Below are 56121 nucleotides of genomic sequence, written 5' to 3' on the forward strand. Positions count from 1 at the left end.
CCGGCGCGATCCATCCCCTCAGCTCAGCGGGCTGAAGAACGTGCGCAAATCGGCGGCCAGGTCGGCCGGGGCCTCCAGGGCCGGGAAGTGGCGGGCGTGCGAGAACTCGGTCCAGTGGGTGCCGGGCGGAGCCGGGATCAGTTTGCGGACGGTCTCGTCGGCGGCGAAGACCGCGTAGCCCTGCGGGACCGTGGGCGGCGCGCCCCAGTCGGTGGAGTGGGCCTGCTCGTAGAGGGTGTGCGCGGCGGACACGCCCGACGCGGTGAACCAGTAGAGCGACACGTTCGTCAGCAGCCGGTCGCGGTCGACCGGGCGCTCCGTCCACTCGGCGAACTTCTCGGCGATCCACGCGAGCTGGAGGACCGGGGAGTCGGTCAGGCCGTACCCGATGGTCTGGGGTCTGGTGTTCTGAATGGCGAGATAACCCGAGTCCTCGTGGGTGAACAGGTCCATTCGCTCGCGAATCAGCTTGTCGAGCGGGTCGTTCGGGTCCAGGCGGTCGGCCATGCCGGGGAGGAAGGTCGCCGTCGATGCCGGCGACCGCGCCCGAGACGCCGGCGCCGACGTCGCCGCCGTGCAGGCCGTACCGGTCGTAGCCCAGGCGGCTCATCAGCTCCTTCCAGGCGTGCGCCGTCCGGGTCATGGTCCAGCCGGGCTCGGACAGCGGCGTGGAGAACACGTATCCGGGCAGCGACGGCACCACCAGGTGGAAGTCCGGCAGCAACTCGATCAGCTGCTCGAACTCCGCGAACGAGCTGGGGAAGCCGTGGGTGAGCATCAGCGCCTTCGCGTCCGGCTCGGCGGAGCGGAGGTGCGCGAAATGGATCCGCTGCCCGTCGATCTCGGTGATGAATTGGGGTATGCGGTTGAGCCTGCGCTCCGCATCGCGCCATTCATATCCGGTGCGCCAGTGGCCGGCCAGCGACCGGAGCTCGTCCCGGTCGATGCCCCGGCCCCAGCCGTCGCCCGGCCATCGGGTCCGGGCGAGCCGCTCGTGCAGGTCATCGACGTCGTGCTGGGAGATCTCGATCCGGAAAGTGTCCATGAGCCGACGCTACGAACAATCGCGGAAGACTACGTTCCTCGAATGGACACGTCGGCCCGCCTGTTGCGCCTGCTGTCACTCCTCCAGGCCCGCCGCGGCTGGACCGGGGCCGGCCTGGCGGAACGGCTCGGGGTCACCACCCGCACGATCCGGCACGACATCGACCGTCTCCGCTCGCTCGGCTACCCGGTCGACGCCCGGCCGGGCGTCGCGGGCGGCTACCGCCTCGGCACCGGCTCAGCGCTTCCGCCGCTGCTGCTGGACGACGAGGAGGCCGTCGCCGTCGCGCTCGGGCTGCGGGCCGCCGCCACCGGCACGGTCGCCGGCTACGAGGAGACGTCGGTGCGCGCGCTCATGAAGCTCCAGCAGCTCCTGCCGTCCCACCTGCGCCGCCGAGTCAGCGCCGTGCAGTCCGCCACGGTGCCGCTGCCCTCCCCCGGCCCGCGCGTCGACCCCGACGCGCTGACCCACATCGCGTACGCCTGCCGCGACCACGAACGCCTGCGCTTCGACTACCGGAGCCACGACGGCACCGCATCCCGCCGCGACGCCGAGCCTTATCGCCTGCTGCTGGACGCGCGCCGTTGGTACCTGCTGGCCTGGGACGTCGACCGCGCCGACTGGCGGACGTTCCGCGCCGACCGTATCGCCGCCCTGCACACGCCGAACGGCCCCCGTTTCACCCCGCGCCCGGTCCCGCCGCCCCGCACGGCCGCGCGCGGCATCCAGGAGGCGACGTGGCGCTATCGAGCCCGCGTCATCGTCCACGCGCCGGCCGAGCACGTCCGCGCGCGGTTGCCGATCGCCGCCGAGATCGAGACGCTCGGCGACGACCGCTGCGCCTTCGAGCCCGGCTCCGACTCCCCGGAGGCACTGGCCCTGTGGCTGGGCTTCCTCGGCGCCGATTTCGAGGTGGCCGACGCCCCGGAGCTTCGCGCCGCGATGGCCGCCCTCGCCGCCCGGTACACCCGAGCCGCCACCGCGGACCGCCCCAGCCCACCACGCCCCGCCGACTCCACAAACCCACGCCGCCACGGCCGATAGGCGTAGCCAAGTCTTGCGCGCCGGCCGCCGGACTCGAACCGGCTCATCCCGCACGAACAAAGGGTGCAATGCCCGGCGCGCCGCTGATTCAGGGCACTGGCCGAAGATGGCGGCCGAAGAACCTCACCGCGCTGTCCGCCTCGAACCTCGGCACCTCCTTGTGCGCGCCGGCGTTGGCGTGCAACGTCTTCTCGGCCGAGGCGAAGGCGTCGAACAGCGCCAGCCCCTCCTCCCGCGGGATGTGCTCGTCGTCCCATTGCAGGACGAACTCCAGCGGTACGGTGATCCGGCGCGCCGCCTCCAGCAGCGTGCCGGGCCAGAACTGGCCGAAGACCGCGGCCGTGATGCGGGGGTCGCGGGCGGTCAGCGGCACGCCGATGGCCGTGCCCATGTTGATGCCGAAGTAGCCGACCGGCCCGCCGGGCCCGATCTCGGGCAGCCGCTGGAGGGCGTCGAGCGTGGCCTGATATTCGGGCACGGCCTGCTCGGCGAGGTGCGCGTTGTAGCGGACGACGATCGGTCCCTCCGGTTCGCCGGCCGCGCGGGCACGGAACAGCTCGGCGATCTCCCGCTCGTCGTGGGCGGTGCGGGGACGGTCGCCGTGGCCGGGGGCGTCGAGGACCGCGACCGCGCACCCGATGCCCGTCACGAGCAGGCGCGCGCGGCCCCCCATCGCGGGGGCCTTCTTGTGGGTGCCGCCGCCGTGGCCCATCAGGACCAGCGGCAGGCGGCCGGTGGCGGCGGCCGGCGACCAGAGGACGCCGGGGACGTCGCCGAGGGTGAAGTCGCGTTCGCGGATGCCGTCCACGGACGTGTCGGACGTGAAGCGCATGAGATGGTGCCTTTCGGAAGTGCCTGTGGCTCAGGCGCTCCCGTCCGTGACGCGGCTGGGGAGCACCCGGCTCGATACAACGGCCACGGGTCTCACCTCCTCGCTCGATGTCACGGCAACCGGAACTGTACGGCCCGCCCGGCGGGCCGTACAGCCGATTTTTGTCAGTCGCCCTTGACGTTGACGATCTGCCGCAGGGTGTGGCGGACCTCGACCAGGTCCTCGGCGTCCTTCATCACGACGTCGATGGGCTTGTACGCCTGCGGGATCTCGTCGAGGAACGCGTCGGTGTCGCGGTACTCGATGCCCTTCATCGCCTCGCGCAGCTGCTCGCGGGTGAAGGTCTTGCGGGCCTTCGAGCGCGAGTAGTTGCGGCCGGCGCCGTGCGGCGACGAGTTGAGGGCGAGGCGGTTGCCCTTGCCCACCACGACGTACGACGCGTCGCCCATCGAGCCGGGGATCAGGCCCGGGCGGCCCTCCTCGGCGTTGATGGCGCCCTTGCGCGAGAGCCACACCTTCTTGCCGAAGTGGGTCTCCTGCTCGGTGTAGTTGTGGTGGCACTGCACCCGCTCGAGCTCCTCGACCGGCCCGCCGACGAACTCGGCGAAGCAGGCGACCACCCGGTCCATCATCTCGTCGCGGTTGGACAGCGCGAAGTCCTGCGCCCAGCGCAGCTCGCGGATGTAGTGCCAGAACTCGTCGGTGCCCTCGGCCAGGTACGCCAGGTCCGGATCCGGCACGGTGATCCACCAGCGCTTGACCGACTCCTGCGCCACCTTGATGTGGTGCGTGGCTATCTTGTTGCCGACGCCGCGCGAGCCCGAGTGCAGGAAGAGCCATACCCGGCCCCGCTCGTCGGCGGTCACCTCGATGAAGTGGTTGCCGCTGCCGAGCGTGCCGAGCTGGAGCGCCCAGTTTCCCGCGTACCGCCCGGGGTCGAAGCCCGCCTTGTCCGCCTTGGCGGTCAGCTCCTCGACGCGCCGCGCCGCCGACTCGGTCAGACTGGTGTTGTAGGCACCCGCCGACAGCGGCACCGCGCGCTCGATCGCCGTGCGCAGATCGGCCAGCTTCGCCGTCAGATCGTCGCGGTGGTACTGGGTGCGGACCGCCGCCATGCCGCAGCCGATGTCCACGCCGACGGCCGCCGGGATGATGGCGCCCAGCGTCGGGATGACCGAGCCCACGGTCGCGCCCTTGCCCAGATGAGCGTCGGGCATGAGCGCGATGTGCGGGAAGATGAAGGGCAGCTTCGAAGCGGCTTCCGCCTGGGCCAAGGTGCCGCCCTCGACGAGGCTCGCCCAATTGATCAGACGGTCGTTGACCCGCTGCATGACTGCTCTCCCCCTCCCGGGAAGTGATGACGTTGCCGTCACGCTATCCCTCAAGATCGTCGGGCGCGCCCCATTAACCGGTACGGCCACAGCCGGGTGGCGGCTCCCCGGTGAGCCGCCCCGCAATCGGCGGCCCTGGGCTGCCGCATGCGACGGCCCCCTGGCTCATGGGCGCCGGACCCGGCGGCCGAGCACCCGCAGGCGCAGGCGCTGCAGGAGGGGCATGAGGCCGTAGATGACGATCGGGACGGCGATCGTCGCGAGCACCAGCGTGCGCAGGACGATCGGAGCGTCGCGGAGCAGCCCGCCGAGCAGGAACTGCAGCGCGGTGAGGGTCGGGAACACGGCCAGCCAGATCATGACGGCCATGTGGTGACGGGACGGTGGCTTCATCGGTGCGATGTCGTTCATGCGCCCAGGTTGCGGCCGAGCATGCGAGAACGGCAAAGATCGTTGCCGGTTCCGGGAATCGCGGCCTGCAATGGCGGCATGCCCGACAACGACATGACGCATCACCGGATCGCCCAAGGCGGCGCGGCGCAAGGCGACACGGCCCACGGCGGCACGCCCGAGAGCGACACGCCCCACAGCGGCGCGACCCAAGGCGGGGCGGCGCGCGGCGGCACGGCCGCCATCGACGTCGGCGCCCGGCTGCGGCACGTTCGCGTCCGGCGCGGCCTCACGCTGACCGCGCTCGCCGAGCTCACCGGCATCTCGAAGAGCACCCTCTCGCGGCTGGAGAACGGGCAACGGCGGCCCGGCCTCGACCTCCTGGTGCCGATCGCCCGGGTCCACCGGATGCCGCTGGACCAGCTCGTCGGCGCGCCGGCCACGGGCGATCCGCGCATCGCTTTCGCGCCGCGGGAGTCGAACGGCCGCACCGTGGTGCCGCTGACTCCGCACCCCGGCTCGCTGCAAGCGTGGAAGGTGGTCGTTCCGGCGGAGCAGAGCGAGCCGGCGGTACGTGTCCACGAAGGACACGAATGGCTCTACGTGCTCTCCGGCAGCCTGCGGCTGGTGCTGGGCGACCACGACATCGTGATGCGCGGCGGCGAGACGGCCGAGTTCGACACCCGGGTGCCGCATTGGTTCGGCAGCACGGGTGAGCGGCCGGTGGAGATCCTCAGCATCCTGGGCCGGCAGGGCGAGCGCATGCGGGTGCGCGCCCGGCCTCGCGCGAAGCAGCAAGGGTGAGTTGCGGGACAACCCGGCAGCCGGGAACGGCCTCGACCACGACGCAAGGCCGTTCCCGAGCCACGGTGCGTTGATTTATGCGGGAACCGGGATCGTGCGCCACTGCTCGGATCCGAAGACCTCGTAGCGGATGCGCTCCTCGGGCAGGCCGCGGCGGTGCAGGGCCGAGCGGACCGCCTGCATGAAGGGGACGGGGCCGCAGAGGTAGACCTCGGCGCCGGGGTGCAGCGGGATGGCGTCGGGGTCGATGCGGCCGACGGCGGCGCCGGGCAGGTCGGTGGGCTGCTCGTACCAGGACAGGTGCTCGAAGGCCCGCAGGCGGGCGCCGGCCGTGGCCACCTCGGCACGCAACGGGTGGCGCTCGGGGCTGCGGTCGGCGTGCACGACGGTGACCTGGCGGCCGGGCTGGGTGCGGGCGACCTCGTCGAGGATGGCGGCGATGGGCGTGATGCCGACGCCGGCGCTGATGAGCAACAGCGGGTGCTCGCCGGCGCCGGTGAGGGTCAGGTCGCCGTACGCCTGCGAGACGGTGAGCCGGTCGCCGACGCGGACGGTGTCGTGGATCCAGCCGGAGACGACGCCGTCGGGGCGGCCGCCGGTGCCGCGAACGCGGCGGACCGTGATGCGCAGCGTGCTGCCGTTGGGCGCCTGGGAGAGCGAGTATTGGCGCAGCTGCCGCGAGCCGTCGGGCAGGTCGGCGACGACGGTGACGTACTGGCCGGGGCGGTAGTGCGGGACCGGGCTGCCGTCGGCGGGAGTGAGCAGCAGCGAGACCGTGTCGTCGGCCTCGGTGACCTTGTTGTCCACTGTGTACGTGCGCCACGGGTGCTCGCCGTCGACGCCGGCGGAGGCGTAGATGCGCGACTCCAGGCCGATGAGGCGCACGGCGAACAGCCAGTAGACCTCGTCCCACGCGGCCGCGATCTCAGGAGTGACCGCATCGCCGAGGACCGTGCCGACGGCGCCGAGCAGATATTTGCCGACCATCGCGTACTGCTCGGGGCGGATGCCGAGCGCGCAGTGCCGCTGGGCGATCCGGTCGACCACGTGCTCGGGCAGCGGCGCCTCGCCGACGAGGTGCGCGGCGAAGAGCGCCACCGCGCCCGCCAGCGCCGACTTCTGCTCGCCGGTGGCCTGGGCGCTGCGGCTGAACAGGTTCAGCAGCTCCGGGTTCTCGCCGAGCATCGTGTCGTAGAAGACGCCCGAGATCTGGTCGATGTGCGCGCCGACGACCGGCAGGGTCGCTGCGACGATCGGCGCGCTTTTTGCTGAGAGCACGTGGTTCCTCCGTTGTTCACAGGCTGAGCAGGATCTGGCGGGTCGGAGGCTCGGTGAGGTGCCCCACGGTGATGTCGTCGAGGGCCGCGTAGAACGCCTCCTGCGCCCTGCGCAGCGCACCGCGCAGGCGGCAGCCCCGGCTGAGCGGGCAGACGGTCTCGCCTTCGCAGTCGACGACCTCGGTCCCGCCTTCCAGCTCACGCACCACGGCGCCGATCGAGGCGTCGCGGGCGGCGGTGGCGAGGCGCACGCCCCCGTTGCGGCCGCGGACGGTCTCCAGCAGGCCCATGTGCTGAAGCCTCTGCACCACCTTGGCGAGGTGATGACGAGGCACATTCAGCGACTCGGCCAGGTGGTCGATGGTGAGCAGCTCGTCACCGACCGCCCCGAGCATGAGAATCCGGAGGCTGATGTCCGTCGACCGATTGAGGCGCACGAGAAGAGCCTGCCATAAAGAGGAGTCTCGGAGTCTTGTTTATGGTCATGGTCACTCCGGCGGGACAACCGCCACGTCGCGGCCCAGCGCCGTAGATCACCCGCGAGGCTCAGCCGGCCGCGCCGGCGAGGTGGGCCAGCAGGGACGCGGCCGAGCGGCCCCAGGCCGGCAAACCTTTGCGCTCGGCCAGGTCGAGGGCGGTCCGGGCGTGCGCCGGGTCGCCCAGGAGCTCGGCCAGCGCGGTGTGGGCGGGGATCAGCGGCCACGCGGCGCCGACGCGTGCGGCGTCGGCGATGACGGCGCGCAGGTCGGACTCGGCCTCGGCGGGGCGGCCTGTCCGGGCGCGCAGGCGGCCCAGGTAGAGGCGGGCGTCCAGAATGGTCAGCGGGAGCCGGTCGGGGCGGGCCAGGAAGGCCAGGATGCGCTCCTCCAGGCCGTCCAGGTGGCCGGTCGCCAGGTCGAGGGCGTGTTCGGTGAGCTCGACGACGGGGCGGATCCGTTCGTACTCGGCCGCGGCGGGCAGGCCCCGGGCCACCGTGAGCAGCTGGGCCGCCCGGTCGTGCCGGCCGGTGTGCAGGGCGCCCTGCGCCCAGTTGAGGCAGGCGCGCAGGTGATCGCGCGGGTGCGCGGCGAAGCGCTCGTCGGTCAGCGCGGCCCGCACGGCCGGCCAGGCCCCCGGCTCGTCGAGCTCCAGGCGCAGCGACAGCTCGGCGATCTCGACGCTGAGCATCGCCGACGGGTCGCCCGACCGTTCCGCCGCGTCGAACGCCGCCGCGCAGTAGCGCAGATGGTCCTCGGCGTGCCGCCCCAGCACGGTGTCGGGCGCGGAGAGGATCGCCAGGGCCCGCGCCCGCCGGCCGTGGTGCGTGAGGTACGGCACGGCGCGCTCGATCTCCTCGTAGCCGGCCGCCGCCTCGCCCTGCTGCCGCAGCATCCGGCCCAGCGCCAGCCCGAGCTCGCCGCGCGCCCCCGGCGGCAGCTTCCGGTCGCCGAGGATCCGGCGCAGCACGGGAATCGCCTCGGCCTGCGTGACGCCCTCCACGGCCGACCGGCCGAGCTTGCCCGCCAGCCGCGCCCGCTGCCGGCGCGGCAGCTCCGGATGGTCCATGGTGGCCAGCAGGAAGCGCGCCGCCGTGGCGTCGTCGCCGCGCGCCGTGGCCAGATCCGCGGCCGCCTCCGCGTTGCGCACGTGGTCGGCCGCGCTGCCCGCGAGCCGGTAGTGGTGGGCGAGCTGCGCGACGGGCCGCGGCACCTGCCGTTCCAGCACCCGGGCGCAATGCAGGTGCAACATGCGCCGGGCGACCTCGGGCACCAGCTCGTAGACGACCTGCCGGGCCAGCGTGTGCCGGAAGCGGGGCGGCTGCGTACCGGCGTGCAACAACCCCGCGTCGGCCGCCCGCCGCAGGGCCGGCTCCACCTCGCCGACCGGGACGCCCAGCACGACGGCCAGCGTGCGAGCCTCCGCCACCATGCCGAGCACGGCGGCCGCCCCGAGGATGTCGCGGGTCGCCTCGTCGAGGGGCCGCATGCGCCACAGCAGGACGTCGCGCAGCAGGGCCGGGACCGCCACGTCGCCGAGGACGTCGCCGAGCAGGTCGGGCCGCTGGTCGATCCGTTCGATCTCGTGGCGCTCCACCAGCGAGCGCACCACCTCCTCGACCAGGAACGGGACGCCGGCCGTGCGCTCGAAGAGCTGCGTCACGAAGACCGGCGGGAGGACGTCGCGGCGCAGCAGGGCCTCGGCCAGGGAGCCGACCTCGTGCGGGGACAACGGCGCCAGCCGCAGCACGGCGGCGGGCACGGCCATCGGCTCGCGTGCGGTCATCAGCACGGTGAGCCCCGGCACCGGATGGGCGGCCAGGTACGCCACGAACTCGAGAGTGACGGGATCGGCCATGTGCAGGTCCTCGAGCGCCACCACGACCGGGGCCAGCGCGGCGAGCACCGAGGCCATGGCGCGCAGCAGGCGGGCGCGCTCGGCCCGCGGGTCGTTCAGGGCAGGCGGTACGGGAAAGCCGGCCAGCGCCGGCAGGTACGGCGCGAAGACACCGATCGACGGGTCGAGCCCGTCCGGCAGCGACGGCGAGTGCCGGCGCAGGCCGTCCAGCAGGGGGCCGAGCGGCAGCGGCTCGCGCAGGTCGTCGCAGTGCGCCACGATGACCCGGCGCGGCGGAAGGCCGGTGGTGGTGAGCGCCTCGGCCACCAGCCGGGTCTTGCCGACGCCACCCTCGCCGAGGACCAGCACGGCGGCCGGCGGGGCGGCGACGGCGGCGCGCAGGACAGCCAGCTCGCCGCCGCGGCCGACGAAGGCCTTGGCGTTGTGCAGGTTGAACGCGGCGGACAGCGGGAACACTGCCGCCGAATGTAGCGCCGGGATCCCGCGGACGGGAGTTCTCCGGGAGCACCCCCGTGCCTCGACGCGTCGTTTCGCGGAATCCTTCGCGCGCGATCCTATGCTCGACACCGTGTTCGACGAGGTTGCCGCCCTCTACGACAGGGCTCGCCCCACGTACCCGCCCGAGGTTTTCACCGATCTCGCCGCCCTGACCGGTCTGGGCCCGGGCTCGCGGGTGCTGGAAGTCGGTTGTGGCACCGGCAAGGCCACCCGGCCGCTCGCCGAGCTCGGCTGCTCGGTCGTGGCGATCGAGCCGGGCCCGCGGCTGAGCGCGCTCGCCCGGGAGCGGCTGGCCGACCTGCCCGACGTGGTGGTCGAGACGTCCACCTTCGAGGAGTGGGACGACCGTGGGCGGCGCTTCGACGTGCTCGTGGCGGCCTCGTCGTGGCACTGGGTCGACCCGGTGGCGGGCCCCCGGCGCGCGGCCGAGCTGGCCGGGCACCTCGCTCTGATCGACAACACGGTCGTACGCCGTCCCGGCGAGCCGGAGATGTACGCCGCGACCGCCGACCTGCACGAGCGCTTCAGCCCCGGCAACCCGGCGTGGGGCCATCCGCCGCTGGAGGACGAGGTGCTCGCCGGCCCGGGACCCTGGTATCCGCTCGTGCAATGGCTCGACGGCCCCGCGTTCGCCGACCTGCTGCGCACGCAGTCGCCCTACCGCCGCCTCGACCCGGCCGTGCGCGAGCCCCTGGTGGACGCCGTCGCCGCCCGCATCCGCGAGCCGTTCCCGCGCCGCTACCTGTGCTCCCTGCGCGTCTCGCGGCTGACCCCGCCCACCCCCGCCGGGTCCTGACCCCGGCGGGGGCAAGCAGTGTCACTCCCCACACCCGCGTTGCCTAAAGCTCTTAGGCAAACGCATAATGGGTTTCGGGCTCGATACGGGAGGGGCGATCACGGCATGTCACGGGTGGGGCTCACGGCGGATCGTCTGGCCCGGGCGGGCGCCGAGCTGGCCGACGAGATCGGGTTCGACAACGTGACGCCCTCGGAACTGGCGCGGCGTTTCGGCGTGAAGGTGGCGAGCCTCTACTCGCACGTCAGGAGCGCTCATGACCTTCGCGTGCGGGTGGCACTTCTGGCGCTCGACGAGCTTGCCGATCTGGTCGCGGCGGGGCTGGCCGGGCGGTCGGGGCGGGACGCGCTCGAAGCGCTCGGTGATGTCTACCGAGACTACGCGCGGTCACACCCCGGGCGTTATGCGGCGACCCGGTTACCTCTCGACCACGAGACCGCCGCTCGCAGCGCGGGGCCTCGGCACGCCGCGATGACGCGCGCGGTGCTTCGGGCGTACCACCTGAGCGAACCCGACGAGACGCACGCTGTCCGGCTGCTGGGCAGCACCTTCCACGGGTTCATCGCGCTGGAACTGGCCGGCGGCTTCTCGCACAGCAGCCCGGGCGCGCGGGAGAGCTGGGCGCGCATCCTCGACGTCCTCGACTTCAGCCTCACCCACTGGCCACCGACCCCCGGGAACACACCATGATCACCACTCCGGTCACCGCCGAGCTCGTGCACGGAGCCGTCGAGCTCGAGACCACGGCGCACGGCCTGCTCCCCCACCGCCTTCCGGCGTGGGCCCGCGCGCAGACGCCCGACCCGCAGCTCGCGATGGTCGAGGCGCAGCCGTCCGGTGTGCGCGTCGTCTTCCGCACCCGCGCCACCGTCGTCGAGCTCGTCACCATGCCCACGAAGCGCGTGTACGCCGGCCTCCCGCCACGCCCCGACGGCGTCTACGACCTGCTGCTCGACGGCGCCCTGACCGCCTCCGCGACCACCGCCGGCGGCGGCAACGTCATCACCGTGACCATGGCCACCGGCACCTCCGAGCTCCGCGCCGGCGGCCCCGCCACCGTCGCCTTCCCCGGCCTGCCCGCCACCGACAAGACCGTCGAGATCTGGCTCCCGCACAACGAGACCACCGAGCTGATCGCCGTACGCACGAACGCGCCGATCACCCCCGCCCCGCCCGGCGGCCGACCTCGCTGGGTGCACCACGGCAGCTCGATCAGCCAGGGCTCCAACGCCACCAGCCCGTCCGCCACCTGGCCCGCGCTCGCCGCCCTCCGGGCCGGCGCCGACCTGCTCAACCTCGGCTTCGGCGGCAGCGCGCTGCTCGACCCGTTCGTGGCCCGCCTCATCCGCGACACCCCCGCCGACCTCATCACCCTCAAGCTCGGCATCAACCTCGTGAACGCCGATCTGATGCGCCGCCGAGCCTTCGCGCCCGCCGTGCACGGCTTCCTCGACACCATCCGCGACGGCCACCCGGACACGCCGCTCGTCGTCGTCTCCCCCATCTTCTGCGCGATCCACGAGGACACTCCCGGCCCCGGCGCCTTCGACGTCGAGGCGCTCAAGGCCGGCGAGGTCAAGTTCCTCGCCACCGGCACGCCCGACCCGACGAAACTTACTCTGCGTGTCATCCGCGAGGACCTCGCGCGCGTCGTCACCGAGAGGCACGACCCGCAGCTGCGTTACGTCAACGGCCTCGAGTTGTACGGGGAAAGCGACGCGACCGCCCTCCCGCTCCCCGACCGCCTGCACCCGGACACCGCGACCCACCGCCTGATCGCCGAGCGCTTCGCCGAGCACGTGGCGATGAAGCCGAGCACGTGGCGATGAAGCCGAGCACATGCCGATGAAGCCGAGCACGTGCTGACAGAAGAAATCTTCCCGAGCACCGATGAGTTTCCGCCGCGCCGCGGGTCCACCCGTCAGAAACATCGAGAGGGGACCCCAAGTGAACCAACCAGAGACCCGCACGATCGCGACGCCCGGCGCCGTGCTGACATATGACGTCCGCCGGGGCGACGGCCCGGTCCTCCTGCTCGTCGGCTCGCCGATGCAGGCCGAGGGCTTCACCACCCTCGCCGGGCACTTCGCCGATCGCACGGTCGTCACCTACGACCCGCGCGGCATCGCCCGCAGCGAGCGCACCGACGGCGCCACCGAGTCGACGCCCGACGAGCACGCCGAGGACCTGGCCGCCGTCATCGCCGAGATCGGCGGCGGCCCGGTGGACGTCTTCGCCAGCAGCGGCGGCGCGGTGAACGCCCTGGCGCTGGTCGCCCGCCGTCCGGGCCTCGTGCGCACGCTCGTCGCCCACGAGCCGCCCACGCTCGAGGTGCTGAGCGACCGCGCGACGGCCACCGCCGCGACCGCCGATATCTACGAGACGTACCAGAAGTCGGGTGCCGGCCCGGCGATGGTCAAGTTCTTCCTGCTGACCGGGGCGAAGGGCGAGATCCCGGCCGGCTGGGCCGACCAGCCGGCGCCCGACCCGGCGCAGTTCGGGCTGCCCACCGAGGACACCGGCGAGCGCGACGACCCGCTGCTCGGGCAGAACCTGATGACCTGCACGCACTACGAGCACGACTACGACGCGCTGCGGGCCGCTCCCACCCGCATCGTCGTGGCCGTCGGCGCCGAGTCGGTGGGCGAGCTCGCGCACCGCGGCGGCGAGGGGGTCGCGGCCCGGCTGGGTGTCGAGCCGGTCACCTTCCCCAGCCACCACGGCGGCTTCCTGGGCGGCGAGTTCGGCATGACCGGCGACCCGGACGGCTTCGCGGCCGCGCTGCGCGAGGCGTTGCGCTAGTCACGCTTTATTGCCAAAGCTTTGCAGCTGGGGGTGGCGGGAATAGCGTCCGATCTTGGAATGTCCCGCGGGAAAGAAGATCGGCATGACCGCCACCTCCCGGATCGCCCGCTTTCGGGCGAGCCTCACCACCGCCGACAAGCGGTCCCTGTACGGCATGGCCGGCTTCGTCGTGCTCCTGCACGTGGTGGGGTTCGGGCTGCTGCTCGGCCTCGTCGCGCCGAAGCACTTCCACCTCGGCGGGGACCATCCGGTCTTCACCGTCGGCGTCGGCGTGCTCGCCTACACGTTCGGGCTGCGGCACGCCTTCGACGCCGATCACATCGCCGCCGTCGACAACACCACCCGCAAGCTGATGCAGGACGGCACCGGGCGTAAGCCACTGTCGGTGGGCTTCTGGTTCTCGCTGGGCCACTCGACCATCGTGTTCGGGCTCGCCTTCCTGCTCTCGATCGGCGTCAAGGCGCTCGCCGGGCAGGTCGAGGACGACGGCAGCGCGCTGCACTCGATCACCGGCGTGATCGGCGCGTCGGTCTCCGGCGTCTTCCTGATGATCCTCGGCATCCTGAACCTGGTCGTGCTGATCGGCATCATCAAGGTGTTCCGCAAGATCCGCCACGGCGAGTACGACGAGCGCGAGCTCGAGGAGCAGCTCGACAAGCGCGGCTTCATGAACCGGCTGCTCGGGGGCCTGACGAAGGCCGTACGCAAGCCCTGGCACATCTATCCGGTCGGGGTGCTCTTCGGGCTGGGCTTCGACACCGCCACCGAGGTCGGCCTGCTCGTGCTGGCCGGCGGCGCGGCCGTGTTCAACCTGCCGTTCTACTCGATCCTCGTGCTGCCGATCCTGTTCGCCGCGGCGATGTGCCTGATGGACACGATCGACGGCGTCTTCATGAACGTGGCGTACGGGTGGGCGTTCGCCAAGCCCGTCCGCAAGGTGTTCTACAACATCACCATCACGAGCATCTCGGTGGCCGTGGCGCTCGTGATCGGCACGATCGAGCTGATCGGCGTCCTGGACGACCAGGCGCACATCACGACCGGCCCGCTGGCCGCGATCGGCTCGATCCCGCTCGACTACGCCGGCTACGGCATCGTCGGGCTCTTCGTCGTCGCCTGGGTGGTCGCGATCGCCGTCTACCGCCTCGCGCGCGTCGAGGAACGCTGGTCGTCGCCCTCGGACACCTGACCCTCGGTGCACTCGCCCAGCCCGGCCTGCACCCGGGCGGTGACGTGGCAGGCCACCTCGCGCAGCGCCTTGATCTGCTCGTCGGTGAGGCCGTCGATCACGTAGCGGCGCACCGCCTCGACGTGGCCCGGCGCGGCCTTGACCACGAGGTCCCAGCCCTCGTCGGTGAGGATGGCGACCGTGTAGCGCCCGTTGCACGGGTCGGGCTCACGGCGCAGCAGGCCGCGCGTCTCGAGCCGCTTCACCACGTTCGACAGGCGGGACAGCGAGCTCGCGATCATGCGTGCCAGCTCGCTCATCCGCAGCGTGCGGCCCTCGGACATGGACAGGCCGCTCAGCACCATGTAGTCGAAGAGCGTGATGTTGTTGTCCCGCAGCAGCTGGGCGTCGAGCGCGGACGGCAGCAGGAACATCAGCTGGGACAGCGAGATCCACGCCTCGCGTTCCTGATCGTCGAGCCACCGAGTCTCCTGCGCCATGCCGCAAAGAGTACGGCGCGGGCGCGACCTCCCCGGAAACGGACGTGACCCATCTCCCATGTTCAACCTTGAAGTGAACCTGCTACGTTGGCTTCAAGCTTGAACTCAACCGAGGAGTACCGCCGTGACTCTGTTCCGCCTGGACGCCAGCATCCGCATCGACGGCTCCACCAGCCGCGAGATCGCCGACATCGTCGAGCAGGAGTGGCTCGCCTCCCACCCGGGCGACAAGGTCGTCAACCGCCACATCGGGGTCGAGCCCGTGCCCGCCACCGCCTGGGCGAACGCCGTGGCCGCCGGCGCCACCGACGAGGCCGCCCGCACCCCCGAGCAGCGCGAGGCCGTCGCCCTCGCCCGGACGCTCGCGGACGAGCTGATCAACGCCGACGCGATCCTGTTCGCCGTCCCGCTCTACAACTACGGCGTCTCCCAGCACTTCAAGACGTACGTGGACCTGCTGCTCACCGCGCCGAACGCCGTCGGGCAGCCGTTCCTGGCCGGCAAGCCGGTCGTGCTCGCCACCGTCCGGGGCGGCGCGTACGGCGCGGGCACCCCGCGCGAGGGCTGGGACCACTCCACCCCGTACCTGAAGCGGATCATCGCCGACGTCTGGGGCGCCGAGCTCACCGTCGTCGAGCGCGAGTTCACCCTCGTCGGCGTCAACCCCGCGCTGGACCAGTTCACCGAGACCGCGGCCGCCATGCACGCCGCGGCCCTCGACGCCGCGCGCGAGGCGGGCAAGGCGCTGGGCGCTCTTCCCAACGGCCTCTGAGGTCGGGCACTGTGGACGGGTGAGCCGATTCGTCGACGGAGTGATCGCGAACGCCGCCCGCGCCCGCACCGGCATGGTGACCGGTGAGCCGGGCGAGCCTTCCCGCCGCACGTGGGCCGAGCTGCACCAGCAGGCCCGCCGGATCGCCGGTGGGCTGGTCGCGGACGGCCTGCGCCCGGGCCAGGCCGTCGCCGTGCTGGCCGGGCTGCCCGTCCAGATCGCTCCCGTCGCGCAGGCCGTCTGGCTCGCCGGCGGGAGCATGACCATGCTGCACCAGCCCACCCCGCGCACCGATCTGGAGGTGTGGCGCGAGGACACGCTGCGCGTCCTGCGGATGATCGACGCGCGCGTGGTCGTCGTCGGGGCGCCGTTCGAGGCCGTCATCCCGGTGCTCTCCGCGTACGGCATCAAACACCACCTCGCCGGCGAACTGCTCGGCGCCTCCGAGCTCGCGGAGGTCGCCGAGGCCGGCGAGGACGACGTGGCGCTGCTCCAGCTCACGAGCGGGTCGACAGCGGAGCCCAAGGCCGTGCGGATCACCCACCGCAACCTGTACGCCAACATCACCGACTCGGCCCGCCACCTCGGGTGCGACGAGAGCGGCGTGATGGTGTCGTGGCTGCCGATGTTCCACGACATGGGCATGGTGGGGTGCCTGCTGCTGCCCATGCTCAGCGGGATGGAGCTGGTCAGCGTCACGCCCGCCGACTTCCTGAGCCGGCCGCTGCTCTGGGCCGAGCTGATGAGCCGGTACGGGGGCACCATCACCACGGCGCCCAACTTCGCGTGGGCGGTGCTGGCGCGCCAGCTGACCCGGGTGCCCGACGGGGCGCTCGACCTCTCGGCGCTGCAGGTGGCCGGCAACGGCGCCGAGCCGATCGACCCGGCGACCATGGCGGCGTTCGTCGCGACCGCCTCTCGGTTCGGGCTGCGCCCCGAGGCGGTCAACTGCTGCTACGGCGCCGCCGAGAGCACCCTCGTCATCTCGATGTCGGCGATGGCCGACCCGATGCTGCTCGACGTGGTCGACGCGGCCGCGCTCGAACAGCAACGGCGGGCCGTGCCCGACGACAAGGGCGCCAGCCGATTGCCGAAGCTGGGCCGGCCGTTCCCCAGCGTCGAGGTCCGGGTGGCCGACGACGACGGCAAACCGCTCGGCGAACGCCAGGTCGGCCGCATTCAGCTGCGCGGCGAGTCGGTCACCGACGGGTACGTCACCCCGGACGGCTACGCATCGGCGCGCGACGCCGACGGCTGGCTCGACATCGGCGACGAGGGTTACGTGGCCGACGGGCAGATCGTCGTGTGCGGGCGCCGCAAGGACGTCATCATCATGGGCGGGCGCAACATCTATCCGACCGACATCGAGCGCGCCGCGGGCCGGGTCCCCGGAGTCCGGGAGGGAAACGTGGCGGCTGTCCGCCTGCCGGCCGGCGACGGGCGTCCCCGAGAATCGTTCGCCGTGGTGGTCGAATCGCGCGCGGCCGGCGATTCCGCCGCGGCCGCCGAGATCGCCCGCGAGGTGACCGGCCGGATCGTCGCCGAGATCGACGCCCGGCCGGCCCAGGTCAAGGTGATGCCGCCGGGATCGCTGCCGAAGACCCCGTCCGGCAAACTGCGCCGGGGCGCCGCGCGGGACCTGCTCGGATGACGCGCGTCCTCGTGTACACGCGCACGGCCGGTTATCGTCACGCGTCCATTCCGGCCGCCGTCGCGGCCGTTTCGGCGCTCACGGCCGTGCAGGTGAGACACACCGAGGACCCCGGGGCGCTGCACGACCTCTCCGGCCACGACGTGGTGATGTTCCTGTCGACGACCGAGGACGTTCTCGACGCTCGGGGGCGGGCGTCGCTGCGGTCTTTCGTGCTCGGCGGGGGCGGTTTCGCCGGGGTGCATTCGGCGGCCGGCACGGAACTGCACGATCCCTGGTACGGCGAATTGCTGGGCGCGCGGTTCCGGGGCCATCCTGACGGCGTCCAGCAGGCGACGCTGTATCGCCCCGACGGCGAGCCGTGGAAGTTCACCGACGAGTGGTACGCCTTCGACGAGCTCCGCGACGACCTGGAGATTCTGCTGACCGTCGACGAGGCGACCTATGCGCCGGGCGCCTACGCGATGCCGGAACCCCATCCGCAGGCGTGGCGGCGCGCCGTGGGAGCGGGCCGGTCCTGGTACACGGCGCTCGGCCACACCGAGCAGGCGTGGAGCGATCCGGTGTTCCTCGCCCACCTTCGCGACGGGATCGCCTACGCGGCCGGGGCGTGACCGGTTCACCCTGGTGACGACGGTCGCGAACACGTGTCGCCGCAGCTCGCGCGGCCTAGCGTGGGACGCGTGCTGGATCTCATCGACCGCTTCGGCTACCTCGGGGTGGCGGGCGTCGTCTTCGTGGAGAGCTTCGGCATCCCGGCCCCCGGCGAGACCGCGATCATCGCCGGAGCCGTCGCCGCCGGGCGCGGCCACCTCGACATCGTCGCCGTCGCGGTCGTCGGGTTCCTCGCGGCCGTCATCGGCGACACCATCGGCTTCGAAATCGGCCGGCGCGGCGGCCGTCCGCTGGTGCACCGCTTCGGCCGATATGTGCGGCTGACCCCCGAACGCCTCGACAAGGTCCAGGGCTTCATGTCCCGCCAGGGCCCCAAGATCATCGTCGTGGCCCGCTTCGTCGAGGGCCTGCGCCAGTTCAACGGCATCGTCGCCGGCCTCAGCGGCCTGCCGTACCGCACGTTCCTGGCCTGGAACGCCGTCGGCGCGGCGCTCTGGGTCGGCCTGTGGTCCACCGGCGGCTACCTGGCCGGCGACCACATCGAGCAGATCGCCAAGACCCTCAGCAGGTACGCGGTGATAGCCGTCGCCGTGGCGATCCTGGCCGTCATCGCCTACCTCTGGCGGCGCCGTCGAAAGTCCACGGTGGGCGGTGCGCCATAATGACCGCGTGAAGGGACAGATCGTGCGCTCCCCGGAGGGTGAGGAGATCGAGCTCGCCGACATCGGGCTGGTGGAGATCTTCGACAATCCGGTCGTACGCGTGTGGGACGTCTCGCTGCTTCCCGGCGAGACCCACCCGTGGCACCTGCACCACAACCCGTACGTGGTGCTGAGCGTCTCGGGCTCGGAATGCCGGATGGACTGGCTGGACGGCTCGCCGCCCCGGTTCCTGAACGAGTATCACGGCGGCTCGGTGTACCGCCCGGTCTCGCCGGTGCACCGGCTCACGAACATCGGCGACCGCTTCTATCAGAATCGGCTCGTCGAGCTGAAGGAGCTGGGCGAGCTCCGCGACACGCCCTACCCGGTCGGCGAGGGCGCCCGCAGCATCCAGGGCTCACCCCCGGGCCCGCCGGCGCCCGACGGCCGGCTGCCGGTGCTGGCTCACGAGCACGTCCGGGTGTGGACGATCGCCCTGCCCGCCGGCGCCTCACGCGTGCTGGAGCTCACGGGCATGCCGCACGTGATCGCCGAGCTGTCACCGCCGCTCGGGGTCAGCTACCACGAGGGCGGCCCGCTGAAGCTGCGCAACGACTCCGCCGCGGAGCGTTCGTGGTTCGTGGTCGAGCTCGCCTACGGTTCCGTCGTGCGGCCGGCGTAGGCGGCGAGCCGCTCCCGCCCGTGCGGCAGGCCGTAGCCGGAGACGAGCAGGCTGACGTTCGCGAACTCCGCGCCGTCGTGGAGCCAGCATCCGGGCGTGCCGGCGAGCGCGTCGATCAGGAGCCGTTGCCGCTCGCCGAGGTGCCGATAGGGCGTGCCGTCCGGTACGGGCCCGTCCGGGAACGCCGCCCGCAGCGCGACGCCGACCGCGGTCAGGGCCGGCTCGGCGCCGACCCGGCGCAGGCGGCTCAGGGCGGGCTCCAGCGGGTCCACGCCGATCAGGGGCAGGGACAGCAGGGCGTAGCCGGCGAGGTCGCCTTCGAGGAACGGGACGGTCCGGTCCCGGGGGCGGTCGCTCGCGGCCCAGCGAAGCAGCTCGTCGCGAGCGACACGGTCGCTGCTCGACGGGACGGTCTGCGCGCCCCGGGCTCGGCCGCTCAGCGCGGCCAGGGCGATCGCGCCGGCCCAGCGCATCAGCTCGCGCCCGTCGCGCAGCGCCGCCTCGGCGACGGCAACACCCTCCGGCAACCCCAGCAGCCCGATCGCCACCACGTCCGCCGGCGTGTCCCGATCCCGCAGGATCTCCAGTGACGTGCGCTCGCCCGGATACCAGCTCAGCAGGTAGGCGGCGGACGCCGCCACCTCGGCATCGCCGCTCGCCGCGAGCCGGTGCAGGACGGGCAGGCCGGCGCCGACCGCTGCGTAGGCGCGCGCCTCGTCCTCGCTCAGCAGAGCCGTGTCGACGCCGCCCGGCAGCCACATCTCGTCGCTGCCGACCGCGATGAGCCCCAGCAGATAGAGCAGCAGATCCCGGTCCGGCGTCGCCGGGTCCGCCACCAGGCCGAGCAGCGGCGGCACGGCGGCCGCGCTCGCCGAATAGCGGTTGCCCTGGTGGGTGATGCTCGCGTAGAGCTCCCCGAACGCCTCCCGCCGCTCGTCGTCGTCCGGCGACCTCAGCGCCGCCAGGTGCCCCGGCACGTCCTCAGCCGATCCGTACGCATGGCGCAGCGCCGCCCACTCGACCACCGCGCCATCATGCCAGCCGCCCTCACCGCGAGCGCCGCCGGCGTTTCCTCTCCGGCACCCGCGCGTTGATCATGCGATGAGACGAAGAGCGGCCGTGTTCCTGGCAGTCGTAGCCTGCATGTTCCCGTCGGCCACGCCGGCACCCGCGGCCGTCACCCCGGCGCCCCCGATCCCGGCGGCGACCGCTGCCCCCGTGGGGATCGAGGCCGCCGTGGGGATCGAGGCCGCACGCCCCGGCGACGAGACTTGGCCGACCGACACGCTGACCGCGGCGGTCGAGCGGTTCTTCGCCGATCCCGCGCTCGCCGGAGCGCAGGCCGGCGTCGTGATCGCGGACGTGCGCACCGGCGAGACGCTGCTGGACCGGCACGGCGACCTGCGCCTGCTGCCCGCCTCCAACGTCAAGCTCCTCACCTCCGCCGCCGCGATGGCGTTGCTCGGGCCGGGCCACCGCTTCGTGACCACCGTCCGGGCGACCGGCGCCCGCCGCGGTCCCGTGCTGCACGGCGACCTCTTCCTGAAGGGCAGCGGCGACCCCGCCCTCACTCCCGCGTCGCTCGACCAGCTGGCCCGCGACGTGGCGGCCGCCGGCATCCGCCGGGTGACCGGGGACCTCGCCGGGGACGACACCGCCTTCGACGACGTGCGGCTGGGGCTCGACTGGGCCTGGGACGACGAGTCCTTCGCCGGCGCCGCGCCTGTGTCGGCGCTCACACTGTCACCCGATGGCGCCTACCTGGCCGGGACCGTCGCCGTCACTGTGAGTTCCGGCCCTCGCCCCACGGTGCGGCTCACTCCCCCGGTTTCGGGCCTCAAGATCGTCAACCGTGCGGTGACCGGAGCCGGCGAACTCGGCGTGGCCCGCCGGCACGGGACGGACACGCTGGAGGTGACCGGGCACATGCCGGCGGGCGCTCCCCCCGAGCGCTTCGATGTCACGGTGCGTGATCCCTCGGCGATCACGCTGGAGGTCTTCGCGGCGGCGTTGCGCCGTCACGGCGTGCTCGTGGAGGGCCGCAACCGGGCCGGGAAAGCGCGAGCCTCCCGGGAAGTGGCCCGGCACGCCGGGCCGCCGCTGCGGGAGCTGCTCGGGCCGCTGCTCGGGACGTCCAACAACACCATGGCCGAGCTGCTGGTCAAGACGCTGGGCGACGGCTCGTGGGAGGCCGGCACCGCGGCGGTCGCCGGCTACCTGGAACGACGCGGCATCGACACGTCCACCCTGCGCCAGGCCGACGGCTCGGGGCTGTCGCGGCGCAACCTGATCCCGCCCGCCGTCATCGTGCGGATGCTCCAGGCCGTCCGCACCGAGCCCTGGTTCCCCACATGGAAGGCGGCACTCCCCGTGGCCGGGCAAAGCGGCACGCTCCGTAACCGGATGCGGTACACGAGCGCCCGGGGCCGGGTGCATGCCAAGACCGGCACCCTCACCGCGGTGTCGGCACTGTCCGGATACGCCGACGGCGACCGCCCGCTCATCTTCTCGATCATCGTGAACAATCAGCTGGCGCCGACGGTGACGCCGGCGATCGACCGGCTGGCCGTGGCGCTCGCCGAATACCCGCACAAGTCACGCAGCGTGATCAGGAGGCCGGGCGCGGCCCTGTGCCCCTCCGTCTGCTGACTGGCGTACTGCGAATACGGTATGGCGGTGACTTCGCGGGGATGACGACGAGGTGATCCCGGCAGGGCGATGCTGGTCAGGGCAAGGATGCCGCGGCACCGCATCGAACGACTCTGGAGAACGGCACCGTGACGACCGAGCAGTCCGCCGCGAGCGGCGACCAGGAGATCGCCAGGCGGCGCGACACCCTGGGCGCGGTGGCGGCGTCCTCCACGTTCCACGACGATCTGGGCCACTTCATGCTGGTCTACAAGTTCGGGCTCGCCGAGATCGGCACGAAGATCTCGATCCTCGCCGAGGAACTCGCCCACCGGGGCCGCGGCAACCCGATCGAGCACGTGCTCCCCCGCCTCAAGACCACCCAGAGCCTCACCGCCAAGGCGCACCGCATCGGCTGCCCGCTCAACCTCGACGACCTGCGCGCCCGCATCCGCGACATCGCCGGCATCCGCATCGTGTGCAGCTTCGTCTCGGACGTCTACACGGTCGCCGACATGCTCACCCGGCAGCCCGACGTCACGCTGGTGCAGACCAAGGACTACATCGCCCGGCCCAAGCCGAACGGATACCGCAGCCTGCACCTGATCGTGGAGATCCCGGTGTTCCTCTCCGACCGCGTGGTGTCCGTGCCGGTCGAGGTGCAGCTCCGCACGGTCGCCATGGACTTCTGGGCGAGCCTCGAACACAAGATCCACTACAAGTACGACCCGGACGTGCCGGCCGCTCTGCGCCAGGAGCTGGCCGCCGCGGCGGAGGACGCCGCCCGCCTCGACGTCCGCATGGAGCGCCTCCACCGCGAGATCCACGGCCCACGCCGGTAGTCCGCTTCGCAACACAAGGGGGGACCGCCCGGCCGTACCGGTGGTGCACTGCACGCAGCGCACATCGCCGGAGGTGGATCACCATGGCTCGGGAACTCATCGTCAGCACCGGCAACGCCGAGCAGGCCCGGCAGGAGGTGGCCGCCGCCGGCGGGCACACCCTGCTGGTGGCGTCGCCGCATCTCCTCGTCATCTCGCTGCCCGACGGCGTCGAGCTCGGCGCCGTCCCGTCCGTCAGCGCCGACACCGACGCCGCGCCGGCCGCGGAGCAGCAGGTCGCGCGGGCCTGGATCGCGCGGTTCGGCAGGCAGACCCGGCCGGAGGACCGGACGGCGCGGGCGGCGCGCGACGAGGCCGTCGCCTGGGACGCGCCGGGGCACGTGCCGCCCCGCTCGGTGCGGGAGGCGGTGGCGCGCTCCACCGACACGCCCACGAGCGTCGTGCTCACCGGGTCGGTCGCGGTCGGCGTCGTCGTGGTCTCCGGGCCGGCCGTGCCGCCGTACTGGCTGCCCCTGCACGGGTCCTTGAAGTACGTCTCCGCGGGACTCGCCGGCGTCTGGGGCGTCAACGTCGACGACGCCGTCTACCGGCTCGCCGGGACGTTCTGGGAGCAGGTGCCGGGGGCGCTCAAGCAGGTCTCCGCGGGCAGCGAGGTCTGGGGCGTCAACGCGTCGAACCAGATCTACCGCCGCGACGGCACCGCGTGGACGCGCATCGACGGCTCGCTCAAGCACGTCTCGGTGGCGAACGACGGCACCGTCTGGGGCGTCAACGCGCAGGACGAGGTCTACCGGCGCGACGGCACGCGCTGGGTGCAGGTCCCCGGCTCGCTCAAGCAGGTCTCGGTGGGCGGCGCCGGCAGCGTCTGGGGCGTGAACCGGCAGGACGAGATCTACCACTGGACCGGCACCCGGTGGGCGCAGGTCCCCGGACGGCTCAAGCACGTCTCCGTCGCGCCGGACGGCGCGGTGTACGGCGTCAACGCGGACGACAAGATCTACCGGCGGCTCGGCACCGTGTGGGAGCAGCTGACCGGACGGCTCAAGCAGATCTCCGCGTCGTCGGCGGCCGTCCAGTGGGGCGTCAACGCCGAGGACGAGATCTTCCGCCACGACCCGTCCCTCGGGCTGGTCTTCACCCAGGCCGACAAGGGCCTGGTGATGTCGGAGGTGATGGAGGGCCTGGCCTACCTGGCCGCGGAGGGCGCGCCCGAGGGGGTGACCTTCCTGCCCGAGTGGCACTTCCCGGACGTCAACGCGCCGACCGGCAATGGGCACGACTACGAGGACATGGAGGCGCCCTGGCGCAACGCGGCGCTCACCCAGCTCGGCCACTCCGGCAACCGGGACGGGTCGCGGCAGTTCGTGCGGTCGCTGCGGCAACGGCTGCGCACCGATTGGGCGTACGTCGCCTACTTCACCAAGTATCCGCTGCACCACTTCGCCTACGCGGGCGAGGAGCGGCTGGTCATGGAGTACGACAACGACGGCTGGGGCACGAGCCAGATCAACCGGGTCTTCGCGCACGAGTCGTGCCACATCTTCGGCGCGGCCGACGAGTACGGCGGCTGCGGCTGCGGCGCGAGCGGGCACCACCGGATCCCGAACAACAACTGCCGCAACTGTACGTCCAACCAGGTGCCGTGCCTGATGGACGGCAACACGCTCGCCCTGTGCCCGTGGACGAAGGGCCAACTGGGCTGGGCGCTGTGGACGCGCGTCGGCGGCGCGCTGAAGCACGTCTCGGCCGGCGCCGACGGCGAGACCTGGGGCGTGAACGCCGCCAACCGCGTCTACCGGCGTACCGGGGACGTCTGGACCCAGATCTCCGGCGAGCTCAGCCAGGTCTCGGTCGGCGACGCCGCCAACGTCTGGGGCGTCAACCCCGCGGGCAAGATCTACCGTCGTACGGGGAGTCAGTGGACCGAGGTTCCCGGCCGGCTGCGGCACGTCTCCGTGGCCTCGGACGGCACCGTGTGGGGTGTCAACGCGCAGGACGAGATCTACCGGCGCGACGGCAACGCGTGGACCCAGATCCCGGGCGCGCTGCGGCAGGTCTCCGCCGGCAACGCGGCCACCGTCTGGGGCGTCAACGCCGCCGGGAAGATCTACCGGCGCAGCGGCGACGTCTGGGAACAGATCGCCGGATCGCTCAAGCACGTCGCCGTGGCCTCGGACGGGACGGTCTGGGGTGTGAACCGCCAGGACGAGATCTACCAGCGCGACGGCAGCGTGTGGCGGCAGTTCCCCGGCGCGCTCATGCAGGTGTCGGCCGGCAGCGCGTCGGTGATCTGGGGCGTCAACGCGGGAAACACTATCTACCGCCTGCGGTGAGGGCCGGGCACGGCCGGCCCCCACCGGCGCGTCCCGCGTCAGCGCGTGGCCTGGAAGACCAGGTTGAACGGGGTCTCGGCGACCCGGCGGAAGCCGGTGAAGCCGGCCCCGGTCGCCACCTCGCGCAGCCGCTTCTCGCCGGCCTGCGCGCCGAGGGCGGCGCCGACCTCCTGGGAGAGCGAGTTCGGCGTGCACAGCAGCGTCGAGGCTCCGTAGTAGACGGCGCTGACCGGGTTGAGGTTGTCGCGCAGCGTGTCGCCGGCGTGCGGCTCGACGATGAGCAGCGAGCCGCCGTCGGCGAGGCGCGAGCGCAGGTGGGTGAGGACGCCGGCCGGATCGCCCATGTCGTGCAGGCAGTCGAAGAGGCAGATCAGGTCGTAGACGCCGGTGAGCTCCTTCGCCGCGCCGGTCTCGAAACGGGTCCGATTGGCGACACCGGCCTCGGCGGCCCGCTGCCGCGCGGTCTCGATGGAGCCGCCGTGGTAGTCGATGCCGACGAAGGTCGAGCCCGGATATTCGGCGGCCATCAGGATCGTGGAGGCGCCGAGCCCGCAGCCGACGTCGGCGACCCGGCAGCCGTCGCGCAGCGCCGCCTCGACGCCGTCCATCGCGGGGATCCACTCGGCGACCAGGTGCGCGTGGTAGCCGGGGCGGAAGAAGCGCTCGCACCCCTCGTACAGGTCGTGGTGGTGCTCGTGCCAGCCGACCCCCTCGCCGGTGCGGAAGGCGTCGATCAGCCGGTCGGTGGAGCGGACCGCCGCCAGCAGCAGCTCGAAGCCGCCGATGACGCAGGCCGGGCTGTTCTCGTCGGTGAGCGCCACGGCCTTCTCGGCCGGCAGGGAGAAGCGGTCGTCGCCGTCGAGCTCGACGTAGCCGGCCGCGGCCTGCGCCGACAGCCACTCACGGACGTACCGCTCGGCGGTGCCGGTACGCTCGGCCAGCTCGGCGGGCGTGACCGGCTTGCCATCGGCCATCGCGCGGTAGAGGCCCAGCTTGTCGCCGATCACGGCCATCGAACCGGTCAGCATCGAGCCGAAGTCGCCGACGGCCTTGAAGACGAACTCCATCAGGCGCTGCTCGTTCAGGGTTGAGGTAGTCATGCGGCGGGACGCTAATCGGGCCGATTTCCGTTTCGTGTCCGCTTCCCGTCCGCACCGGCCGCGCGAAGCGCGCACAATCACCGGCATGCCCGGCGAGCTGCGCATCCGGTTGTTCGGCGGCTTCCACGCGGAGGTCGCCGGCCGGCCCGTCGTCGAGTGGCATCGCAGCGCCGCCCTCTCGCTGGTCAAGCTGCTCGCGCTCACCCCCGGCCACCGCCTGCACCGCGAGCGCGCCGTCGACCTGCTCTGGCCGGCCGTGCCGTCGCGCCTCGACAAGGCCCTGCACTTCGCCCGGCGCGCCCTGGGCAGCGATCATCTGCTGCTGCGCGACGAGATGGTCTCGCTGCTCGGCTCGCCCCTCTGGATCGACGTCGACGCCTTCGAGGAGGCGGCCCGCGGCGGCGACCTGCACGAGGCCCTTCGGCTGTACGCCGGGGAGCTGCTGCCCGAGAACAGGTTCGACTCCTGGGCGTCGCCGCGCCGCGACCAGTTGCGCGACGCGCTCGCCACGGTTCTGTTGTCGCAGGCCGCCGCGTCGCAGTCCCGGGGTGACCGGCGCGCGGCGATCGGGGCGCTGGAGCGGCTCGTCGAGGCCGATCCGCTGCACGAGGAGGCGTACGCCCGGTTGATGGCCCTGGAGGACCGCCACCGGGCCCTGCGCCGCTACGAGCAGATCACCGGCCGGCTGGAGGAGGAGCTCGGCGTGGCGCCGGGCGCCGCCCTGCAACGGGCCCACCGCGCCCTGCTCGACCGGTCCGGCGTGCCCGGCGGGGCGGAGGAGCGCAAGCTCGTCACGGTGCTCGACGCCGACTTCCGCGGCGGGGCCGGCGACGGCGACCCCGAGCGGGCGCGCCGGGAGGCGGCGGCCTGGACCGGCATGCTCGGCGAGATCGCCGGGCGCTGGGGCGGCACGGTGCGTCCCCGGGTCGGCGGCGGCGTCATCGCGGTCTTCGGCTACCCGGTGGCCCACGAGGACCACGCCTCGCGCGCGCTGTGGGCCGGCTTCGAGATGCTGCAGCGCTGCCCCGCCCCGCTGCGGCTCGGCGTCGACACCGGCGAGATCATCGCCCCCGACCCGCCGTCGGAGGCGCTGGACGACATCGGCGGCGCGGTGCTCGACGGCGCCGGGCGGCTGCGCGAGGCCGCTCCCCCGCGCACCCTCCAGGCCGCCGGGCGCACCCGCCGGGCGGCCCGCCGAGGCGCCTTCCGCTTCGGCGGCAGCCGGCTGCTGGCGGCGTCGTGGGCCGCCGAGCAGCAGGTCACCGGCGAGCCACCGATGGCCGGCCGGGCCGGCGAACTGCGCGCCGTGCTGGCCCTCGTCGACGAGGCGGTGACCGCCCGCGACCCGCGCCTCGTCACGGTCGTCGGCGCCGCCGGCATCGGCAAGAGCCGCCTGATCCGCGAGGCCGTGCTGGAGGCCGTGGCCGCCCGCCCCGGCATGCGGGTGCTGCGCGGCCGCTGCCTCGCCGCCGGCGACGGCATCACATACTGGCCGCTCGGCGAGATCCTGCGCGACGCCTGCGACATCCCGCTCGGCGCGCCCGCCCGGGTCGCCGCCGCCCGCCTGCGCCTGGCGGTGCAGCAGCTGGGCCCCGGCACGGCGGCTGTTCCCGCCCCACGTGCCGCCGCCTCGTCACCGGCGGCCCCGGTGGACGCCACCGTGCACGCTCTCGCCGCCGGGGCCGCGATCCGCCTGCCGGGCAACCCGCTCAACGACGCCGCCCCGCGCACCGTCGCCGACGAGCTCGGCCGCGCCTGGCCCCGCTTCGTCACCGCCCTCGCCGCCCGCGGCCCGCTGCTGCTCGTCATCGAGGACCTGCACTGGGCCGGCGCGCCGATGCTCGACATGCTGGCCCGCCTGGTCGCCCGCTCGGCCGGGCCGATCGTGGTGCTGGCCACCGCCCGGCCCGAGCTGTTCGAGACGACCGCGCTGGCCGGCGCGTCCGTCGTCTCCCTGGGTGCCCTGTCCGACGACGCCGCCCGCGAGCTGGTCAACGCCCTCCCGCACGATCCGCGCCGGCGCGACGAGATCCTCGCCCGGGCCGAGGGCAACCCGTACTTCCTCGGGCAGCTCGCCGCCCACCTCGCCGAGGGCGCGTCCGGCGCGGCCCTGCCCGACACGCTGCACGCGCTGCTCGCCGCCCGGGTCGACGCGCTGCCCACGGCGGAGAAGAGGCTGCTCCAGGCGGCCGCGGTGATGGGCCGGGTCTTCTGGACCGAGCCGCTGCGCGACCGCCGCGACCCCGAGGCCCTCGCGTCGCTCGAACGCCGCGGCCTCGTGCTCGCCCGCCCCGCGCCCGGCCCCGACGGCCGCACCGAATACGCCTTCCGGCACGCCCTGCTGCGCGACGTCGCCTACGCCGCCCTGCCGACCGCCCAGCGCGCGACCGGCCACGCGGACATCGCCGCCTGGCTCGAGGAGATCTCCCGCGAGCGGGTCGACGAGGTCATCGAGCTGGTCGCCTTCCACTACGCGGCGGCCGCCGACAACGCCGAGACCGACGACTGGGTGCGCGGTAAGGCGTTCCGCTCGCTCATCGACGCCGGCATCGGCGCGCGCCGTCGTTACGCCGTGCAGAAGGCCCTAGATCTGCATCGCCGTGCCCTGCGCTACGCCGCGGATCCCGCCGAGGCGTGGGAGGCGATCGGCGACGACCACGAGACCGCGTACGCCGGCGACGAGGCCCTGAGCGCGTGGCGGGAGGCGATCGCGCTGAGCGTGGGCGACCGCCGTGCCGCGCTCTGCCTGAAGTCCGCGCAGATGACGGTGACCCGCTGGGGCGGCTTCCGGGCGCCCGCCGACCCGGCCCTCGGCGACCGGGTCATCGACGAGGGGCTGGCGGCCGTCAGCGACCCGTCCCTCAAGTCGATGCTGCTGTCGCTGCGCGCCCTCTGCGGCACCCGCTGGGCGTGGACCGGCCGCCCCGACCCCGTGCCGCTCGCCCGCCGGCGCCAGGCCTCCGCCACCGCCGAGACCCTGGCCGAGCGCCTCGGCTCGACCGCGCTGCGCTGGCTCGCCCTGCTCGGCAGGTCCTCCGTGCATTTCCAGGAGGGCCGCTACGACGACGCGGTCCGCGACGTGCTCGAGCAGAACGCGCTCGTCGAGCACGACGGCACCGACCGCGACCGGGCGCTGGCCCACGCCATCGCCTCGCTCGTGCTGGCCGATGTGCGCGGCGACCACACCGGCGCGCTGGAGCACGCGATCCGCTCGTACGACTGGGCCAGGAACCTGTCCCCGCACGACCGGCTGCACGGCACCTGCGCCATGCTCACCTGCCTGGAGAATTTGGACCGCCGCGACGAGATCGACCCGTACCTCGACGAGCACCTGACGCTGCGCCAGGGACCGGAGGCGGAGATGGCGTGCCCGTACATCAGGCTGGGTGTGGTCGTCGGCGCGCTCTCGCTGGCCCGCCGCGGCGAGACGGCCGAGGCCCGCAGGGTGGCGGCCACCGTACCGCTGGAACTGAAACAGCCCGGCAACGCCGAGGCGATGCGCGCCCTGCTCCACATCGAGCTCGGCGAGGCCGGCACCGCCCGCGACCTGGCCCGGCACATCGTGCCGCTGGGCCGCCGCCCCGGCCCCGAGGAGATCCCCCGCGAGGCGCTGGCGCTGGTGGAGGCCCTGTCCGCCCTCGGCGACCACGCGGCGCTGCGCGACTTCCTGCCCACCGCCCGCGCGGCCGCCGGCTACCTGGCCCCGATCGGCCCCGTCTGCGACCGCGCCGAGGCCAAGATCCTGGCCGCGGCGGGCGACCACGCCGCCGCCACCGCCCTGATGACCCGCGCGGCCGCCGAGTTCGGCCGCATGGCGCTCCGCTTCGAGGCAACGCGCTCCGTGCCCGTCTCGTAAGCTCACCCACGATGCGACTGATCACCGACCGCCTGCTGCTGCGCCCCCTCCGCCCCGGCGACGAGGCCGACGTGCTCGCCTACCGCGGCCGCGCCGACGTCTCCCGCTACCTCGAGAGCGAGCCGATGACCCCCGGCGACGTCGAGGGCTTCATCGCCGAACGCGCCACCGCCACCAGCCTCGACAAGGACGGCGACCGCATCCTGCTCGCCGCCGAGCTGGACGGCCACGTCATCGGCGACGTGCGCCTGCGCGCCGGCCGCCTCGAGGACGCCCAGGGCGAGCTCGGCTGGGTCTTCCACCCCGGCCACCACGGCAGGGGTTACGCCACCGAGGCCGCCCGCGCCCTGATGCGCCTCGGCTTCGAGGACCTGGGCCTGCACCGCGTCTGGGCCCAGCTCGACCCCCGCAACAAGGCCTCAGCCCGCGTCTGCGAACGCCTCGGCATGCGCCAGGAGGCCCTGCTGATCGAGGAGTCCCGCTTCAAGGGCGAATGGGGCGACCTGGCCATCTACGCCCTCCTCGCTCGCGAGTGGACAAGCACGCGGAAGTAGCCGTGAGGTGAACGGCGGACGTCCTCGCGAGGGATAGACAGGCATGATCGTTGCCCATTAGCGTGTGCCGATCTCGCCGGGCCGCTCACGGCCCGGCGTTCCTTGCCGCATGTCACGAGGGGATTCACCATGCGCAAAACCACTCGCCGCCTTCTGTCCGGCCTGGCCGCGACCGTCACCACCGTCGGCCTGGCCGCCACCCTGGGCGCGACTCCGGCCCAGGCACAGGCCGACGGCGACGCCTACACCCAGTCCTGGATCGCCAAGGGCTACGTCGCCCACGCCGGCTACGTCTACTTCACCGCCCTGGGCGAGAAGTTCACCCTCTTCGACTCCGACGCCGACGGTGCCGGCATCTCGGTGCAGTACTACGTGAACGGCGCCTACCGCGAGGAGCTCTACCTCGGCACGGGCAACGGCACCGACAAGACCTTCGACCGCTCCTTCGCCGAGGGCGCCGCCATCCGCTTCCGCATCTGCCTCATCGACAACGGCGTCATCCAGGACCCGACCTGCGCCTGGGACGGCGCCACAGCCTGACGATCCGCGCGGCCGGGCCGATCCCCCACAGTCGGCCGGGCCGCGCGCCGGCAACGGGCACGCGGTCGCGGTCTTCGCCGAAGCCCGCGCACTGCTCACGCCTCATTATGGCTCCGGGATGCGAGGTCAAGATTCGGCCGATGGCGGCAGGGCAGCATGACAAGATGGATCAATGCTCATCAGCGCATTCGATCACTACGTCTTGTCGGAGAGATTCGTTACGACGGCCAAGGAATTGCGCGAATTTATCACCGAGGTCGAAGCCGTTGCCGCCCGAGATGGCTGTGACGTGTTCTGGCGAGGGCAAGCTGACCATCGATGGGGAGTCACTTCGTCGTTAGCGCGAATAGCCGACTCTCCCGCCGCTCTTACGGACGCGGAACTCGCCACCGCAGAGAAGCGCCTGCTGACGGAGGCGAAGCAATGGGTAACCTCGTTGGCGACACCACCGGCCAACGATCTCGAGTGGCTGGCCTTGCTGCAGCATCACGGAGTGCCGACCCGAATGCTCGACTTTACTCCGGATCCGCTGATTGCAACCTTCTTCGCGTCGGAAGCCCACGACGACATCGAAGGGCGCATATTCGGAATCCTGGTACCTCACCGCGACATGCGCCTCACTGCAGCCGACGTGGCCACCTTCGACATCAGTAACGTCCCGAGCGGTCAAATCCGGCTGTGGCAACCGGGACCACACGTCTCGCCGAGACTCGCCGCACAAAGTGGCGTCTTCGTCGTGGGAAAGCTTCCGTCCACGCAGGTGGCCAGGTTTGTCAACGACAAGGCAACGAATCCCAGTGAGCGTCTCATGGTGAGGTCCGAGATCGTCTCGATCATGTCCATACCCCTTTACATGTTGCCGCTCGGGACGACACGGCGGAGCACATCGACCGTATTGAGCTGCTTCACCGCGCGAATTCACGTCGACAAATCTTCCATCAGGGACCAACTGTCGAAGAAGGCGAACAGGGGAGACTTGCGTCCGTCGGGTTCGAAGATCGATCATGCGTACTGCTATCCCGACGTCGAGGGAATGGTCCGCTATTCGCGGGTCCTCAAAGCGGTCAACAGAGGCTTGGGCTGACAGAGCCCTTGCGGCACCTCTGCGTTCCCGTAGTGGCGAGGGCGCGCGGAGTGCACAATGCGAACCTGAGTCAGGAGCAGACCTGCGCCCGGGCGCACCCGGCCCCGCGGACATTCGCTTGCGGATCTCGGCGGGCTGGTCGGTCATGGCATGGACAGCATCCACGCGCCGAGGATCGGCGGGATCGCGGACAGGATGAGGATGGGTGGCGTGGAAGCTCGGGGCGACCTCGCCGCGGCGGCCAGTAAAGGGGCGAGTCCCGTCCACAGGAAGAAGCCCTCACGAAGAAGAAGATCGCGCCGATCACGAAGATCAGGGTTGCCTCGAGGTGGCAGGCGATTCGGAAGCTCCTGAACGCGGGCATCACGATCGGCGAGGCGGTGAGTCGGTGGCCCGGCGCACCCAGCCGACCGGCGCCCTCATTCGCGCTCGCGCCTCGGACGTACTTGAACGCGTTCAACCATGTGACCGATCTTAGGGTGGCGGCCGGAGGGCGGCCGGGCCGGGTGTGCCGTCAGGCGCCCGCGGTGATCGGGTAGTTGGCGCGCAGCGTTCCTCCGGGGTCGAGGCGCTGCTTGACCGCGCGCAGGCGGTCGAGGGTCGGTGGGTCGAAGGCGTCGGCGGCTGTGTCGCCGGGAGACAGGGCGAAGTAGGGCTTGCGGGGGCTCACCGACTTGCCGAGGCGGGTGGTGAGCTCGTCGAGGCCGGCTCGGGTGGCGGGGATCGGGGCGCCGAAGCAGTAGATGTAGTACGGCTCGGTGAGCGGGCCGAACGGTGTGCTGGACGGGCCGGCGAGGGCGCCGCCCGTGTGGCGCAGCTGGACGCCGAAGACCGGGGCGAGGGGCTGCGCCAGCAGCGCGCTCTCGGCCTCGTCGAGGCTGGTCAGCAGGAGGCTGCGGCTGGTGCCGGCGCTCGGCTCGATCGGGTCGGCCGTGATCTCGCCCAGGTCGGCGGGGGTCATGGCGCGGCGGGTGTCGGCGATGGTGGGTTTGCCGAACGGGCGTAGCAGCTCCTCCGCCTCGGCGGCCGGGCCCAGGTAGGTGACGTCGACCGCGACGAGCGGGTCGGCGCCGGGGAAGCTCGCCAGGCCGTACCAGAGGGTCAAGCCCTTGCCCGCGGACGCGGTGACCTCGCGGAACGTGTCGAGGACGGCGGATGCGCGGTCGGCCGGCCAGACCATGCGGCCGCCGTAGACGGACGGCGCGGGGTGCAGGGCGAACTCGACCGCCGTGACCACCGCGTAGTCGCCGCCACCGCCGCGCAGCGCCCAGAAGAGCTCGGCGTCGGACTCGGCGGTCACCCTGCGGCTCCCGCCGTCGGCCGTCACCACGTCGAGGGCGGTCACGCTGTCGGCGGCCCAGCCGTGCGCGCGGCCGAACCAGCTCAGGCCGCCGCCGAGCGTGTAGCCGGTGACGCTCACGATGGGCGAGCTGCCGGCCAGGCCGGTGAGCCCGTGCGCGGCCGCCGCCCGCTGGACCGCTCCCCACCGTACGCCTGCTCCTGCCCTTGCTCTGCCCGTCGCCGGATCGACGTGCAGCTCGTCGAAATCGGTGAGGCGCAACAGGATCGCGCCGTCCGTGTTGCCCGAGGCGCCGTGGCCGCCCGCCTGCGTGGCGACCGTCAGGCCGTTGCCGGCGGCGTACCGGAGAAGCGACGCCACATCGTCGGCGCCGGCGGCCTCGACGACCGCGGACACTGTCTGGTCCTTGAGGTTCCACGGCCGTGCGGCGGCGTCGAACCCGTCATCACCGGGCTTCAGCACCCGGCCCCGTAAGAATTCCATGTGCCCACCCTCTGCCGGGTGCGCACTCCGATCAACGTGCTTCTGTGCCACGATCGTGAAGCTCGACTTCACGATGGAGGGGGCCGGATGCTGGAACGCCACGAGATCGAGGCCTTTCTGACGCTCGCGGAGAAGCTGCATTTCGGGCAGGCCGCCGCAGACCTGCGCGTCTCGACCACGCGGGTGAGCCAGATCATCCGGCAGCTCGAACGGCGCGTCGGGATGCCCCTGTTCGAGCGCACCAGCCGCCGCGTGGAGCTGACGCCCGTCGGCACACGCCTGCGCGACGACCTCGCCCCCGCGTGGGAGCAGATCGCCGCCGGCTTCCGCCGAGCCGTCGACACGAGCCGCGGGATCACCGGCACGCTGAACGCGTGCTTCGTCGGCGCCGCCTGCGGCACCCTCCTGGTCCGGGCGGCCGAAGCCTTCCGGCGGCAACACCCCGACTGCGAGGTCCGCATCCGCGAGGCCCAGATCGGCGAGGTCCACCCGTGGATCCGCGAGGGTGTGGCCGACGTGGCCCTGACCGCCTTCCCCACCTCGGCCGCCGGCCTGACCACCGGTCCGGTGCTGCTCAGCGAGGCCCGCATGCTGGCCCTTCCGGCCCGGCACCGGCTGGCCACCCGCGCGGCCGTCTCCGCCGAGGACCTCGCCGGCATCCCGATGATCCAGCTGCCCCCGTCCACGACGGCGGCACTGCGCGACTCCCGTACGCCTGCCACGACCCCCACCGGCAGGCCGATCCCGCAGGGGCCGTCCGCGGCCACGTTCCAGGAAGTGCTCGCTCTGGTGGGAGCCGGCCGGGGCGCCTTCCCGGTCGGCGCGCAGGCCCCGCGCTACTACGCCCGCCCCGACGTCGCGTACCTGCCGATCGCCGGCGCGCCCCCGATCGAGTGGGGTCTGATCTGGCGTACGGACGCGAGCACCGCCCGCGTGCTGGCCTTCAGCGACACGGCGGCCCGGATCTCGGATGCCTGATCGCCGGCCGTTCTGCCACAATCCGCGCATGGCAGAGTGGATCTAGCCGCGACTGACGGGAGACGCCATGGACCATGTGGACGCCGGGGTGCTGCGCGTCGCGTACCGCCAGGACGGACCGCCCGACGGCTGGCCGGTCATCCTGTCGCACGGCTTCCCGTACGACATCCACGCCTTCGACGAGGTCGTCCCGGCGCTGACGGCGCGGGGCGCACGGGTGATCCGTCCGTACCTGCGCGGTTTCGGCCCCACCCGGTTCCGGTCCGCCGGCACGGTCCGCGGCGGACAGCAGGCCGCCCTCGGCTCCGACCTGATCGCGCTGGCCGGCGCGCTCGGTCTCGACAGGCCGATCGTGGCCGGCTACGACTGGGGCGGCCTGGCCTCCTGTGTCGCGGCGGCGCTGTGGCCGGAGCGCGTGTCCGGGCTGGTGTCGCTGGCCGGTTACGACATCATCGACATCGAACGGCAGCGCCACGGTTTCGAGCCGGCCATCGAGCACGCCGTGTGGTATCAGCACCTGTTCCAGACCGAACGAGGCCGCGAAAGCCTGGCCGCCCACCGCCGCGAGCTGTGCCGGATGCTGTGGGAGCAATGGTCGCCCGGGTGGGCGTTCGACGACGCGACCTTCGCCCGGACCGCCCCGTCGTTCGACAACCCGGACTTCGTCGACGTCGTCGTCCACGCCTATCGTCACGCGCTCGGCCAGGCCACGGGCGACCCGGCGTACGACGATCTCGAGGCCCGCCTCGCCGCCCGCCCGAAGATCACGGTGCCCGCGGTGACGCTGGACGGGGTCACCGACACCCTGAAGCCCGGTGGCACCGCCGGCCACGCCCCGATGTTCGTCGGCGGGCACGAGCATCGGACCATCGACGCGGGTCACAACCTGCCGCAGGAGGCGCCGGCGGCGTTCGCCGAGGCGGTGCTGACTGTGCGGGGCTGGGCGCAGTGACTGCGCGGCGTCACTGACACCTGCGTCGTGGTTGCGACAGTGTGCTGGAGAATGCTCAGGACCCGAAGCACGCTACGACCATGGTCGGCGATGAGACGCTCGCCGCGCTCGGGTCCGTGATCGTGGGCTTCGGCATTGCGGCCTTCGTTTTCCGCTTACAACGTGAGCTGCACTTCTTGGACGAGCAAAGGCGCGCCCATCAGGCAGGCGAGCCCGGCCCCGCCTACTGGCTCCCGTGGGCTGACCGCTTGCTGATCGGCGTGGTGACGATCGGCCTGCTCCTGGTCCTGTTTCCGATCGCCCTGTCCGGGGGCACGTCGACGTTCTGGGCGGGGAGGGTTCCGGCGGCAGCGGCCTCCGGTTCCACGGTGGCGCTGGCGGGTTATGTCCCGGCGCTCTTGGCTCATTACCGATTCGGTCCTCGGCCCGCGCGGAAATGGATCTGGTTCGGCCCTTCGCTGAAGGACCGATCCGCCGGTGAGCCGGCCGAGAAGGTCGTGGTGCTGGTGTCGGCGTTGCTCGGCATCGGCGCAGCGGCGGCGTCGTTGCTGGTGACAGCCTGAGCCGGCCGAACCGCGCAGGGGTGCGCGCCGGCGGGCCGACAATGGGACGATGCCCAAGGTGTCGGCTCTCGTGCGCGTCGTGCTCGCGGTCCTCGTGCTGTGGGCGCTGCTCGTCGCCGCGGCCTGGCTGCTGCAACGGCGGCTCATCTACTTCCCGGACCGGTCGGCGCCGCCGGCGGCGGATCGGGTGATGGCCGGCGCGCGCGATGTCACCCTGCGCACCGAGGACGGATTGAGGCTGACCGCCTGGCTGGTCGAGCCGCCGGCGGGGACGCCCGGCCCGCGCTCGGCCGTGCTGGTGGCGCCGGGCAATGCCGGCAACAGGCTGGCTCGGGCGCCGCTCGCGACCGCGCTGGCCGGCCGGGGTCTGACCGTGCTGCTCCTCGACTACCGCGGCTACGGCGGCAATCCCGGCAGCCCGAGCGAGGAGGGGCTCGCCCGCGACGTCGAGGCGGCGCGGATGTTCCTCGCCGACGAGGTGGGCATACCTGCCGATCGGCTGCTGTACTTCGGCGAGAGCCTCGGCGCGGCGGTGGTGACCGCGCTGGCGGCGAAGCACCCGCCCGCCGGCCTGATCCTGCGGTCGCCGTTCACCGATCTGCCCGCGGCGGGCCACGAGCATTATCCGTTCCTGCCGGTACGGTTGCTGGCGCGCGACCGCTTCCCGGTGGCCGAGGTGATCGCGCGGGTCGAGGCGCCCACGCTCATCGTCTACGGCACGGCCGACTCGATCGTGCCGCCTCGGCAGAGCCTGGCCGTGGCCCGGAACGCCGCCGAACCCGCCGTGGTCGTAGCGGTCGAAGGCGCCGACCACAACGACGCGTCCCTGCTGAACGGCGCCCAGCTCATCGACGCGATCGCCGAGCTGGCGGCCCGCGCCGCCTGACGGTCAGAGACGGAACCGGCCCACCACGACCTGAAGCTGCGACGACACCCGCTCCAAGTTCTGCACCGTGCTGCCGGCCCGGGTCAGGGCCGCGGTCGTCGACTGGGCCGCGCTCGCCACGCCGGCGATGTTGGTCGCGATGTCGGTCGTGCCGCCCGAGGCGTCGCCGACGCTGCGGGTCATCTCGCCGGTGGTGGCCGTCTGCTCCTCGACCGCCGACGCGATCGTCACCTGATATTCGTTGATCCGGGCGATGATCCGGCTGATCTCCGCGATCGCGTCGACCGCGCTGGAGGTGTCGGCCTGGATCGCCTCGACGCGCCGCGAGATGTCCTCGGTCGCCTTGGCGGTCTCCTGGGCCAGGTCCTTGACCTCGCCGGCCACCACGGCGAAACCCTTGCCGGTCTCGCCGGCCCGGGCCGCCTCGATCGTCGCGTTCAGCGCGAGCAGGTTGGTCTGCTCGGCGATCGCGGTGATGGTCTTGACGACGTTGCCGATCTCGGCGCTGCTCTCGCCCAGCTTCGAGACCGTACGGTTGGTGACCTCGGCGACGCCGACGGCCTGAGCCGCCACCTGCACCGCGTCGTTGGCGTTCTGGCTGATCTCGCGGATCGAGGCGCCCATCTCCTGGGAGCCGGCGGCGACGGTCGACACGTTCGCCGACACCTGGCCGGCGGCCGAGGCGACCACGTCGGCCTGCGCGGCGGCCTCCAGGGCGTGCGCCGAGATCTCCTGGGTCGCCGCGGACAGGTCGGCGCCCGCGGTGGCCAGCACGGAGGCGGTCGCGGTGATCTCGTCGAGGGTGTGGCGCAGCCCGTCGCGGGCCTCGTTGACGGCGATCGCCATGTCACCGATCTCGTCGCGGCCGTAGACGGTGGCCGGCTGCGTGAGGTCGTTCGCGGCCAGGGCGCGCAGCGCGCCGCGCACGGAGGTCACCTGCCGCTTGATCGAGGACGAGATGACGTACGCGAGCAGCAGCGCCAGCAGCAGCCCCACCGCGATCGCGACGATCACCCACGTACGCGCCGTCGAGTAGGCCGACGCCGCGGTGCCGGCCCGCTGCTCCGCCTCGGACTTCTCCAGCGCCTTGAGCTGGTCGACGGTGTCGTTCACCGTGCCCTCGGCCTTCTCGAAGGCGGCGCCGACGTCGGCCGGCATGGTGAACCCGGACGGCGGGCTCTCCCGGTAGAGCAGCACGTTGCGCAGGTCCCGGTAGGTCGCGAAGGCCTCGTCGAGCGTCGCGACGGCCGCCTGGCGCGTGGCGGACCCGGCGGCCACCGCGGCGTAGGCGTCAAGCGCGCTGTCGACCTCCTGGTCGGCCTCCTTCGTCGCGGTGACCGCGGTGGCCTTGTCCGCGGCGGTGGCCGAGATGCTGTAGACGAGCATCTCCCGGTACATGTCGGCCAGGCCGCCCTCGACGGAGAGCAGGTCGGCCATGCTCTCGAGGTGCTTGGCCTTCATCGCCGTGAGCTCGTCGTTGAGCGTGCCCATCCGGTTGATGCCGATGACACCCACCCCGAGGGCCACCACCGCCAGCACGGCGACCAGCACCCCGATCTTGCCGTTGATCCTCAGATCGGCGAACCACCGCGTGGCCGGACTGCCGGGCGAGCGGAGCGTCGTGGTCGTCATGGGCGCCTCATAGGGTGTCGTCAGCCTTCATTCGACACTTCGGTCCGGCGACGATACGTATGAGTATTTTGAGCAACCAAAAAATAGACCGGCGACCGGGTCAGGGCCGCGCCGCCGCTGTCGCCCTTGGCCCGGCACCCATGCCGATGTCGACCGCCAGCAGGGAGTTGGACGTGTGGAGTGCCGCCTCGCGCACGCCGTACTCGTCCTCGTCCAGTGCGACCGCGACGAGCTTCGCCACTGCCGCCTCGGCAGCGGCTTGATCCAACGCTCCAGCGGCCCAACCCACATCGCCCCGCGACGTGGGCCGAGGAGCTGAACGCAGCCCAGCGCCGTGCGGCTAGAGTTTGTTGATCTAGAGCGGAGACATGGGCGATGAGTTTCAACTGGTACGGGCTGGCGTGGCTGGCCACGATCGCCGCGTTCTATCCCCTCAACCAGGGCCTGGTCCGCCGCAAGTGGCTGGATCACCGGCCGTATTTCGTACCCAGCCTCTGGGGTCCCCTGGGCACGCTGATCATCGTCTTGGCCCGCCCCGTGGGTTGGCGCAAGCCCTCGTCGTGACGACCGGCCCGGCGCCTCCCACGCGGCTTTTCACCGAGCGCGCCCAACCATGCGCGCCGCCGGTGGCGACATCGCCGCCCCATCCGGCGCAGCCGGGCCCTGGAAGGATGCCGTCATGCACCACCACGAGCACGAGCGCTGCTCACGGCTGACTGGCCGGAAAAGGCCTGAACTGGACGATCAAGGCATTTCGCTGAGCGGCCCGATGCGAGTGTCGACCGGGGTGCCGAGCTCGACCGTGCGCGAGACCGTGCACAGCCGGTCATGCGACATGCGCGCCGCGCGGGGCAACATCTCGCGAGCCGCGTCGCCGCCGGCGCCCTCGGGAAATGTCACGTCCAGCGTGATGGCCAGGTTGACCAGCCGGTTGCCGCCCGCCTCGTCCCGGATCTTGTCGCCGGTGACCTGCACGCTGAAGCTCTCCGGCTCCGCCCGCTTGCTGACGATGTGGTCGACATCGGCACCCGTGCACCCCCCGAGCGCCGCCAACAGCAACTCCACAGGACTGAAATCAGCACCGCCCCCGGTGCCGATCGTGATCGTGGCCCCGCGCGCATTACGCACCTCGTACTGACCAAGGCCGGTACGCCGCAGAGTCACCGAGCGCAAATTCTCGTCCGCCATACCGCCAACCTATCCCACCATGATCACACCACCGGAGTCCCCAGCACCAACCACCAACCCGCGCAACCGGCCTGGAATTGCCGAAGTACCACCAACGAAGCGTGCCCGCGTGACCAACCTGCCCTGCCCGGACCACAGCGCGGCAGCGAACACCAACCCCAACGGCCACAACGGGACCGCCAGACCAGCCACCCACACAGCGGCGAAGTACCACCGCCTGGCCGTCACCGGACACCCGGCAAGGTGGAGGGTCGGGGGTGGGCACTCACGGCATAAAAGCGAAGCCAGCCGAGAGTGCCCACCCCCGACCCTCCACCGTCAACCGCAACCAAGTCCAACGCCCCCAGAGCAAGCAAAAAGCCCGGCCGATCCAACAGCGGACCGGCCGGGCTTCAGGAAGGACGAATGATCAGACCAGGTCGTACCGGTCGAGCTCCATGACCTTCGTCCAGGCCGCGACGAAGTCGTTGACGAACTTCTCGCGGGCGTCGTCGCTGGCGTAGACCTCGGCGAGGGCGCGCAGCTGCGAGTTGGAGCCGAAGATGAGGTCGACCGCGGTGGCGGTCCACTTCACCTGGTCGGTCACCAGGTCGCGGATCTCGTACACGTGCTCGCCGGTCTCCGACGCCTTCCACTTGGTGCCCGGGGAGAGCAGGTTGGCGAAGAAGTCGTTGGTGAGCACGCCCGGCTTGTCGGTGAGGACGCCGTGCTGGGCACCGCCGAAGTTGTTGCCCAGGGCGCGCAGGCCGCCGACCAGGACCGTCATCTCGGGGGCGGTCAGGTTGAGCATGTACGCGCGGTCGACCAGCAGGATCTCCGGCTGGGTCTTCTCGCCGGGGCGCAGGTAGTTGCGGAAGCCGTCGGCGCGCGGCTCGAGGACCTTGAACGACTCGACGTCGGTCTGCTCCTGGCTGGCGTCCGTGCGGCCCGGGCGGAACGGCACCGTGACCTTGAAGCCGGCGTCCTCGGCCGCCTTCTCGACCGCTGCCGCGCCGGCCAGGACGATCAGGTCGGCGAGCGAGACCTTGGTGGCGTTCGCCGCGTTCCACTCCTGCTGGATGCCCTCGAGCTTGGTCACCACGTGCGCGACCGGCTGGTTGACCTCCCAGCTGCGCTGCGGCTCCAGGCGGATGCGGGCGCCGTTCGCGCCGCCGCGCTTGTCGGTGGAGCGGAACGTCGCGGCCGACGCCCACGCGGTCTGCACCAGCTCGGCGACCGACAGGCCGGACTCGAGCACCTTGGCCTTCAGCGAGGTGATGTCCGCCTCGCCGATGACGGCGCCCTCGACGGCCGGGACCGGGTCCTGCCAGAGCTGGGCCTCGGGGACCCACGGGCCGAGGAAGCGGCTGACCGGGCCCATGTCACGGTGCAGCAGCTTGTACCACGCCTTGGCGAACGCGAGGCGGAACTCCTCGGGGTTCTCCAGGAAGCGGCGCGAGATCTTCTCGTACGCCGGGTCCATGCGCAGCGACAGGTCGGTCGTCAGCATGGTCGGGCGGTGCTTCTTCTCCGGGTCGAACGCGTCCGGGATGATCTCGTCGGTCGTCTTCGCCACGTACTGCTTCGCGCCGCCGGGGCTCGTGGTGAGCTCCCACTCGTACCCGAAGAGGATCTCGAAGAAGCGGTTGCTCCACTGGGTGGGCTTGTCGGTCCAGGTGACCTCGAGGCCGCTGGTGATCGTGTCCTTGCCCTTGCCGCTGCCGTGGGTGCTCAGCCAGCCGAGGCCCTGCGCCTCGATCGGCGCGGCCTCGGGCTCGGGGCCCACGTGGTTGTCGGCGGTGCCGGCACCGTGCGTCTTGCCGAACGTGTGGCCGCCGGCGATCAGCGCGACGGTCTCCTCGTCGTTCATCGCCATGCGGGCGAAGGTCTCGCGGATGAAGTGGGCCGCGGCGATCGGGTCGGCGCTGCCCTTCGGGCCCTCGGGGTTGACGTAGATGAGGCCCATCTCGGTCGCGCCGACGCCCTCGGACATCGTCTTCTCCGAGGTGTAGCGCTCGTCGCCGAGCCAGGTGTCCTCGGGACCCCAGAAGATCTCCTCCGGCTCCCAGGTGTCGACGCGGCCGAAGCCGAAGCCGAAGGTCTGGAAGCCCATGTCCTCCAGGGCCACGTTGCCGGCGAGCACGAGCAGGTCGGCCCAGGAGATCTTCTGGCCGTACTTCTGCTTGACCGGCCAGAGCAGGCGGCGGGCCTTGTCGAGGTTGGCGTTGTCGGGCCAGCTGTTGAGCGGCGCGAAGCGCTGGCCGCCGTCACCGGCGCCACCGCGGCCGTCCTGGATGCGGTACGTGCCCGCGGCGTGCCAGCTCATGCGGATCATCAGACCGCCGTAGTGGCCGAAGTCGGCCGGCCACCAGTCCTGCGAGCTGTGCAGGACCTCGGCGATGTCCCGCTTGAGCGCCTCGACGTCGAGCTTGGCGAACTCCTTCGCGTACTCGAACGCGGGACCGAGCGGGTTGGCCTTGGACGAGTGGGCGTGCAGGACCGTGAGGTCGAGCTGGTTGGGCCACCAGTCCTTGTTCGTGCGCGGGCGGCCGCCGGTGTGCGGCTTGGGCGAGTCGATCGCCGGGTTCTCGCTCTCGGAGCCGTGGGCGGTCACGGAGTCGTGCGCGACCGGACAGCCTGAGGCCTTCGGATCCTGGATGTCACTCATTTGATTCCTTCTTCCGAACTGCTGGCGTGGTACTCAAGGCATGCGTGCGGTCGCGCAGTCGGGGCAGGTGCCCCAGTAGACGACCTCCGCCTCGTCGACCACGAAGCCGTGGTCGTCGGAGGCGGTGAGACAGGGGGCGTGGCCGACGGCGCACTCGACGTCGGCGATCGCGCCGCAGGAACGGCAGACGACATGGTGGTGGTTGTCCCCCACCCGGGACTCGTAGCGGGCGGTCGCACCGCGAGGCTGGATGCGGCGCACCAGACCCGCGTCGGTGAGCACACGCAGTACGTCATACACCGCCTGGTGGGAGACCGTGGGGATATCGGCCCGGACCAGGGAGATCACGGTGTCGGTGTCGACGTGCGGGTGGTCGCGCAGCGCGGCGAGCACCGCCAGCCGCGGGCGGGTCACGCGCAACGAGACCGCCCGAAGCTGAGCCTCGAAGTCGGCCGTCATGGGAGGAACCCTAGCCCACTTTTCTGGAACAGATCAAGTTTTCGGCGCGCCGGTGTGACGCCTCGCCCATTCTTGATCATTCCCTTGTGGACGGACAACCCACCGGCGCCGGATTTGTCGGCTTCTGTGCCAAGAACGTCAGACCGCGAGCCTGAGACGCGCCGAGCGCACCCGGGACAGCAACGCCCTGTTTTGCACGGTCTCGCACATCTCGTCGAGCACCCGGGCGGGAAACTCCCCCGAACGGGTCAGCAGGATCTCGGCGAGCGCCACGGCCGCCTGTGGCGCGTAGGGAAAGCCGGGCGCCTCGTGATGCGCCCGGCCCGCCGCGAGGGCCGCCTCACCCAGCAGATCGGTCGTGCCGTCGGACGGGTTGAGCGACACCATCCAGGCCAGGCCGCGGAGCAGGTCGTCACTCAGGAAGGACACCGCGCCGTCGTAGTCGACAAGGCACCCGAGGATCGCGCGGGCCGGAAGATCGGCCGGCAGGGCCGCGGCCGCGCGCAGCCAGGCCCGGGTGGGCTTGGGCTTGGCCAGCGTCGTCGCGTGCCGCAGCACGGCGGTCACCTCGGGCGCGTCCAGGTGCCTGTCGAGCCGCTCCCGCGTGTAGCAGCCGAAGGGATCGCTCCACGGCAGCAGGTCGAGGGGCAGGCGGCCGGCCAGCCGGCCGATCGCCGTGCCGTAGAGCTCGGCCAGGTGCTTGCGGGTCGCGCGGGGCGTGTCCCACTCGTCGATGAACTCGTCGAGGACCGCCCGCAGCGCCGGCCCGAAACCCTCCAGCTCCTCCCTCGTCAACGAGAGCGCGATGTGACCGGGCAGCGCGAACGCGGCGCCGTCGAAGCAGCCGTAGCGCTCGGCCGTGGCCAGGGCCCAGGCGAGGTCGGCGCGCGACCACGCGATGCCCTCGCCGGCGAGCAGCGGGATCAGCCGCACGGGCGTGTCGTCGGGCGGGCCGCCGGAGTCCACGGCGTCCAGGTGCTCGCGCAGGGCGGCCCGGCGGCGGAACTCCGCGGGCCAGCCCCGGACGACGTCCTCGTGACCCTCCAGCGCGTAGTGCGCCCGGTGCAGCGCCTCCTGGAACGGCACCGTGGCCGGATCGGCGGGCGGCGGCTGGGCGGGCCACCGGGTGAACTGCCGCGGCTCGGGGGCGGCGGAGCCCCCGGGCGGCACGGGCTCCAGCGGAAGCAGGTGGGTCCATTTCACGCCGCGCATCATGCCGCGCGGGTACGACACTCTTCGGCCGGGACGCGGGCGACGCCCTTCGCGAGCGACGCGGCCATCAGCGCGACGGCGATCGCGAACATGACACCCATCGCGGGCAGCACGAAGCTCAGCCACGCCCGGCCGAGGACCCCTGCGGCCTGGCCTTTCAGCCGGCGGCGGGTACGCCGGCCTTGGCGCAGGCGGCGTCCATGCTCTCGCCGGCCTGGGTGATGGCGGGGGTGTCGAGCAGGCTTTCCGGGTCGGCGCTCGCGGCCGCCTTCGCGAACTCGGCGGAGAGGGTGTTCAGGTGCGTGGCGACCTCGCTGCCCGCACCGGTCGCCGCGATCTTGCTGAGTTCGGCGGAGAAGGAGGCGGCCACCTTCTTGAGGGCGGCCGCGTCGAACTCGCCCTGGGCGTTGGCGGAGGAGGCGAGCTGCTGGCCCATGGCCGCCTTCGCCTTGTTCGCCTCTTGACAGAGCTGGGCGTCGGCGGCCGCAGCGGAGGAGGCAGGGGCGGCAGTCGTAGGCGTTTTGTCCGAGTCGCCCCCGCCGCAAGCGGCCAGGAAGGCCAGCGGCAAGGCGACGAGACCCGATCGAAGCACAGATAGACAAGTCACGATCGAGCACGATAGACCACCCGAGAAGTCTGACGTTTAATCGACGCATTTAGATGTTTGGCCCATGTCGCGACGGCGGAGCGTGCGATCGGATGGCCTCATCAGCCGTTCCACAAAGGAGGTACCGTGCGCGCTCCATCCCGTGCGTCGGCGGGAACCACCGCCGGTCTGCTCGCGGCCGCGCTCGTCCTGGTCGCCGGATCCGGCAGCCAGGCCGCGCCGACGAGCCCGGCGAACCAGCGAACTGATGACGGAAGCAAGGACTACCGCCAGGGCCAGATCGCCCCGACCGCCGCGCAGAAGGCGGCGGCCGACGGCATGACGGCCCGCTGGAACCGGTTCGGCACCCCCGCCAGCCTCACCGCGACCGCCGAGCCGCTGGACGAGGGCCTGCCGGCCGATCCGGCCGCCGCGGCCCGCGCCTACATCGCCGGCAACCGCGACGTCCTCGGCCTGACGGCCGCGGGCGCCGAGTCCCTCGAACTGCTCACCACCGCCCCGCTCGGGGAGGGCGCCGCGGTGGTCTTCCGGCAGCGCTTCGGCGACCTCGCCGCCGGCCGCGACGGCCTGCTCTCGCTCGGCGTCCGCGACGGCAAGGTGTGGTACGTCAGCTCGTCGCTGGCCCGCGACGCGGCCCCGCCCGCGCCCGCCACGCTCAGCGCCGACCAGGCCACGGCCGCCGCCAAGAGCGAGGCCGGCATCCCGGACGCGACAGTCCTCGGCACCAAGCTCGTGGCCGTGCCCACCGCCGACCGCGGCGCCCGGGCCGCCTACCAGGTCACGATCGCCGACGACGTGAACGGCGCCGACCCGATCGCCTACACCAGCTACGTGGACGCCCGCGACGGCAAGGTGCTGGTGCGCGACGACATCGTCGACGCCGACAGCGACCACCCCGAGTGGGAGGTCTTCCCGGCCAACCCGCCCACCGACTACTCGTCGCGCGACACCCGCCGCACGTGGTGCTGGGCCGGCGGGCCGGGCTGCGACGAGAACGTGCGCACCTCCGCCTCGCCGCTGGCCTGGGACGTGATACCGGGCACCCGGGAGCCGAGCTTCACCACCCGGGGCAACAACGCCATCGCGGTGGAGAACTGGAACTCCAGCGACCCGTTCACGGTCGGCACCGAGACCGCCACCCCGCGGCCGAACCGCGAGTACGACTACCCGTGGACCAACCAGTGGTACCGCGAGCGGTGCGCGCCCACGACCTTCGAGTCGCCGGCGAAGAACGACATCGACGCGGCCCGCGCGAACCTCTTCGCGATGCACAACCGCATGCACGACTGGACGTACCACCTGGGCTTCACCGAGGCCACCTGGAACATGCAGGACGACAACCTGCGGCCGGGCGGGCTCGCCGACGACTACGAGCAGGGCAACGCGCAGGCGGGCGGCATCAGCGGCGGCCCGCCGACCTTCGCGGCGCGCAACAACGCCAACCAGATCACCCCGCCGGACGGCGAGGCGCCGATCACCAACATGTACCTGTGGCAGCCGATCGCGGGCATCTTCTACGCGCCCTGCGTCGACGGTGACTACGACATGTCGGTCATCGCCCACGAGTACGGCCACGCCGTCACCAACCGCATGATCGCGGGCCCCGAGGGCGGGCTCAGCTCGCCGCAGGGCATGAGCGAGAGCTGGTCCGATCTGCTCGCGATCGAGTACCTCTACGAGCACGGCTACCAGAAGACGTACACGGTCGGCCAGTACGTGACCGGCGACCCGAACGCGGGTATCCGCAACTACAACATGAGCCGCAATCCGCAGCTCACCTACGGCAGCGTCGACTACGACCTCGTCGGCCTCCAGGTGCACGCGTCCGGCGAGCTGTGGAGCGCCACCAACTTCGACATCCGCAAGGCCATGATGCAGCGGTACGGCTCCGGCACGCCCGCGCTGCAGAAGTCGTGCGCCAACGGGCGCACGCCGGTGACGGCCTGCCCGGGCAACCGGCGCTGGATGCAGCTGGTCTTCGACTCGTTCCTGCTGATGGCCAACAGCGCCAACAGCCAGGTCGACGCCCGCGACGCGCTGCTCGGCGCCGACCTGGTGCGCTTCGGAGGCAAGAACCAGGACCTGCTCTGGAACGCCTTCGCGCGGCGCGGCCTGGGCCAGAACGCGGTGAGCAACGGCGCCACGGACGCCAACCCCACCCCGGACTTCACCTCCCCGTACGCGCGGGAGGCGACCGTCCGGTTCCGACCGGTCGACGAGCGGGGCGCCCCGGTGGCGGGAGCCAGGCTGTTCGCCGGCGACTACCAGGCCCGCGCGGTCCCGATCGCCGACACCGACCCGGCGACCGCCCTGCCCGACACGGTGAGCATCGTGCCGGGTTCGTACCGGTTCGTCGCGCAGGCGCCCGGCTTCGGCCACGCCCGGGTGAGCGAGTCCGCGTACTACCCGGGTCAGCGGCGCACGCTGACCGTGACGATGCCGCACAACCTGGCGTCGGGCGCCGCGGGTGCCACGGCGACCGGCGACGGCGTCAACCTGGCCCGGCTCACCGACGACGACGAAGCCACCAACTGGGCGTCGCTGGGCGCGCCGGTCGCCGGCCGGCAGGTCACCGTCGACCTGGCCGGGGACAGGGCCCAGACGGTACGGCGGGTGCAGGTCAGCGCCATGCTGCGGCCGCTGATCGAGACCGACCCCGACCCGGCCGCGCAGAGCCGGTTCTCGGCGCTGCGGCAGTTCCGCCTGCTGGCGTGCACGGCGACCGCCACGGTCACGTGCGCGAACCCGGGCGACTTCCGGACCGCGTACACCAGCAGGCCGGACGCGTTCCCGTCGGTCGCGCCGCGCCCGCGCGCGCCCGAGCTGATCATCCGGTCGTTCGACATCCGGCCGGTCAGCGCCACGCACCTGCGTCTCGAGGTGCTGACCAACCAGTGCACCGGCGCGCCCGACTACGCCGGTGAGCAGGACGCCGATCCGCGTGCGAACACCGACTGCGCCACGGCCAGCCCGCAGGCGCTGAACGTGCGTGTGGCGGAGTTCCAGGCGTACGGTCGATAGGGTCAGAAGTGAGGGAGGCGTCCCCGGACTACCGCTAGCAGGAATGCGCGGGATGTCCGGGGATGCCACTCTGGACGGGTGACTTTGCGTTGCCTGCTCGTCGATGACAACGAGCACTTCCTCGCCGCCGCGCGCGACCTGCTGGAGCGCGAGGGGCTGGTCGTCGCGGGCACGGCCTCGCACATCGCGGACGCCGTGGGCCGGGCCGCCGAGCTGGGGCCCGACGTGGCCCTGGTCGACATCAACCTGGGCGGCGAGAGCGGCTTCGACCTGGCCGGACGGCTGGTGCCCACCCCCGTGATCATGATCTCGACGCACTCGGGCGACGACTACCACGACCTGGTGGAGGCGAGCCCGGCGATCGGCTTCCTGTCGAAGCTCGACCTCTCGGCGGACGCCGTCGAGGCGATGCTAACGGGCCTCCAGGAAAGCCAGCACGGCTAGCACCCGGCGGTGGTGGTCGTCCGTCTCGGGCAGCTGGAGCTTCGCCAGGACGCTGCGGACGTGCTTCTCGACCGTGCCCTCGGTGATGAACAGGCGGCGGGCGATGCCGGCGTTGGACTGCCCCTCGGCCATCTGCGCCAGCACCTCGCGCTCGCGGGCGCTCAGCACGGCGAGCGGGTCGTCGCGGCGCCGCGAGCTGACCAGTTCCTCGACCAGGCCGGGGTCGATCACCGAGCCGCCGCCGGCGATGCGCTCCAGCGCCGCCAGGAACTCCGCCACGTCGGTGATGCGGCTCTTGAGCAGGTAGCCGATGCGCCGGCCGCTGGCGAGCAGCTCCATGGCCTGCTCGACGTCGGCGTAGGCGGAGAGCACCAGGATGCCCGTCTCGGGCAGCTCCTCGCGGATCTGCTTGGCCGCGCGCAGCCCCTCCGTCGTGTTCGTCGGCGGCATCCGCACGTCGACCACCACCAGGTCGGGCTTGGTGGCGCGCACCAGCGTCATCAGCTCGACCGCGTCGCCCACCTGGCCCAGCACCTCGAGGCCGGACCGGTCCAGCAGGCTCGCCAGACCCTCACGCAGCAGGACGTCGTCCTCCGCCAGCACCACACGCATCCCGCTCATCAGCGCATTATCTCCGGTCGTCTACCGGCTAGCCGGTACCGGGGAGCCGGTAGCCGGGAGTCGGGCTGGCGCCGATGTGCGCGACGGTCCGGATGACGAGGCTGTAGTCATGTGTGAACACCAGCCCCAGTGCCCCGCGATCGACCAGCCCGGCGCCGAGTCCGCGCAGGTCATCATGCATCACGCCGACCTCGGCTGGGCCATGCTCTGCAACGGCGCCATCGTGCTGGACAGCGCCGTGCGGGCCGCTCCCGTGATCGCCATCACGAGCCGCAAGCGCCGCCCCGCCGCGGCCCAGCCGGCCGTCACGGCCCAGCCGGTCGCGGCGTAGCCAGCGGCACCCGGCACGTCACGGTCGTGCCGCCGCCCGCCGGGCTGCGCACGTCGAACGTGCCACCGAGCGCCTCGATACGGTCCTTGAGCCCGAGCAGGCCGGTGCCGCGCGCGGGATCCGCTCCCCCGGCACCGTCGTCGCAGACCACCAGCCGCAGCACGTCGTCGGCCACGTCGACGGTCACCTCGACGACCGAGGCGCCCGAGTGCTTGGCCGCGTTGGTGACCATCTCGGAGACGACGTAGTAGGCGCCGACCTCGACCGCCTGCGGCAGGCGCCCCGCCACCCGCACGTCGACCTCCACCGGCAGCGGCGACCGTCGCGCCAGCGCCCGCAGCGCGGGACGCAGGCCGGAGTCGGACAGCACGGCCGGGTGGATGCCCCGGGACAGCTCGCGCAGCTCGTCGATCACCGTCATGAGGTCGGCCGCGACGTCGGTGACGTCGCGCCGGGCGTCGCCCTCCAGGTCCATGCCCGCGCCGCGCAGCCGCAGCGCCAGCGCCACCAGCCGCTGCTGGGCACCGTCGTGCAGGTCGCGCTCGATGCGCCGCCGGGCCTCGTCGGCGGCGGCGACGATGCGGGCGCGGGAGCTCTGCAGGTCGGCACGGCTCTGCGCGTCGGCGACGGCGGTCGCGACCAGGTCGGTGTACTCGGTCATGCGGACCTCGGTGTCGGCCGGCAGCTCCTCCTCGCCGCTGCCCACCACGAACATGCCCCACAGCCGCCCGTTGACGTGGATCGGCACGCCGACGGCGGTGTCGTCGACGCGGGCCGCGCGGCCGGTCTCCTTCACCACCGCGGCGAGCGCGTCGCCGTCCCAGGCGTCGCCGGCCAGCAGCGTCACCGTGCCGTCGAGCTCGTAGCGCACGAGCCGGGCGTGGCCGCCGCCGAAGTGGCGCAGCACCTCGGCGGTGACGGCCGTGAAGACCCGCTCGGGCGGCTCGCCCTGGGCGATCAGCAGAGCGAGCCGGCGCAGCGACGCCTGGGTCTCGGCCAGCTCGCGCAGCTGCTGCTCGGCCTGGGTGTTGGCGATGGCGGTCGCGGCGAGCTCCATGAAGTCGCAGATGCGGGCCTCGGTGCCGGGCGGGAAGTCGGGCTGGGTGGTCGCGGCGACGATCACGCCCCACTGGCGGCCGCCGACCGTCACCGGCGTGGCGATGGCGGCGCCCAGGCCCAGCCGGCCGATGATGTCGCTGAACGGGCCGGTGCGGAACGGATCGCCCACCCGCTTGATCGGCTCGCCCGCCTCGATCGCCGTGGTCATCAGGACCGACGCCGGCCCCAGCTCGAGTCGCCGGCCCATCGGCATGTCGTGGCTCAGCAGGCCGTAGGTGGCCACGACGGTGACGCCGTCGTCGTCGTGACGGGCCACGAACGTGCCCTCCGCGCCGATCAGGCCGGCCAGCTCGTCGGCGATCGCGGTGAACACCTCGGCCGGCTTGGCCTGGGCGGCGACCAGCGTGGCGACGCGGCGCAGCGCGGCCTGCTCCCCCGCGAGGTCGCCGCGCGCCCGCTCGGACTCGACGGCCCGGCGGGTGGCCACGGTGGCGACCGTGGCGACGATGGTGGCGGTGCTGATGAACAGGCCGAGGACGATCAGCGACGTGTCGTTGAGGTCGCGCAGCGGGGGCAGGAAGAACCAGTCGAACGCCTGCACGGCCGCCACGCCGACGGGCAGCGCGTACATGATGCCGGCGGTGCGGGCGAGCACGAGCACCACGGCGAGCAGCACCACGCCGAGCAGCGGCGCGTGCACGGTCGGCACGTGGTTGCGCAGGTAGGTGCTGAGCAGCGCCACGGCCACGAACGACCCGACCCCGGAGAGCAGGGAGAACGTGACTTCGAGCGAGAGGGGCAGTCGGCGTCGCACCCGATGAGGCTGCCACCCGCGCGGCACCGGCACAATGGCGCGCGTCTCGCTCAGGACGCTTTGCGGGTGATCAGGTCGTGCATGCGTCGGCGGGTCAGCTCCATGCGGATGTGGCGGTCGCTGCGCGGGTCGGCGGCGGCGGGGACGATCGGCTCGCCCACGACGACGACCATGGTGGGCCGGCGGCGCCATCGGCTCGGCGCGGTGAAGCGGATCGACAGCGGCACCACGGGCACCCGCGCCTGGGCGGCGAGGTGGAACGCGCCCCGCTTGAAGTCGCGCAGGCCGGTCTCGTACGGCTTGAGCTCGCCCTCGGGGAAGAAGTGCACGATGCGGCCCTGGGCGAGCACGAGGCCCAGCTCGGAGAAGAAGAGCGGCAGGGCGGCCGTCGCGCGCGGCACGGCGACCCCGCCGAGCAGCCGCACGAGCCCGCCGTACCAGCGGTTCTCGAGGTTGATCGGTGCCGAGGTGAACACGACGCGGCGCGGGAACATGGCGATCGCGACCAGCGCACTGTCGAGGTGGTGCACGTGGTTGCAGACGGTGAGGGCGGGGCCCTTGGGCAGGCGGTTGCGGCCCTCGCTGCGCACCCCCAGAACCACGCGGGTGACCAGGAACAGCAGCGGGATGGCGACGGCGTAGTAGAAGGCCGCGGACAGCAGGCGGTAGAGGCGGCTGGCGTATCCGGCGGGCCGTTCGGGCGCCTCGCCGGCCCGCGCGTAGACCCGCTCGATCGCCTTGACGCTGCGGTCGACCGAGAAGAGCTGCCCGTAGCGCGCGTAGGTCTCCGACGCGGCGGCCCGGCCCTCGGGATCCTCGATCCAGCCGTCGATCCGCTCGGCGAGGGCGTCCGGGTCACCGGCGCGGAAGAGGTTGCGCTCCTCGAGCGCGAACTGGCCGGTGGCGCTGCGCCGGCTGTCCGAGATGACCGGCACGAGGCCGCAGGAGAACGCCTCCAGGCAGGACAGTCCCTCGATCTCGACGTCGGACGCGTGCACGTAGAGGTCGCAGCCGCGGATCAGCTCGATCAGCTCGTCCTGCTCGTAGTAGCCGAACTCGGCCGCGTTCGGCAGCCTCGCGGCCATCCGGCGCAGGCGCTTCTCCTCGGGTCCGTGGCCGGCGAAGTGCAGCCGGATCCGGTCGGCGTGGCGCGACCGGCGGACGGCGCGGATCAGGACGTCCTGCCGTTTCTCGGGCGCGAACCTGCCGATCATGAGGACGTCGAAGGTCTCCGGGGCACGCGGGGCCGCGCCGCCCGGCCGGAAGGCACCGTCGACGCCGTTGGAGATGACGTGCAGCCGGGCGCGGTATCCGTGCGCGCGCAACTGGGCCGCGATGAACGTGGACGGGCAGTGGATGTCGGCGAAGCGCCCGTAGAAGAAGACGCGCAGCAGCAGATAGACGAGGTGGGCGGCCGGCCGGAACCAGCCCAGCCCGGCGTTGTAGGTGATGTTCTCCGGCTGGATGTGGAACGCGGCGACCGCCGGCACGCCGAGCCGGCGCGCCACCCGCTCGGCCGCCCGGCCCAGCGCCCACGGCTGATAGATGTGCACGACGTCGGCACCCGCGATGGCCGCGGTGAGGACCTCGCCCACCGGCTTGGCGAACAGCGTGCTCTGCCTGTGCGCCAGGCGGCTCGCGACCGGGACCCTCAGCTCCGGGACCCAGTACATCTCCGGCCGGGGCTCACGGCCGGTCCTTTCCCCGCAAGCCACCACTCGTACGGTGTGCCCGCGCGCGAGGAGCGCGTCGGCGAACCGGTTCGCCGAGATCGTGGTGCCGTTGTTGTTGACGTCGAACGTGTCCGCGACCAGTGTGATGATCACAGTCGAGCGCCCCCGGATCGACGAAATGATCAGCACGTTATCCAACGGCGCGCCGACCGGTCAATCAATCACCGTCGCCGACCTGGATCGGGTTGCTCAGCGCGGCCATCCGCCCGCCCGGATGACGCACCTCGACCCGCACGAACGCCGGCATCCCGGCACCGGCGCGCCATCTGACGTGTCCCGAGCCGCCGCGCGGCAGCGTCTCGCTGTGCACCACGCCCTGACCTGTGTGGACAGTGACCGTGCCGGACGGGACCCCGCGCACCTGGGCGGCCACCACGACGGCCTGGCCGCCCGTCGTCAGCCGCTCCCCGATCCCGGCCTCGCGGTCGCCGGCCCGCGCGGTCAGCGACAGCCCGACCCCGGCCGACTCGGCGATCCAGCAGCGGCCCGCGCGGAGACCGTCGAGGATCGCGCCGGCGGTGAGCTCGTCCGCCCGTACGACCGTCTGTGGCGTGCCCATCTGGCCGTGCAGGTGCACGTCGCTGTTGCCCACCGCCGTCCGCCGGGCGCCCGCCCGCAGGGCGCGGCCCCACTCGGCGAGAGCCGCCTCGTTGTCGGCGTTCCACGGCAGGTCCGACGCCCACTGACCGTTCCACACCTCGACGGCGTCGAAGCCGTCGTAGGGCACCAGGAACGTGCCGGACGGATAGGGCGCGTACGGATGGGCGACGGCGCACAGGCCGCCGGCGCGGTGCACCTCGGCCACCCGGACGTCGACGCCGCCCCGCCAGTCGATCACCTGGCCGGGGCCGAGGCCGAGCGCCAGCCAATGGCCCGCCTCGGTGACCACCTCCTGGCCGAGGATGACGAGCGGCTCGCCGCCGGGATCCCACGCGCCGTGGGTGTCAGCGGTGTTGTGCTCGGTGATGGCGAAGAAGTCGAGGCCGGCCGCGCGAGCCGCCGCCGTCAGCTCCCCGGGCGTCATCTCGCCGGCATGGGAGCGGCGGGAGTGCACGTGCAGATCGCCCCGATACCACGCCATGTGTCACAGCTCCTCGGCTCGCCGTCGCAGAGCGTAGATGAGCTTGTCCAGGACGCCGGGGAACGGCGACGAGGTGACCTGCGGCAGGTGTTCGCGGACGGCGGCCAGATGGGGGTACTCGGCGGCGTCGAACGACGCGTACGTCCTGGCCAGGGCTTGCCTGTCGGTCTGCTCCTGCCCCGGCGCCAGCTCGGCGGCGTCCATGGCGGCCAGCGCGAGCACCGCGTCGATGAAGTCGGCGTGGTGGCGGACGGCCTCGGCGGGCGGGAAGCCGGCCCGCAGCAGCAGCCCGATGCCGATGTCGTCGGAGCGCAGCTCGTTGGGGCCGGCGGTGAAGCGCACGGCGCGCAGCTGGGCGAGGCGCGGGTGGCGCAGCATCGAGTCGTGCACCCGCTCGCCCAGCTCGCGCAGGGAGGCGGCCCAGTCGGGGCCGGGCTCGAACCCGGCCAGCGTCTCGCTGATGAGCCGGTCGGCGATGGCGATGAGCAGCGCGTCGAGGTCGCGGAAGTAGCGGTAGACCGCGCTCGGGTCGGCGCCCAGCTCGACGCCGAGGCGGCGAACGGTGAGCGCGTTGCCGCCCGGCGCCTCGATCAGCCGCAGCGCCGCCTCGATGATCAGGCCGGGCTCCAGGACCACGCCGCTGCGGGTGGGCCGCCGCCGGACCCTCGGCGAGCCGGTGCGAGTCGTCATCGCCGCCTCCTCGTGTCAGACCCGCCTCGTGTCAGACCCGCCTCGTGTCAGATCCGCCTCGTGTCAGATCCGCCTTATGTCAACGCATTGACTTAAGCGTACGCCCGTCCTTTGCTGGGTGCATGACCAGGCCGGCTTACGACCTCGACATCCGCACCCATCCCCGGCGCCTCCGCGCCGCGCTCGCCGGCGCGACCCGCGCCCCGTACTGGCTGGAGGACCCGGGCCGGCCCGCGCCGCGCCCCGCCCTGATCGGCGCCGTCGAGACCGACCTGCTCGTCATCGGTGGCGGCTACTGCGGCCTGTGGACGGCGTTGCAGGCCAAGGAGCGCGACCCCGCCCGCGACGTCGTGCTGGTCGAGGGCGAAGAGGTCGGCTGGGCGGCCAGCGGCCGCAACGGCGGCTTCGTCGAGGCCAGCCTCACCCACGGCCCGGCCAACGGGCAGCGCCACTTCGCCGGCGACCTGCCGGTGCTGGAGCAACTGGCCGAGGAGAACTTCGCCGGGTTCCGCGAGGCGCTGGTGCGGCACGGCATCGACGCGGAGTTCGCCGAGGAGGGCGCCCTGTCGGTCGCCACGGAACCTCACCAGGTCGCCGAGCTGCGCTCGGAGCCGGGCTTCCTGGGGCCCGAGGAGCTGCCCGTCCGGTCGCCGCTCTACCGCGCGGGCGTCTTCCACAAGACCGGCAACGCGCTCGTGCACCCCGCCAAGCTGGCCTGGGGACTCAAGGCCGCGTGCCTGGCCCTGGGCGTACGCGTCTTCGAGCACACGCCCGTCAAGCGCCTCACCGACCGCGGCGCCACGGTCCACGCCACCACCGGCATGGGCACGGTCCGCAGCCGGCAGGCCGTGCTCGCCACCAACGGCTTCCCGTCGCTGCTGCGGCGCAACCGCCTGCTGACCCTGCCCGTCTACGACTACGTGCTGATGACCGAGCCCTTGACCGAGGCCCAGCTCGACGAGATCGGCTGGCACGGCCGCTTCGGCATCTCCGACATGTCCCGCCAGTTCCACTACTACCGCAAGACCGCCGGCAACCGGATCCTCTGGGGCGGCTACGACGCCGTCTACCACCGGGGCCGCGCCATCCGCCCCGAGCTCGACCAGCGCCCGGAGACCTTCGCCCGCCTCGCCGACCACTTCCTGCGCACGTTCCCCCAGCTCGGCGACATCAGGTTCACCCACACCTGGGGCGGCATGATCGACATGTCCACCCAGCTCGCCGCCTTCCAGGGCACCGCGCTGCGCGGCAAGGTCGCCTACGCGAGCGGCTTCACCGGCCTGGGCGTGGCCGCCACC

General features: G+C 72.3%; 51 protein-coding genes and 1 pseudogene (1 of these 52 only partly in view). 28 read left to right on the plus strand and 24 right to left on the minus strand.

From position 1 onward, the window contains the following. Positions 1–18: 18 nt before the first annotated feature. Complete coding sequence (locus tag Ade02nite_RS50625) at positions 19–507, minus strand: hypothetical protein (protein WP_307871255.1); 489 nt, start codon at positions 505–507, stop codon at positions 19–21. 85 nt (positions 508–592) lie between these two features. After that, a pseudogene (locus Ade02nite_RS50845) lies at positions 593–1045 on the minus strand (epoxide hydrolase family protein); the annotation flags it as partial. Positions 1046–1087: 42 nt separating this feature from the next. On the opposite strand from Ade02nite_RS50845, the gene Ade02nite_RS41075 reads away from it, so the two are divergent. After that, positions 1088–2089 carry a helix-turn-helix transcriptional regulator gene (locus Ade02nite_RS41075; protein WP_203775882.1) on the plus strand — a complete coding sequence of 334 codons (1002 nt, stop codon included), beginning with the start codon at positions 1088–1090 and terminating at the stop codon, positions 2087–2089. An 88-nt stretch (positions 2090–2177) separates the two neighbouring features. Here Ade02nite_RS41075 and Ade02nite_RS41080 read toward each other — a convergent pair whose 3' ends face one another. The 3 genes from Ade02nite_RS41080 to Ade02nite_RS41090 form a co-directional block, all read right to left on the minus strand. Beyond that, positions 2178–2921, minus strand: a complete 744-nt coding sequence (locus Ade02nite_RS41080) for an alpha/beta hydrolase family protein (protein ID WP_203775884.1) — start codon at positions 2919–2921, stop codon at positions 2178–2180. Between the two features lie 164 nt (positions 2922–3085). Next, on the minus strand, positions 3086–4252 hold the full coding sequence (locus tag Ade02nite_RS41085; protein WP_203775886.1) for an RtcB family protein: 1167 nt from the start codon (positions 4250–4252) through the stop codon (positions 3086–3088). A gap of 165 nt (positions 4253–4417) precedes the next feature. Continuing rightward, complete coding sequence (locus Ade02nite_RS41090; protein ID WP_203775887.1) at positions 4418–4663, minus strand: putative antibiotic biosynthesis monooxygenase; 246 nt, start codon at positions 4661–4663, stop codon at positions 4418–4420. A 78-nt stretch (positions 4664–4741) separates the two neighbouring features. Between Ade02nite_RS41090 and Ade02nite_RS41095 the strand changes: the two genes are divergently transcribed. Then, a complete protein-coding gene (locus Ade02nite_RS41095; protein ID WP_239169419.1) occupies positions 4742–5446 on the plus strand; it encodes a helix-turn-helix domain-containing protein in 705 nt (234 codons plus the stop codon). 75 nt (positions 5447–5521) lie between these two features. Here the strand turns inward: Ade02nite_RS41095 and Ade02nite_RS41100 are convergent, their stop codons facing one another. The 3 genes from Ade02nite_RS41100 to Ade02nite_RS50490 form a co-directional block, all read right to left on the minus strand. Beyond that, the gene (locus Ade02nite_RS41100; protein ID WP_203775889.1) at positions 5522–6724 is read right to left on the minus strand and encodes a globin domain-containing protein; all 1203 of its coding nucleotides are present in this window, start codon (positions 6722–6724) and stop codon (positions 5522–5524) included. A gap of 16 nt (positions 6725–6740) precedes the next feature. Continuing rightward, positions 6741–7160, minus strand: coding sequence for an RrF2 family transcriptional regulator (locus Ade02nite_RS41105; protein WP_203775891.1), 420 nt, complete (start codon positions 7158–7160; stop codon positions 6741–6743). Positions 7161–7269: 109 nt separating this feature from the next. After that, on the minus strand, positions 7270–9513 hold the full coding sequence (locus Ade02nite_RS50490; RefSeq protein WP_203775893.1) for an ATP-binding protein: 2244 nt from the start codon (positions 9511–9513) through the stop codon (positions 7270–7272). 112 nt (positions 9514–9625) lie between these two features. Here Ade02nite_RS50490 and Ade02nite_RS41115 point away from each other — a divergent pair, with 112 nt between their 5' ends. The 5 genes from Ade02nite_RS41115 (at position 9626) to nicT (ending at position 14345) form a co-directional block, all read left to right on the plus strand. Beyond that, positions 9626–10351 carry a class I SAM-dependent methyltransferase gene (locus Ade02nite_RS41115; protein WP_203775895.1) on the plus strand — a complete coding sequence of 242 codons (726 nt, stop codon included), beginning with the start codon at positions 9626–9628 and terminating at the stop codon, positions 10349–10351. 105 nt (positions 10352–10456) lie between these two features. Next, entirely contained in the window at positions 10457–11041 is a 585-nt protein-coding gene (locus tag Ade02nite_RS41120; protein WP_203775897.1) for a TetR/AcrR family transcriptional regulator, read from the plus strand. Beyond that, complete coding sequence (locus Ade02nite_RS41125) at positions 11038–12180, plus strand: SGNH/GDSL hydrolase family protein (RefSeq protein ID WP_203775899.1); 1143 nt, start codon at positions 11038–11040, stop codon at positions 12178–12180. Before Ade02nite_RS41120 ends, Ade02nite_RS41125 begins: the two co-directional genes overlap by 4 nt. Before the next feature lie 118 nt (positions 12181–12298). After that, entirely contained in the window at positions 12299–13153 is an 855-nt protein-coding gene (locus Ade02nite_RS41130; protein WP_239169420.1) for an alpha/beta fold hydrolase, read from the plus strand. Between the two features lie 85 nt (positions 13154–13238). Further along, positions 13239–14345: a Nickel transporter NicT gene (gene nicT, locus Ade02nite_RS41135; protein ID WP_203775903.1), complete on the plus strand. Its 1107-nt coding sequence runs from the start codon at positions 13239–13241 to the stop codon at positions 14343–14345. On the opposite strand, the gene Ade02nite_RS41140 is transcribed toward nicT, so the two are convergent. After that, complete coding sequence (locus Ade02nite_RS41140) at positions 14294–14824, minus strand: MarR family winged helix-turn-helix transcriptional regulator (RefSeq protein WP_203775905.1); 531 nt, start codon at positions 14822–14824, stop codon at positions 14294–14296. The two genes, nicT and Ade02nite_RS41140, sit on opposite strands and share 52 nt — an antisense overlap. Positions 14825–14948: 124 nt before the next feature. Here Ade02nite_RS41140 and Ade02nite_RS41145 point away from each other — a divergent pair, with 124 nt between their 5' ends. The 5 genes from Ade02nite_RS41145 to Ade02nite_RS41165 all read left to right on the plus strand — a co-directional run bounded on the left by Ade02nite_RS41145 (position 14949) and on the right by Ade02nite_RS41165 (position 19185). Further along, the gene (locus Ade02nite_RS41145; protein ID WP_203775907.1) at positions 14949–15596 is read left to right on the plus strand and encodes an FMN-dependent NADH-azoreductase; all 648 of its coding nucleotides are present in this window, start codon (positions 14949–14951) and stop codon (positions 15594–15596) included. Positions 15597–15615: 19 nt separating this feature from the next. Beyond that, complete coding sequence (locus Ade02nite_RS41150; RefSeq protein ID WP_203775910.1) at positions 15616–17247, plus strand: fatty acyl-AMP ligase; 1632 nt, start codon at positions 15616–15618, stop codon at positions 17245–17247. Continuing rightward, entirely contained in the window at positions 17244–17861 is a 618-nt protein-coding gene (locus Ade02nite_RS41155; protein WP_203775912.1) for a ThuA domain-containing protein, read from the plus strand. Before Ade02nite_RS41150 ends, Ade02nite_RS41155 begins: the two co-directional genes overlap by 4 nt. Positions 17862–17930: 69 nt before the next feature. Continuing rightward, positions 17931–18524 carry a DedA family protein gene (locus tag Ade02nite_RS41160; RefSeq protein WP_203775914.1) on the plus strand — a complete coding sequence of 198 codons (594 nt, stop codon included), beginning with the start codon at positions 17931–17933 and terminating at the stop codon, positions 18522–18524. Between the two features lie 7 nt (positions 18525–18531). Continuing rightward, a complete protein-coding gene (locus tag Ade02nite_RS41165) occupies positions 18532–19185 on the plus strand; it encodes a hypothetical protein (RefSeq protein ID WP_203775916.1) in 654 nt (217 codons plus the stop codon). Here the strand turns inward: Ade02nite_RS41165 and Ade02nite_RS41170 are convergent. Next, complete coding sequence (locus tag Ade02nite_RS41170) at positions 19158–20210, minus strand: hypothetical protein (protein ID WP_203775918.1); 1053 nt, start codon at positions 20208–20210, stop codon at positions 19158–19160. The two genes, Ade02nite_RS41165 and Ade02nite_RS41170, sit on opposite strands and share 28 nt — an antisense overlap. 94 nt (positions 20211–20304) lie before the next feature. Between Ade02nite_RS41170 and dacB the strand changes: the two genes are divergently transcribed. From dacB to Ade02nite_RS50495, 3 genes are all read left to right on the plus strand, one after another. Then, a complete protein-coding gene (gene dacB, locus Ade02nite_RS41175) occupies positions 20305–21834 on the plus strand; it encodes a D-alanyl-D-alanine carboxypeptidase/D-alanyl-D-alanine endopeptidase (RefSeq protein ID WP_203775920.1) in 1530 nt (509 codons plus the stop codon). Positions 21835–21962: 128 nt separating this feature from the next. Next, positions 21963–22655, plus strand: a complete 693-nt coding sequence (locus Ade02nite_RS41180; protein WP_239169421.1) for a GTP pyrophosphokinase — start codon at positions 21963–21965, stop codon at positions 22653–22655. An 83-nt stretch (positions 22656–22738) separates the two neighbouring features. Beyond that, positions 22739–24988 carry a tectonin domain-containing protein gene (locus tag Ade02nite_RS50495; RefSeq protein ID WP_203775922.1) on the plus strand — a complete coding sequence of 750 codons (2250 nt, stop codon included), beginning with the start codon at positions 22739–22741 and terminating at the stop codon, positions 24986–24988. Positions 24989–25026: 38 nt separating this feature from the next. On the opposite strand, the gene Ade02nite_RS41190 is transcribed toward Ade02nite_RS50495, so the two are convergent. Then, on the minus strand, positions 25027–26088 hold the full coding sequence (locus Ade02nite_RS41190) for a methyltransferase domain-containing protein (protein WP_203775924.1): 1062 nt from the start codon (positions 26086–26088) through the stop codon (positions 25027–25029). A gap of 85 nt (positions 26089–26173) precedes the next feature. Between Ade02nite_RS41190 and Ade02nite_RS41195 the strand changes: the two genes are divergently transcribed. The 4 genes from Ade02nite_RS41195 (at position 26174) to Ade02nite_RS41210 (ending at position 32122) form a co-directional block, all read left to right on the plus strand. After that, a complete protein-coding gene (locus Ade02nite_RS41195) occupies positions 26174–29944 on the plus strand; it encodes an ATP-binding protein (RefSeq protein ID WP_203775926.1) in 3771 nt (1256 codons plus the stop codon). 11 nt (positions 29945–29955) lie between these two features. Next, positions 29956–30498 carry a GNAT family N-acetyltransferase gene (locus Ade02nite_RS41200; protein ID WP_239169422.1) on the plus strand — a complete coding sequence of 181 codons (543 nt, stop codon included), beginning with the start codon at positions 29956–29958 and terminating at the stop codon, positions 30496–30498. 129 nt (positions 30499–30627) lie between these two features. Continuing rightward, a complete protein-coding gene (locus Ade02nite_RS41205) occupies positions 30628–31038 on the plus strand; it encodes a hypothetical protein (protein WP_203775928.1) in 411 nt (136 codons plus the stop codon). Positions 31039–31210: 172 nt separating this feature from the next. Next, entirely contained in the window at positions 31211–32122 is a 912-nt protein-coding gene (locus tag Ade02nite_RS41210; RefSeq protein WP_203775930.1) for an FRG domain-containing protein, read from the plus strand. Between the two features lie 514 nt (positions 32123–32636). On the opposite strand, the gene Ade02nite_RS41215 is transcribed toward Ade02nite_RS41210, so the two are convergent. Then, entirely contained in the window at positions 32637–33905 is a 1269-nt protein-coding gene (locus Ade02nite_RS41215) for an FAD-binding oxidoreductase (protein WP_203775932.1), read from the minus strand. An 87-nt stretch (positions 33906–33992) separates the two neighbouring features. Between Ade02nite_RS41215 and Ade02nite_RS41220 the strand changes: the two genes are divergently transcribed. From Ade02nite_RS41220 to Ade02nite_RS41235, 4 genes are all read left to right on the plus strand, one after another. Beyond that, a complete protein-coding gene (locus Ade02nite_RS41220; RefSeq protein ID WP_203775934.1) occupies positions 33993–34883 on the plus strand; it encodes a LysR family transcriptional regulator in 891 nt (296 codons plus the stop codon). A gap of 67 nt (positions 34884–34950) precedes the next feature. After that, on the plus strand, positions 34951–35835 hold the full coding sequence (locus Ade02nite_RS41225) for an alpha/beta fold hydrolase (RefSeq protein ID WP_203775936.1): 885 nt from the start codon (positions 34951–34953) through the stop codon (positions 35833–35835). Between the two features lie 80 nt (positions 35836–35915). Continuing rightward, positions 35916–36398 (plus strand): hypothetical protein, encoded by a 483-nt coding sequence (locus Ade02nite_RS41230; protein WP_203775938.1) that lies wholly within the window; start codon positions 35916–35918, stop codon positions 36396–36398. A 49-nt stretch (positions 36399–36447) separates the two neighbouring features. After that, positions 36448–37284, plus strand: a complete 837-nt coding sequence (locus Ade02nite_RS41235; protein ID WP_203775940.1) for an alpha/beta hydrolase — start codon at positions 36448–36450, stop codon at positions 37282–37284. Between the two features lie 3 nt (positions 37285–37287). Here the strand turns inward: Ade02nite_RS41235 and Ade02nite_RS41240 are convergent, their stop codons facing one another. Together Ade02nite_RS41240 and Ade02nite_RS41245 are read right to left on the minus strand one after the other, a co-directional pair. Continuing rightward, complete coding sequence (locus Ade02nite_RS41240) at positions 37288–38916, minus strand: methyl-accepting chemotaxis protein (RefSeq protein WP_203775942.1); 1629 nt, start codon at positions 38914–38916, stop codon at positions 37288–37290. A 100-nt stretch (positions 38917–39016) separates the two neighbouring features. After that, positions 39017–39184 carry a hypothetical protein gene (locus tag Ade02nite_RS41245; protein WP_203775944.1) on the minus strand — a complete coding sequence of 56 codons (168 nt, stop codon included), beginning with the start codon at positions 39182–39184 and terminating at the stop codon, positions 39017–39019. Positions 39185–39291: 107 nt separating this feature from the next. Here Ade02nite_RS41245 and Ade02nite_RS41250 point away from each other — a divergent pair, with 107 nt between their 5' ends. Next, the gene (locus Ade02nite_RS41250; RefSeq protein WP_203775946.1) at positions 39292–39480 is read left to right on the plus strand and encodes a hypothetical protein; all 189 of its coding nucleotides are present in this window, start codon (positions 39292–39294) and stop codon (positions 39478–39480) included. Positions 39481–39660: 180 nt separating this feature from the next. Here the strand turns inward: Ade02nite_RS41250 and Ade02nite_RS41255 are convergent, their stop codons facing one another. The 5 genes from Ade02nite_RS41255 to Ade02nite_RS41275 form a co-directional block, all read right to left on the minus strand. After that, entirely contained in the window at positions 39661–40104 is a 444-nt protein-coding gene (locus Ade02nite_RS41255) for an OsmC family protein (protein WP_203775948.1), read from the minus strand. A gap of 409 nt (positions 40105–40513) precedes the next feature. Next, positions 40514–42751 (minus strand): catalase/peroxidase HPI, encoded by a 2238-nt coding sequence (gene katG / locus Ade02nite_RS41260; protein ID WP_203775956.1) that lies wholly within the window; start codon positions 42749–42751, stop codon positions 40514–40516. A gap of 33 nt (positions 42752–42784) precedes the next feature. Continuing rightward, entirely contained in the window at positions 42785–43210 is a 426-nt protein-coding gene (locus Ade02nite_RS41265; protein WP_203775958.1) for a Fur family transcriptional regulator, read from the minus strand. Between the two features lie 138 nt (positions 43211–43348). After that, positions 43349–44413, minus strand: a complete 1065-nt coding sequence (locus Ade02nite_RS41270) for a hypothetical protein (protein ID WP_203775966.1) — start codon at positions 44411–44413, stop codon at positions 43349–43351. Between the two features lie 166 nt (positions 44414–44579). Further along, positions 44580–44858: a hypothetical protein gene (locus Ade02nite_RS41275; protein WP_203775968.1), complete on the minus strand. Its 279-nt coding sequence runs from the start codon at positions 44856–44858 to the stop codon at positions 44580–44582. 297 nt (positions 44859–45155) lie between these two features. On the opposite strand from Ade02nite_RS41275, the gene Ade02nite_RS41280 reads away from it, so the two are divergent. Further along, positions 45156–48050 carry a M36 family metallopeptidase gene (locus Ade02nite_RS41280; protein WP_203775970.1) on the plus strand — a complete coding sequence of 965 codons (2895 nt, stop codon included), beginning with the start codon at positions 45156–45158 and terminating at the stop codon, positions 48048–48050. Between the two features lie 78 nt (positions 48051–48128). Next, positions 48129–48494: a response regulator gene (locus tag Ade02nite_RS41285; protein ID WP_203775975.1), complete on the plus strand. Its 366-nt coding sequence runs from the start codon at positions 48129–48131 to the stop codon at positions 48492–48494. On the opposite strand, the gene Ade02nite_RS41290 is transcribed toward Ade02nite_RS41285, so the two are convergent. Next, a complete protein-coding gene (locus Ade02nite_RS41290) occupies positions 48462–49106 on the minus strand; it encodes a response regulator (RefSeq protein ID WP_203776043.1) in 645 nt (214 codons plus the stop codon). The two genes, Ade02nite_RS41285 and Ade02nite_RS41290, sit on opposite strands and share 33 nt — an antisense overlap. Positions 49107–49224: 118 nt before the next feature. Between Ade02nite_RS41290 and Ade02nite_RS41295 the strand changes: the two genes are divergently transcribed. Then, the gene (locus Ade02nite_RS41295; protein WP_203775977.1) at positions 49225–49446 is read left to right on the plus strand and encodes a DUF5999 family protein; all 222 of its coding nucleotides are present in this window, start codon (positions 49225–49227) and stop codon (positions 49444–49446) included. Here the strand turns inward: Ade02nite_RS41295 and Ade02nite_RS41300 are convergent. The 4 genes from Ade02nite_RS41300 to Ade02nite_RS41315 form a co-directional block, all read right to left on the minus strand. Then, a complete protein-coding gene (locus Ade02nite_RS41300) occupies positions 49421–51319 on the minus strand; it encodes a GAF domain-containing sensor histidine kinase (protein ID WP_239169423.1) in 1899 nt (632 codons plus the stop codon). The genes Ade02nite_RS41295 and Ade02nite_RS41300 overlap by 26 nt on opposite strands. 50 nt (positions 51320–51369) lie before the next feature. Then, positions 51370–53145: a glycosyltransferase gene (locus Ade02nite_RS41305; protein WP_203775987.1), complete on the minus strand. Its 1776-nt coding sequence runs from the start codon at positions 53143–53145 to the stop codon at positions 51370–51372. Between the two features lie 64 nt (positions 53146–53209). Then, the gene (locus Ade02nite_RS41310) at positions 53210–54133 is read right to left on the minus strand and encodes a CehA/McbA family metallohydrolase (protein ID WP_203775989.1); all 924 of its coding nucleotides are present in this window, start codon (positions 54131–54133) and stop codon (positions 53210–53212) included. Between the two features lie 3 nt (positions 54134–54136). Then, the gene (locus Ade02nite_RS41315; RefSeq protein WP_203775991.1) at positions 54137–54823 is read right to left on the minus strand and encodes a TetR/AcrR family transcriptional regulator; all 687 of its coding nucleotides are present in this window, start codon (positions 54821–54823) and stop codon (positions 54137–54139) included. A gap of 122 nt (positions 54824–54945) precedes the next feature. Here Ade02nite_RS41315 and Ade02nite_RS41320 point away from each other — a divergent pair, with 122 nt between their 5' ends. Beyond that, a protein-coding gene (locus Ade02nite_RS41320; protein WP_203775993.1) for an NAD(P)/FAD-dependent oxidoreductase crosses the window boundary here: on the plus strand, positions 54946–56121 show its 5' portion. 225 nt of this gene lie beyond the right edge of the window; 1176 of the gene's 1401 nt are visible here — the first part of the coding sequence; its start codon is at positions 54946–54948; its stop codon lies beyond the right edge, outside the window.

The sequence above is a fragment of the Paractinoplanes deccanensis genome (assembly GCF_016862115.1).
GTDB lineage: Bacteria > Actinomycetota > Actinomycetes > Mycobacteriales > Micromonosporaceae > Actinoplanes > Actinoplanes deccanensis.

What these genes read in the sequence shown, in the direction of transcription:
- Ade02nite_RS41315 (WP_203775991.1), bottom strand. Translation starts at nt 54,823, where the DNA reads ATGACGACTCGCACCGGCTCGCCGAGGGTCCGGCGGCGGCCCACCCGC.
- Ade02nite_RS41075 (WP_203775882.1), top strand. Translation starts at nt 1,088, where the DNA reads ATGGACACGTCGGCCCGCCTGTTGCGCCTGCTGTCACTCCTCCAGGCC.
- nicT (WP_203775903.1), top strand. Translation starts at nt 13,239, where the DNA reads ATGACCGCCACCTCCCGGATCGCCCGCTTTCGGGCGAGCCTCACCACC.
- Ade02nite_RS41225 (WP_203775936.1), top strand. Translation starts at nt 34,951, where the DNA reads ATGGACCATGTGGACGCCGGGGTGCTGCGCGTCGCGTACCGCCAGGAC.
- Ade02nite_RS41140 (WP_203775905.1), bottom strand. Translation starts at nt 14,824, where the DNA reads ATGGCGCAGGAGACTCGGTGGCTCGACGATCAGGAACGCGAGGCGTGG.
- Ade02nite_RS41090 (WP_203775887.1), bottom strand. Translation starts at nt 4,663, where the DNA reads ATGAACGACATCGCACCGATGAAGCCACCGTCCCGTCACCACATGGCC.
- Ade02nite_RS41310 (WP_203775989.1), bottom strand. Translation starts at nt 54,133, where the DNA reads ATGGCGTGGTATCGGGGCGATCTGCACGTGCACTCCCGCCGCTCCCAT.
- Ade02nite_RS41235 (WP_203775940.1), top strand. Translation starts at nt 36,448, where the DNA reads ATGCCCAAGGTGTCGGCTCTCGTGCGCGTCGTGCTCGCGGTCCTCGTG.
- Ade02nite_RS41125 (WP_203775899.1), top strand. Translation starts at nt 11,038, where the DNA reads ATGATCACCACTCCGGTCACCGCCGAGCTCGTGCACGGAGCCGTCGAG.
- Ade02nite_RS50625 (WP_307871255.1), bottom strand. Translation starts at nt 507, where the DNA reads ATGGCCGACCGCCTGGACCCGAACGACCCGCTCGACAAGCTGATTCGC.
- Ade02nite_RS41200 (WP_239169422.1), top strand. Translation starts at nt 29,956, where the DNA reads ATGCGACTGATCACCGACCGCCTGCTGCTGCGCCCCCTCCGCCCCGGC.
- Ade02nite_RS41155 (WP_203775912.1), top strand. Translation starts at nt 17,244, where the DNA reads ATGACGCGCGTCCTCGTGTACACGCGCACGGCCGGTTATCGTCACGCG.
- Ade02nite_RS41265 (WP_203775958.1), bottom strand. Translation starts at nt 43,210, where the DNA reads ATGACGGCCGACTTCGAGGCTCAGCTTCGGGCGGTCTCGTTGCGCGTG.
- Ade02nite_RS41275 (WP_203775968.1), bottom strand. Translation starts at nt 44,858, where the DNA reads ATGGGCCAGCAGCTCGCCTCCTCCGCCAACGCCCAGGGCGAGTTCGAC.
- Ade02nite_RS41195 (WP_203775926.1), top strand. Translation starts at nt 26,174, where the DNA reads ATGCCCGGCGAGCTGCGCATCCGGTTGTTCGGCGGCTTCCACGCGGAG.
- Ade02nite_RS41190 (WP_203775924.1), bottom strand. Translation starts at nt 26,088, where the DNA reads ATGACTACCTCAACCCTGAACGAGCAGCGCCTGATGGAGTTCGTCTTC.
- Ade02nite_RS41095 (WP_239169419.1), top strand. Translation starts at nt 4,742, where the DNA reads ATGCCCGACAACGACATGACGCATCACCGGATCGCCCAAGGCGGCGCG.
- Ade02nite_RS50495 (WP_203775922.1), top strand. Translation starts at nt 22,739, where the DNA reads ATGGCTCGGGAACTCATCGTCAGCACCGGCAACGCCGAGCAGGCCCGG.
- Ade02nite_RS41255 (WP_203775948.1), bottom strand. Translation starts at nt 40,104, where the DNA reads ATGGCGGACGAGAATTTGCGCTCGGTGACTCTGCGGCGTACCGGCCTT.
- Ade02nite_RS41205 (WP_203775928.1), top strand. Translation starts at nt 30,628, where the DNA reads ATGCGCAAAACCACTCGCCGCCTTCTGTCCGGCCTGGCCGCGACCGTC.
- Ade02nite_RS41295 (WP_203775977.1), top strand. Translation starts at nt 49,225, where the DNA reads ATGTGTGAACACCAGCCCCAGTGCCCCGCGATCGACCAGCCCGGCGCC.
- Ade02nite_RS41120 (WP_203775897.1), top strand. Translation starts at nt 10,457, where the DNA reads ATGTCACGGGTGGGGCTCACGGCGGATCGTCTGGCCCGGGCGGGCGCC.
- Ade02nite_RS41250 (WP_203775946.1), top strand. Translation starts at nt 39,292, where the DNA reads ATGAGTTTCAACTGGTACGGGCTGGCGTGGCTGGCCACGATCGCCGCG.
- Ade02nite_RS41240 (WP_203775942.1), bottom strand. Translation starts at nt 38,916, where the DNA reads ATGACGACCACGACGCTCCGCTCGCCCGGCAGTCCGGCCACGCGGTGG.
- Ade02nite_RS41085 (WP_203775886.1), bottom strand. Translation starts at nt 4,252, where the DNA reads ATGCAGCGGGTCAACGACCGTCTGATCAATTGGGCGAGCCTCGTCGAG.
- katG (WP_203775956.1), bottom strand. Translation starts at nt 42,751, where the DNA reads ATGAGTGACATCCAGGATCCGAAGGCCTCAGGCTGTCCGGTCGCGCAC.
- Ade02nite_RS41210 (WP_203775930.1), top strand. Translation starts at nt 31,211, where the DNA reads ATGCTCATCAGCGCATTCGATCACTACGTCTTGTCGGAGAGATTCGTT.
- Ade02nite_RS41290 (WP_203776043.1), bottom strand. Translation starts at nt 49,106, where the DNA reads ATGCGTGTGGTGCTGGCGGAGGACGACGTCCTGCTGCGTGAGGGTCTG.
- Ade02nite_RS41220 (WP_203775934.1), top strand. Translation starts at nt 33,993, where the DNA reads ATGCTGGAACGCCACGAGATCGAGGCCTTTCTGACGCTCGCGGAGAAG.
- Ade02nite_RS41215 (WP_203775932.1), bottom strand. Translation starts at nt 33,905, where the DNA reads ATGGAATTCTTACGGGGCCGGGTGCTGAAGCCCGGTGATGACGGGTTC.
- Ade02nite_RS41080 (WP_203775884.1), bottom strand. Translation starts at nt 2,921, where the DNA reads ATGCGCTTCACGTCCGACACGTCCGTGGACGGCATCCGCGAACGCGAC.
- Ade02nite_RS41230 (WP_203775938.1), top strand. Translation starts at nt 35,916, where the DNA reads ATGGTCGGCGATGAGACGCTCGCCGCGCTCGGGTCCGTGATCGTGGGC.